Annotated in this window: 63 protein-coding genes, 2 pseudogenes and 2 riboswitches; of the genes and pseudogenes, 22 read left to right on the forward strand and 43 right to left on the reverse strand. The window is 42.3% G+C overall.

Annotated features, from left to right (window positions below):
- Positions 1-509 precede the first annotated feature (509 nt).
- Positions 510-1067 (reverse strand): DUF5366 family protein, encoded by a 558-nt coding sequence (locus ACIQZD_RS14905; protein WP_350300447.1) that lies wholly within the window; start codon positions 1065-1067, stop codon positions 510-512.
- A gap of 330 nt (positions 1068-1397) precedes the next feature.
- Between ACIQZD_RS14905 and ACIQZD_RS14910 the strand changes: the two genes are divergently transcribed.
- Genes ACIQZD_RS14910 through mnhG form a run of 7 tightly spaced genes read left to right on the forward strand, consistent with a single transcriptional unit; the run spans position 1398 to position 7126 of the window.
- Complete coding sequence (locus ACIQZD_RS14910; protein WP_402904013.1) at positions 1398-3803, forward strand: Na+/H+ antiporter subunit A; 2406 nt, start codon at positions 1398-1400, stop codon at positions 3801-3803.
- Positions 3800-4222, forward strand: coding sequence for a Na(+)/H(+) antiporter subunit B (locus ACIQZD_RS14915; RefSeq protein ID WP_402904016.1), 423 nt, complete (start codon positions 3800-3802; stop codon positions 4220-4222). Before ACIQZD_RS14910 ends, ACIQZD_RS14915 begins: the two co-directional genes overlap by 4 nt.
- Complete coding sequence (locus ACIQZD_RS14920) at positions 4222-4563, forward strand: Na(+)/H(+) antiporter subunit C (protein ID WP_076368129.1); 342 nt, start codon at positions 4222-4224, stop codon at positions 4561-4563. The genes ACIQZD_RS14915 and ACIQZD_RS14920 overlap by 1 nt, the downstream gene beginning before the upstream one ends.
- Positions 4556-6037, forward strand: coding sequence for a Na+/H+ antiporter subunit D (locus tag ACIQZD_RS14925; RefSeq protein WP_402904019.1), 1482 nt, complete (start codon positions 4556-4558; stop codon positions 6035-6037). The genes ACIQZD_RS14920 and ACIQZD_RS14925 overlap by 8 nt, the downstream gene beginning before the upstream one ends.
- 6 nt (positions 6038-6043) lie before the next feature.
- Positions 6044-6520 carry a Na+/H+ antiporter subunit E gene (locus ACIQZD_RS14930; RefSeq protein ID WP_402904022.1) on the forward strand — a complete coding sequence of 159 codons (477 nt, stop codon included), beginning with the start codon at positions 6044-6046 and terminating at the stop codon, positions 6518-6520.
- Positions 6521-6531: 11 nt separating this feature from the next.
- On the forward strand, positions 6532-6804 hold the full coding sequence (locus tag ACIQZD_RS14935; protein WP_402904826.1) for a Na(+)/H(+) antiporter subunit F1: 273 nt from the start codon (positions 6532-6534) through the stop codon (positions 6802-6804).
- On the forward strand, positions 6788-7126 hold the full coding sequence (mnhG, locus tag ACIQZD_RS14940; RefSeq protein WP_402904025.1) for a monovalent cation/H(+) antiporter subunit G: 339 nt from the start codon (positions 6788-6790) through the stop codon (positions 7124-7126). The genes ACIQZD_RS14935 and mnhG overlap by 17 nt, the downstream gene beginning before the upstream one ends.
- Before the next feature lie 53 nt (positions 7127-7179).
- Here mnhG and ACIQZD_RS14945 read toward each other — a convergent pair whose 3' ends face one another.
- The 6 genes from ACIQZD_RS14945 to ACIQZD_RS14970 all read right to left on the reverse strand — a co-directional run bounded on the left by ACIQZD_RS14945 (position 7180) and on the right by ACIQZD_RS14970 (position 12078).
- Positions 7180-7899: an MOSC domain-containing protein gene (locus ACIQZD_RS14945; RefSeq protein WP_402904028.1), complete on the reverse strand. Its 720-nt coding sequence runs from the start codon at positions 7897-7899 to the stop codon at positions 7180-7182.
- Positions 7900-7992: 93 nt separating this feature from the next.
- The gene (locus ACIQZD_RS14950; protein ID WP_402904031.1) at positions 7993-8391 is read right to left on the reverse strand and encodes a hotdog fold thioesterase; all 399 of its coding nucleotides are present in this window, start codon (positions 8389-8391) and stop codon (positions 7993-7995) included.
- A gap of 128 nt (positions 8392-8519) precedes the next feature.
- Positions 8520-9083, reverse strand: a complete 564-nt coding sequence (locus ACIQZD_RS14955; RefSeq protein WP_053536731.1) for a 5' nucleotidase, NT5C type — start codon at positions 9081-9083, stop codon at positions 8520-8522.
- A 15-nt stretch (positions 9084-9098) separates the two neighbouring features.
- Entirely contained in the window at positions 9099-10196 is a 1098-nt protein-coding gene (locus ACIQZD_RS14960; protein WP_402904035.1) for an FAD-dependent monooxygenase, read from the reverse strand.
- 24 nt (positions 10197-10220) lie between these two features.
- On the reverse strand, positions 10221-11315 hold the full coding sequence (gene ribD / locus ACIQZD_RS14965) for a bifunctional diaminohydroxyphosphoribosylaminopyrimidine deaminase/5-amino-6-(5-phosphoribosylamino)uracil reductase RibD (protein ID WP_402904037.1): 1095 nt from the start codon (positions 11313-11315) through the stop codon (positions 10221-10223).
- A 13-nt stretch (positions 11316-11328) separates the two neighbouring features.
- The gene (locus tag ACIQZD_RS14970; protein WP_352928015.1) at positions 11329-12078 is read right to left on the reverse strand and encodes a GTP cyclohydrolase II; all 750 of its coding nucleotides are present in this window, start codon (positions 12076-12078) and stop codon (positions 11329-11331) included.
- 320 nt (positions 12079-12398) lie between these two features.
- Between ACIQZD_RS14970 and ACIQZD_RS14975 the strand changes: the two genes are divergently transcribed.
- Positions 12399-12728: a YuzC family spore coat inner layer protein gene (locus ACIQZD_RS14975; RefSeq protein WP_402904041.1), complete on the forward strand. Its 330-nt coding sequence runs from the start codon at positions 12399-12401 to the stop codon at positions 12726-12728.
- Positions 12729-12787: 59 nt separating this feature from the next.
- On the opposite strand, the gene ACIQZD_RS14980 is transcribed toward ACIQZD_RS14975, so the two are convergent.
- The gene (locus tag ACIQZD_RS14980; protein ID WP_402904044.1) at positions 12788-14293 is read right to left on the reverse strand and encodes a leucyl aminopeptidase; all 1506 of its coding nucleotides are present in this window, start codon (positions 14291-14293) and stop codon (positions 12788-12790) included.
- A 270-nt stretch (positions 14294-14563) separates the two neighbouring features.
- Here ACIQZD_RS14980 and ACIQZD_RS14985 point away from each other — a divergent pair, with 270 nt between their 5' ends.
- Positions 14564-15046 (forward strand): divergent PAP2 family protein, encoded by a 483-nt coding sequence (locus ACIQZD_RS14985; protein WP_402904047.1) that lies wholly within the window; start codon positions 14564-14566, stop codon positions 15044-15046.
- A gap of 9 nt (positions 15047-15055) precedes the next feature.
- Positions 15056-15844, forward strand: a complete 789-nt coding sequence (locus ACIQZD_RS14990) for a cobalamin-binding protein (RefSeq protein ID WP_402904050.1) — start codon at positions 15056-15058, stop codon at positions 15842-15844.
- Positions 15845-15920: 76 nt separating this feature from the next.
- Here ACIQZD_RS14990 and ACIQZD_RS14995 read toward each other — a convergent pair whose 3' ends face one another.
- The 5 genes from ACIQZD_RS14995 to ACIQZD_RS15015 form a co-directional block, all read right to left on the reverse strand.
- The gene (locus ACIQZD_RS14995; protein WP_402904053.1) at positions 15921-16613 is read right to left on the reverse strand and encodes a 3D domain-containing protein; all 693 of its coding nucleotides are present in this window, start codon (positions 16611-16613) and stop codon (positions 15921-15923) included.
- Positions 16614-16744: 131 nt separating this feature from the next.
- The gene (locus tag ACIQZD_RS15000; RefSeq protein ID WP_063234052.1) at positions 16745-17062 is read right to left on the reverse strand and encodes a YuiB family protein; all 318 of its coding nucleotides are present in this window, start codon (positions 17060-17062) and stop codon (positions 16745-16747) included.
- 108 nt (positions 17063-17170) lie between these two features.
- Positions 17171-17650: an NUDIX domain-containing protein gene (locus ACIQZD_RS15005; protein ID WP_402904056.1), complete on the reverse strand. Its 480-nt coding sequence runs from the start codon at positions 17648-17650 to the stop codon at positions 17171-17173.
- A gap of 208 nt (positions 17651-17858) precedes the next feature.
- A complete protein-coding gene (locus ACIQZD_RS15010) occupies positions 17859-19073 on the reverse strand; it encodes an NAD(P)/FAD-dependent oxidoreductase (RefSeq protein WP_402904059.1) in 1215 nt (404 codons plus the stop codon).
- 182 nt (positions 19074-19255) lie between these two features.
- On the reverse strand, positions 19256-19426 hold the full coding sequence (locus ACIQZD_RS15015; RefSeq protein ID WP_402904062.1) for a hypothetical protein: 171 nt from the start codon (positions 19424-19426) through the stop codon (positions 19256-19258).
- A gap of 122 nt (positions 19427-19548) precedes the next feature.
- On the opposite strand from ACIQZD_RS15015, the gene ACIQZD_RS15020 reads away from it, so the two are divergent.
- The gene (locus tag ACIQZD_RS15020) at positions 19549-20541 is read left to right on the forward strand and encodes an NAD(P)/FAD-dependent oxidoreductase (RefSeq protein ID WP_241592746.1); all 993 of its coding nucleotides are present in this window, start codon (positions 19549-19551) and stop codon (positions 20539-20541) included.
- A 153-nt stretch (positions 20542-20694) separates the two neighbouring features.
- Positions 20695-21336, forward strand: a complete 642-nt coding sequence (locus tag ACIQZD_RS15025) for an SDR family oxidoreductase (protein ID WP_402904065.1) — start codon at positions 20695-20697, stop codon at positions 21334-21336.
- Positions 21337-21672: 336 nt separating this feature from the next.
- Here ACIQZD_RS15025 and ACIQZD_RS15030 read toward each other — a convergent pair whose 3' ends face one another.
- Positions 21673-22035 carry a HesB/IscA family protein gene (locus tag ACIQZD_RS15030; protein ID WP_137016398.1) on the reverse strand — a complete coding sequence of 121 codons (363 nt, stop codon included), beginning with the start codon at positions 22033-22035 and terminating at the stop codon, positions 21673-21675.
- 242 nt (positions 22036-22277) lie between these two features.
- Here ACIQZD_RS15030 and ACIQZD_RS15035 point away from each other — a divergent pair.
- A pseudogene (locus ACIQZD_RS15035) lies at positions 22278-22908 on the forward strand (DUF2225 domain-containing protein).
- Positions 22909-22958: 50 nt separating this feature from the next.
- Here ACIQZD_RS15035 and ACIQZD_RS15040 read toward each other — a convergent pair.
- The gene (locus ACIQZD_RS15040; protein ID WP_063234046.1) at positions 22959-23195 is read right to left on the reverse strand and encodes a YuzB family protein; all 237 of its coding nucleotides are present in this window, start codon (positions 23193-23195) and stop codon (positions 22959-22961) included.
- A gap of 287 nt (positions 23196-23482) precedes the next feature.
- Here ACIQZD_RS15040 and ACIQZD_RS15045 point away from each other — a divergent pair, with 287 nt between their 5' ends.
- Entirely contained in the window at positions 23483-24550 is a 1068-nt protein-coding gene (locus tag ACIQZD_RS15045) for an NAD(P)/FAD-dependent oxidoreductase (protein WP_101223635.1), read from the forward strand.
- Between the two features lie 94 nt (positions 24551-24644).
- Here ACIQZD_RS15045 and ACIQZD_RS15050 read toward each other — a convergent pair whose 3' ends face one another.
- Positions 24645-24974: a YuzD family protein gene (locus ACIQZD_RS15050; RefSeq protein WP_402904070.1), complete on the reverse strand. Its 330-nt coding sequence runs from the start codon at positions 24972-24974 to the stop codon at positions 24645-24647.
- Between the two features lie 166 nt (positions 24975-25140).
- On the opposite strand from ACIQZD_RS15050, the gene ACIQZD_RS15055 reads away from it, so the two are divergent.
- Positions 25141-25377, forward strand: coding sequence for a NifU family protein (locus tag ACIQZD_RS15055; protein ID WP_034310199.1), 237 nt, complete (start codon positions 25141-25143; stop codon positions 25375-25377).
- Positions 25378-25566: 189 nt separating this feature from the next.
- Here ACIQZD_RS15055 and thrB read toward each other — a convergent pair whose 3' ends face one another.
- From thrB to yutH, 5 genes are all read right to left on the reverse strand, one after another.
- Positions 25567-26511 carry a homoserine kinase gene (gene thrB, locus ACIQZD_RS15060; RefSeq protein ID WP_402904075.1) on the reverse strand — a complete coding sequence of 315 codons (945 nt, stop codon included), beginning with the start codon at positions 26509-26511 and terminating at the stop codon, positions 25567-25569.
- Positions 26508-27569 (reverse strand): threonine synthase, encoded by a 1062-nt coding sequence (gene thrC / locus ACIQZD_RS15065; RefSeq protein WP_402904078.1) that lies wholly within the window; start codon positions 27567-27569, stop codon positions 26508-26510. Before thrC ends, thrB begins: the two co-directional genes overlap by 4 nt.
- Entirely contained in the window at positions 27566-28864 is a 1299-nt protein-coding gene (locus ACIQZD_RS15070) for a homoserine dehydrogenase (RefSeq protein WP_402904081.1), read from the reverse strand. The genes thrC and ACIQZD_RS15070 overlap by 4 nt, the downstream gene beginning before the upstream one ends.
- 190 nt (positions 28865-29054) lie before the next feature.
- Positions 29055-29969, reverse strand: coding sequence for a L,D-transpeptidase family protein (locus ACIQZD_RS15075; protein WP_402904084.1), 915 nt, complete (start codon positions 29967-29969; stop codon positions 29055-29057).
- A gap of 105 nt (positions 29970-30074) precedes the next feature.
- Entirely contained in the window at positions 30075-31076 is a 1002-nt protein-coding gene (gene yutH / locus ACIQZD_RS15080) for a spore coat putative kinase YutH (protein ID WP_402904087.1), read from the reverse strand.
- Between the two features lie 206 nt (positions 31077-31282).
- Between yutH and ACIQZD_RS15085 the strand changes: the two genes are divergently transcribed.
- Positions 31283-31780, forward strand: a complete 498-nt coding sequence (locus tag ACIQZD_RS15085) for a phosphatidylglycerophosphatase A family protein (protein ID WP_063234039.1) — start codon at positions 31283-31285, stop codon at positions 31778-31780.
- 45 nt (positions 31781-31825) lie between these two features.
- Here the strand turns inward: ACIQZD_RS15085 and ACIQZD_RS15090 are convergent, their stop codons facing one another.
- Positions 31826-32593: a TIGR01457 family HAD-type hydrolase gene (locus tag ACIQZD_RS15090; RefSeq protein WP_402904091.1), complete on the reverse strand. Its 768-nt coding sequence runs from the start codon at positions 32591-32593 to the stop codon at positions 31826-31828.
- Positions 32594-32616: 23 nt separating this feature from the next.
- The gene (locus ACIQZD_RS15095) at positions 32617-33054 is read right to left on the reverse strand and encodes a DUF86 domain-containing protein (protein WP_402904095.1); all 438 of its coding nucleotides are present in this window, start codon (positions 33052-33054) and stop codon (positions 32617-32619) included.
- Between the two features lie 427 nt (positions 33055-33481).
- Between ACIQZD_RS15095 and ACIQZD_RS15100 the strand changes: the two genes are divergently transcribed.
- The gene (locus ACIQZD_RS15100) at positions 33482-33748 is read left to right on the forward strand and encodes a DUF3055 domain-containing protein (protein ID WP_098371475.1); all 267 of its coding nucleotides are present in this window, start codon (positions 33482-33484) and stop codon (positions 33746-33748) included.
- Positions 33749-33819: 71 nt separating this feature from the next.
- Positions 33820-34107, forward strand: coding sequence for a cytosolic protein (locus ACIQZD_RS15105; RefSeq protein ID WP_402904101.1), 288 nt, complete (start codon positions 33820-33822; stop codon positions 34105-34107).
- A 30-nt stretch (positions 34108-34137) separates the two neighbouring features.
- Here the strand turns inward: ACIQZD_RS15105 and ACIQZD_RS15110 are convergent, their stop codons facing one another.
- A complete protein-coding gene (locus ACIQZD_RS15110) occupies positions 34138-34413 on the reverse strand; it encodes a YutD family protein (protein ID WP_101223644.1) in 276 nt (91 codons plus the stop codon).
- A 113-nt stretch (positions 34414-34526) separates the two neighbouring features.
- Here ACIQZD_RS15110 and ACIQZD_RS15115 point away from each other — a divergent pair, with 113 nt between their 5' ends.
- A complete protein-coding gene (locus ACIQZD_RS15115; protein WP_402904104.1) occupies positions 34527-35189 on the forward strand; it encodes a YhcN/YlaJ family sporulation lipoprotein in 663 nt (220 codons plus the stop codon).
- A 40-nt stretch (positions 35190-35229) separates the two neighbouring features.
- Here the strand turns inward: ACIQZD_RS15115 and lipA are convergent, their stop codons facing one another.
- The gene (gene lipA / locus ACIQZD_RS15120) at positions 35230-36144 is read right to left on the reverse strand and encodes a lipoyl synthase (protein WP_063234033.1); all 915 of its coding nucleotides are present in this window, start codon (positions 36142-36144) and stop codon (positions 35230-35232) included.
- A gap of 187 nt (positions 36145-36331) precedes the next feature.
- Between lipA and ACIQZD_RS15125 the strand changes: the two genes are divergently transcribed.
- On the forward strand, positions 36332-37321 hold the full coding sequence (locus ACIQZD_RS15125; RefSeq protein WP_402904107.1) for a M23 family metallopeptidase: 990 nt from the start codon (positions 36332-36334) through the stop codon (positions 37319-37321).
- Between the two features lie 86 nt (positions 37322-37407).
- On the forward strand, positions 37408-38157 hold the full coding sequence (gene yunB, locus ACIQZD_RS15130) for a sporulation protein YunB (RefSeq protein ID WP_101223646.1): 750 nt from the start codon (positions 37408-37410) through the stop codon (positions 38155-38157).
- Between the two features lie 22 nt (positions 38158-38179).
- Here the strand turns inward: yunB and ACIQZD_RS15135 are convergent, their stop codons facing one another.
- From ACIQZD_RS15135 to ACIQZD_RS26215, 11 genes are all read right to left on the reverse strand, one after another.
- A complete protein-coding gene (locus ACIQZD_RS15135; protein ID WP_402904111.1) occupies positions 38180-39277 on the reverse strand; it encodes an HD-GYP domain-containing protein in 1098 nt (365 codons plus the stop codon).
- A 177-nt stretch (positions 39278-39454) separates the two neighbouring features.
- Positions 39455-39757: a YunC family protein gene (locus ACIQZD_RS15140; RefSeq protein WP_402904114.1), complete on the reverse strand. Its 303-nt coding sequence runs from the start codon at positions 39755-39757 to the stop codon at positions 39455-39457.
- Between the two features lie 61 nt (positions 39758-39818).
- Positions 39819-41204, reverse strand: coding sequence for a bifunctional metallophosphatase/5'-nucleotidase (locus ACIQZD_RS15145; protein WP_402904117.1), 1386 nt, complete (start codon positions 41202-41204; stop codon positions 39819-39821).
- A gap of 16 nt (positions 41205-41220) precedes the next feature.
- Positions 41221-42048, reverse strand: coding sequence for a sulfite exporter TauE/SafE family protein (locus tag ACIQZD_RS15150; protein WP_402904120.1), 828 nt, complete (start codon positions 42046-42048; stop codon positions 41221-41223).
- A gap of 84 nt (positions 42049-42132) precedes the next feature.
- Positions 42133-42981, reverse strand: coding sequence for a DUF72 domain-containing protein (locus ACIQZD_RS15155; protein ID WP_402904123.1), 849 nt, complete (start codon positions 42979-42981; stop codon positions 42133-42135).
- A 190-nt stretch (positions 42982-43171) separates the two neighbouring features.
- A complete protein-coding gene (sufB, locus tag ACIQZD_RS15160) occupies positions 43172-44569 on the reverse strand; it encodes a Fe-S cluster assembly protein SufB (RefSeq protein WP_034310152.1) in 1398 nt (465 codons plus the stop codon).
- A 55-nt stretch (positions 44570-44624) separates the two neighbouring features.
- On the reverse strand, positions 44625-45053 hold the full coding sequence (sufU, locus tag ACIQZD_RS15165; protein ID WP_034310148.1) for a Fe-S cluster assembly sulfur transfer protein SufU: 429 nt from the start codon (positions 45051-45053) through the stop codon (positions 44625-44627).
- Positions 45043-46272 carry a cysteine desulfurase gene (locus tag ACIQZD_RS15170; protein WP_101223652.1) on the reverse strand — a complete coding sequence of 410 codons (1230 nt, stop codon included), beginning with the start codon at positions 46270-46272 and terminating at the stop codon, positions 45043-45045. Before ACIQZD_RS15170 ends, sufU begins: the two co-directional genes overlap by 11 nt.
- Positions 46272-47573, reverse strand: coding sequence for a Fe-S cluster assembly protein SufD (gene sufD / locus ACIQZD_RS15175; RefSeq protein WP_402904128.1), 1302 nt, complete (start codon positions 47571-47573; stop codon positions 46272-46274). Before sufD ends, ACIQZD_RS15170 begins: the two co-directional genes overlap by 1 nt.
- 15 nt (positions 47574-47588) lie before the next feature.
- Positions 47589-48374, reverse strand: a complete 786-nt coding sequence (gene sufC / locus ACIQZD_RS15180; protein WP_148358289.1) for a Fe-S cluster assembly ATPase SufC — start codon at positions 48372-48374, stop codon at positions 47589-47591.
- Positions 48375-48825: 451 nt separating this feature from the next.
- Entirely contained in the window at positions 48826-48978 is a 153-nt protein-coding gene (locus tag ACIQZD_RS26215; protein WP_471802854.1) for a YuzK family famiily protein, read from the reverse strand.
- A 474-nt stretch (positions 48979-49452) separates the two neighbouring features.
- Between ACIQZD_RS26215 and ACIQZD_RS15185 the strand changes: the two are divergent.
- Positions 49453-49754, forward strand: a pseudogene (locus tag ACIQZD_RS15185) (IS5/IS1182 family transposase); the annotation flags it as partial.
- A gap of 113 nt (positions 49755-49867) precedes the next feature.
- Here the strand turns inward: ACIQZD_RS15185 and ACIQZD_RS15190 are convergent.
- From ACIQZD_RS15190 to gcvH, 7 genes are all read right to left on the reverse strand, one after another.
- Positions 49868-50704, reverse strand: coding sequence for a MetQ/NlpA family ABC transporter substrate-binding protein (locus ACIQZD_RS15190; protein WP_402904133.1), 837 nt, complete (start codon positions 50702-50704; stop codon positions 49868-49870).
- Between the two features lie 15 nt (positions 50705-50719).
- Positions 50720-51388, reverse strand: coding sequence for a methionine ABC transporter permease (locus tag ACIQZD_RS15195; RefSeq protein ID WP_101223656.1), 669 nt, complete (start codon positions 51386-51388; stop codon positions 50720-50722).
- Positions 51381-52415, reverse strand: a complete 1035-nt coding sequence (locus tag ACIQZD_RS15200) for a methionine ABC transporter ATP-binding protein (protein WP_063234022.1) — start codon at positions 52413-52415, stop codon at positions 51381-51383. Before ACIQZD_RS15200 ends, ACIQZD_RS15195 begins: the two co-directional genes overlap by 8 nt.
- Positions 52416-52568: 153 nt before the next feature.
- A riboswitch (SAM riboswitch) is annotated at positions 52569-52681 on the reverse strand.
- 115 nt (positions 52682-52796) lie between these two features.
- Positions 52797-54107 (reverse strand): O-acetylhomoserine aminocarboxypropyltransferase/cysteine synthase family protein, encoded by a 1311-nt coding sequence (locus tag ACIQZD_RS15205; RefSeq protein WP_402904138.1) that lies wholly within the window; start codon positions 54105-54107, stop codon positions 52797-52799.
- Between the two features lie 102 nt (positions 54108-54209).
- A riboswitch (SAM riboswitch) is annotated at positions 54210-54315 on the reverse strand.
- A 144-nt stretch (positions 54316-54459) separates the two neighbouring features.
- Positions 54460-54768, reverse strand: coding sequence for a thioredoxin family protein (locus ACIQZD_RS15210; RefSeq protein ID WP_063596108.1), 309 nt, complete (start codon positions 54766-54768; stop codon positions 54460-54462).
- Positions 54769-54771: 3 nt separating this feature from the next.
- Positions 54772-55137, reverse strand: a complete 366-nt coding sequence (locus ACIQZD_RS15215; RefSeq protein ID WP_048688210.1) for a toprim domain-containing protein — start codon at positions 55135-55137, stop codon at positions 54772-54774.
- Positions 55138-55227: 90 nt separating this feature from the next.
- Positions 55228-55608, reverse strand: coding sequence for a glycine cleavage system protein GcvH (gene gcvH / locus ACIQZD_RS15220; RefSeq protein ID WP_402904142.1), 381 nt, complete (start codon positions 55606-55608; stop codon positions 55228-55230).
- Between the last annotated feature and the right edge of the window lie 37 nt (positions 55609-55645).

The raw sequence follows: 55645 nt of genomic DNA on the forward strand, positions 1-55645 counted from the left end.
TACCATCTAAATGTTAAAACAAAGTTGATTGGATTGGAACGGAAGGTACGAGACTCCTGCGGGAAAAGCGCGTCAAAGGGAGACCCCGCAGGCGCTGGGGCCGAGGAGGCTCCCGGAACGCCCGCGGAAAGGGAGTGCCTGGAGTGGAAATCAACGTTCAATTAATTTTACACTCCCTCAAAAAACTATAAGGCAACTCCATTATTATCGACTTTGTCTACAGTCCAATGGCACCTTCCTGTTGTGTAGACAAAAGTAGTTCCATCTAAATGTTAAAACAAAGTTGATTGGATTGGAACGGAAGGTACGAGACTCCTGCGGGAAAAGCGCGTCAAAGGGAGACCCCGCAGGCGCTGGCGCCGAGGAGGCTCCCGGACCGCCCGCGGAAAGCGAGTGCCTGGAGTGGAAATCAAATTCAATTAATTGTACATTTCTTCAAAAAAACTGTAGGCAACTCCATTATTGTCTACAGTCTGTAAGGTCCGATGATGCCACCTTCTTTTTTATGGCTATATGGGAAGGCTTGCAATGACGCTGTTATAAAGCTTCAATCCTGCATAAGCGACTATTGAAATCAGTGCTGTCCAAACAAAGATTGGAAAGAAAACCAATCCCACTAACCTCGACAAATTCAAGCTCGGGCTTAACTTATTGACAAAATAAATTAAAGCCACGACATTCGTTGCGATAAAGATGGACCCAAGCCCGATGATGAATTGAACACTGAACAATGAACAGGCACCGCCAATCACATATATGACAGACCCCTTTCTTACACTGTTCAGGGCTTTACCTTCAGAATCCTTGGAAAAGAATAATAAAGACAGCTCCAATATCGTATCGGAGATAAGCTTCAATGCGGCAAAAACCATGAAGAATAATAAGAGCAATACGATCAGCAGCGCCAGCTTAATGCCGGTTTCAGAAAAAAACTCCAGCATCCCTTGGTAGATTCCCAAATTCCCAAATAAAGAGAGCATTTGCATTTCCCCATAAATGGCAAAGGAGAGGCTGAATAATAGAATTGAAATGATTGGTAAATAGCTAAGTAAATATGTGTTTTTCATGGTTTCTCCATCCACGCGTCTTTTATCCCATATTATGCAAGATAATCCACCATTCACAATGATACTTTCCTAATTCAACCTGGAAAAACTTTTTTCAATAAATTTTTCAGGTGGGTTTCCCCTCCTTTTCTACCTATATATAAAACATCATTCAAGTTGGCCTTCACCGTTTTTAATGCCATGCAAACCCACATAAATTGCGTTATAATTTTAAGCGAGACAAGCATTCGATAATAAAATACATATTCAACGAAGATTTCCTAACGTCTAGGATTGCGCGAAAAAAGCATAATAAGACGACTGACTTCGTTTTAAAAAAGGGGGGAGTTTATGTCTTTACTTCATTGGGCGGTATTATCACCGTTTCTATTAGCACTTATTGTACCAATATTGTACAAACTATTTCGACAAATACACACAGGATGGTTTGTTTTGATTTTACCGATTCTCCTTTTCACCTATTTTTCAAGGTTCATTTCCTTGACCAAACAAGGGGAAATCATTATGGAAAGGGCAACATGGATTCCTTCTCTCGGAATTCATGTTGATTTCTATGTAGATGGACTAGGGCTTTTGTTCGCCTTGCTCATTACAGGTATAGGTTCACTCGTCGTTCTGTATTCAATTTTCTATTTATCGAAAGAGAAAGAAAAGCTGAACCAATTTTACGTCTTCCTTTTGCTTTTCATGGGAGCAATGCTTGGTGTCGTCCTATCCGATAACCTAATTGTCCTTTATTCGTTTTGGGAATTCACGAGTTTATCATCTTTTCTATTGATAGGATATTGGAATGAAAGGGAGCGTTCACGTTATGGAGCGCAGAAATCCCTGCTGATCACTGTGCTTGGAGGCTTAAGCATGCTTGGTGGCATAATTCTCCTTTCCGTTATGGGGAACACATTCAGCATACGTGAATTGATTGCCCAAAGCGGGGAACTTATGGACCACTCGCTCTTCGTTTCTGCACTTTTGCTTGTGCTGCTTGGCGCGTTCACTAAATCCGCACAGTTCCCTTTCCATATCTGGCTTCCTGACGCCATGGAAGCCCCGACACCGGTCAGTGCTTACCTTCATTCCGCCACAATGGTCAAGGCCGGAATTTATTTGGTTGCCCGATTAAGCCCTGTTTTTGCAGAATCAGGATTATGGTTCTGGCTCGTTTCGATCGCCGGATTGATCACCCTGTTCTGGGGCTCATTCTCTGCTATCAAGCAGACTGATTTAAAGGGGATTCTCGCTTTTTCCACCATCAGTCAGCTCGGATTGATCATGTCGCTTTTGGGACTAGGTGCGGCGGCCCTTCACTATGAATCTTTAGGGGAAAATATATACTTGGCAGCTACGGTTGCAGCAGTATTCCACTTGATTAATCATGCGACCTTCAAAGGCAGCCTTTTCATGGTTGCAGGCATCATTGATCATGAAACCGGTACACGTGATATCAGAAAGCTAGGCGGATTGATGCAGTTGATGCCGATCACTTTCACTGTCGCTGTCATAGGTGCTTTTTCAATGGCTGGACTTCCGCCCTTCAATGGTTTTTTGAGCAAGGAAATGTTCTTGGCCAGCATGGTGGATGTATTGGAATTGAATATCTTCAATATGGAGACATGGGGGGTTCTGTTCCCTGTGGTGGCATGGGTAGCCAGTGTATTCACTTTTATTTATAGCATGATCGTTGTGCTCAAACCCTTTACAGGCAAACTTCAGTTACAACTATTGGAAAAGAAGCCCCACGAGGCGCCAATCGGGATGCTGATATCCCCGATCATCCTTGCTTCGTTGGTCATCGTTTTCGGTATTTTTCCAAACTTGCTATCTTCATCAATCATTAAACCTGCGGTAGCCGGCATACAGCCAAGCTTGGCGGGACCGGATTTCCAAGTCCATATCGCCTTCTGGCATGGATTCCAACCTGAAGTATGGATGACCATCGGCATCATAGTATTTGGAATCCTTTTATACAAAACGCTTCCGAAGTGGCAGAAGATCACTCAGTGGATTCCTGAACGTATATCCCTGAATGCTTTGTATGATAACGGGGTAAGAGGGCTCGAACGCTCAGCTTCCATCGTCATGAAAGTATTAATGACAGGTTCTATTCGGACGTATCTGCTTTCAATTTTCCTTTTCTTCATTCTTTCCTTGGGCTTTACGCTCTTTTGGAAGGATGCATTTAAAATGGATACAGGGAATTTTGCCCGGATCGGCATATATGAATCGGTATTAGCTGCTATCATCGTGATTGGCTCGGTCGCCATTCTGTTTGCAAGATCCCGTTTAACTTCCATCATCATCTTAGGAGCTGTCGGTTATACGATTTCCCTATTTTTCGTTTTGCTGCGGGCACCGGATTTAGCCTTGACTCAACTAGTCATCGAAACGATTTCGGTATCGCTGTTTTTGCTCTGTTTCTTCCACCTTCCTTTAATGGCAAGCAGAAAGGAAGAACGGATGACATTCAAGCTGAATAATGCCCTGATATCCATTGGTGTAGGGATCATCGTGACATTGATTGCCTTATCGGCACATAGCAATAAACTATTTGATTCCATATCCAATTACTATCTTGAAAATGCTTATAAGGAAGCAGGCGGGAAAAACGTCGTAAATGTCATTCTCGTTGACTTCCGCGGACTTGATACGATGTTTGAAATCAGTGTCCTTTCCATCGCTGCGCTCGGAATATTCGCGATGATCAAATTGCGTTTGACAGGGGGGAAAGATAAATCATGAAGCAAAATGACCTGATTCTCCAAACGGTTACGAAAGTCGCCGCCTTTGTTATCTTGCTGTTTTCGGTAGCCATCTTTTTAGGCGGGCATTATTCGCCAGGAGGCGGGTTTGTCGGCGGGTTAATGACTTCAGCCGCCATTGTCCTGCTGTTGCTCGCTTTCGACATTAAAACCGTCACAGGCATCTTGCCGATTGACTATAAATTAATGATCGGGTCAGGCTTGTTCATATCAAGCCTGACCGTAGCCGGTGGGCTATTTTTCGGGGTGCCCCTCATGACACATGTTTATCATTATGTTGATTTACCGCTCCTTGGGCACATCTCGCTTCATACCGCGGTACTTTTTGATCTGGGTGTTTATCTTGTGGTTGTTGGTGTAACGATGACCATTATTCAAACGATAGGGGAGAGTGAATAATGGAACTTTTAATGGCCATTGTCATTGGAATACTATTTATGTGTGCGACCTATTTAATGCTTTCCAAAAGCATATTAAGAATCATAATCGGTACTGGGCTGCTCAGTCACGGCGCTCACCTTTTGATTTTGACGATGGGCGGTTTGAAAGGCGGTTCCGTTCCATTGCTAAGTGATGAAGCTGCATCCTATGTCGATCCGCTTCCGCAAGCGCTTATCTTGACGGCGATCGTCATCAGTTTCGGAGTCACTTCATTTCTGCTGGTACTTGCTTATCGGACCTACCAGGAACTCGGTACGGATGACATGGAAGAAATGAGAGGTACGGAAGCGAATGAATAATCTTACTTTCATGCCTGTTTTATGGCCGCTTTTCACAGGCATCCTTCTCATTTTCTTAGCCAAGAAAATCACGCTGCAAAGAGGTATATCCCTTACTTCCTCTCTTATCGGGATTGCGATTTCCCTTTATCTAGTGTTTATGGTCCATACTCAGGGGATCCTGACTTTAGGTGTCGGCAGCTGGGATGCCCCATTCGGGATCGTGATCGTCGCAGATATGCTTTCTTCGCTGCTCGTACTGACCACGAATGTCATTGGATTTGCTATACTGCTTTACTCGTTTTACTCCATAGGGGAAGAACGTGAAAGACATTATTATTATCCTGTATTTCAATTTTTGCTGATTGGAGTAAACGGTGCCTTCCTAACGGGGGATCTTTTCAATCTATTCGTATTTTTCGAAGTCATGCTGATGGCTTCCTACGTGCTGCTTGTACTGGGAGGGACAAAAATCCAACTGAGGGAATCATTGAAGTATATCATCGTCAATGTGCTTTCCTCTTCCTTTTTCGTCATCATGGTGGCGTATCTTTATTCAGTTCTAGGCACATTGAACATGGCGGACATCAGCCAGAGGATAACGGAAGTCAACCAGCCTGGAATCATCTCGGTGATAGCGATTGGCTTTCTGATCGTATTCGGTTTGAAGGGAGCCATTTTCCCGCTCTTCCAATGGCTGCCCGGTTCCTATTATGCTCCGCCCATTCCAGTGATGGCCCTATTCGGGGCATTGCTGACAAAGGTCGGGATCTATTCTATTTTCAGGACCTATACACTCATGTTTTATCATGACCAGGATTTCACCCATACTTTCCTTGCGATACTTGCTATCTTGACCATCATCATCGGCGTCATTGGTGCTATAGCCTATTGGGATGTAAAAAAAATCATCATTTACAATATCATCATCGCCGTCGGGGTTATCCTATTCGGAATCTCCGTCATGAATGAACAGTCCTTATCGGGATCCATTCTATATATCATTCATGACATGCTGATCAAGGCTGCACTCTTCCTGTTGGTTGGCATCATGATCAAAATCAGCGGATCGGATGATTTGCGGAACATGGGCGGCTTGATCAAGCAATACCCTGCCGTTGCATGGACCTTCTTCATAGCTGCCATATCATTGGCGGGAATTCCGCCGTTCAGCGGTTTTGCCGGCAAGCTCCTGATTCTTCAGGGAGCAGCAGAAAATGGGGCCTACTTAGGAATGGCCGTTGTCTTGCTTTCGAGCTTGATGGTCCTATATTCCGTCATGAAAATATTCATGAATGGCTTTTGGGGAACTCCAAAAGCTGATTATGTCTTATCTAATGAAAAGGTAAATAAAATGCTGGTTCCTGCCGTACTCCTTGTCATCATTTCCGTTTTATTCGGAGTAGGAACAGAATCGATATACCCATTCATAACACAAGCTGTAGATTCATTAATGAATCCCGAAATCTATAACAAAGCGGTTTTAAAGGAGTAGTGCCTGATGTCATTCCAAATTTTACTGAATGTGTTCCTTGCGGTTATCTGGATGTTTTTGAAAAATGAGTTTAACGGGAGCACTTTTATCATCGGATATATATTGGGACTCGGCATCATGTTCGTCTTCCGTCATTTTTTCAATGATCGTTTTTACTTGAAAAGGGTGAATGCCGTCGTTCTATTGCTGCTCATATTCGCAAGGGAACTCATACTTTCCAACATTAGCGTCCTTAAGGCCGTGCTTAAACCGAACCTGGATATGAGACCTGGCATATTCGCATTTGAAACCGTGCTAACCAAGGATTGGGAAATTACGATACTATCGAATCTAATTACACTGACACCAGGAACACTTGTCGTTGAAGTATCGGAAGATAATCGGATTCTTTATATCCACGCGATGGATATTGCCGATAAAGTTGAGGCCGTGGACAGCATTAAAAATACATTTGAAAAAGCGATTATGGAGGTGAGCAAATAATGTTCGATCTAATGCTTAAAATCTCGCTGCTAGGTGTTTCGCTTTCCATGATTGGATTCTTATACCGTTTAATCAAAGGGCCTTCCGTACCGGATCGGGTCATCGCACTCGATGCAATGGGAATTAATCTTATCGCAATCGTTGCACTTGCTTCCATTGTCATGGATACAAGCGCATATCTGGAAGCCATTCTTCTGCTCGGAATCCTATCTTTCATTGGAACGGTCGCTTTCGCCAAATTCCTTGAGAAAGGGGAGATAATCGAAGATGACCGCAATCGTTGAAATCCTATCGGCCCTATTCCTTTTAATGGGAGTCTTTCTCTTTTTAGTCTCGGCTTTCGGCATCATCCGGCTGCCCGACGTCTATACAAGAAATCACGCTGCCTCAAAAAGCTCGACACTTGGAATCATGTTCATCCTGATCGGCACCTTATTATATTTTTATTATAAACATAGCCATTTCGATTTCCGGGTCGTGCTCGCGATCATCTTTATCTTCATGACCAGCCCTGTTGCCGGACATTTAATCATGCGCTCAGCTTATCATACTGGCGTAAAAATGTGGGATCGGAGTGTCCAGGATGATTTAAAGAAAAACCGGTGATTCCAGCCATTGCAAAAGAGCTGCCCTGATTACAGGGGCAGCTCTTTTCTGTCTCAATCCTTTAAAAATACCTCATCGCCCACTCTGATTTCACCTGTTTGCATGACCGAGGCATATACGCCAAAATGATTTTTCCTTTCCTTGACCACAGTTTTCAGAAGTGATGGATCTCTCTGGGAATCGCTTGGATCGACAGTTATGATCATACAGCGTTCACAATGCCTTTTAATCTCCAATTCCACTTCATTTCCGATTAGAATCCTTTTTCCGAACCATTTCTCTTCTAAAAAGGGCGTTTTGTTCACTAAAGATAGCACCAAATTTTGCCTGAATCTCCTGCCATCCAGTTCTTTTCCCCAAAGTTTTGTCAATTCGCCAATCGAGGCATCACTGACAAGCAGGATGTTTTCTTCTTCAATCGCTCCTAACGGAATATGTGCAGGGTGATAAACAACGGGTTCTGCCTCCTGTTTTAACAATCGGTCCATTTCCTCCTGAAAGGCTTCCTCTCCCCATGTCAGCACGTTTCCTGAAGGTGTATTCACTTTGATTTCCGGATATTGGCCAAGGGTTTCCTCACCAGAAAAAACAGCTTGATAACGGACCATTTCCGGGACTTGGGTTATCGTCAGGAACTTCCCATTTTTATCTTTAAAGGCATGACTGCGATCTCCATATAGTCCATAGTCCATCACCTTCGTTTTCTGTACCTGTTCACCAGTGAATGATTTTACGGGATGACGGGTGATTTCTTGTATATGACCCACCAGCATAAAAAAACCTCTTTTCATACAATAGTCTACTGCCATCTTACACTTAAACCGGACACTGTAGAATCATTGCGTCCATTGAAATCTTCTTTTGATTCACTTTGGCTTTGGTAAGTCGATAACCGCCAATGTACAGCGTGAAATGCAGATAAGATGATCCTCTTCATCACGGATTTTCACGTCCCACACCATCGTCGTCTTCCCGCGATGGATGATGTTCCCTTCTGCGGTAACAACACCGGAACGAACGCCCCTAACATGATTGGCATTGATTTCAAGGCCGACGACAGCTTGTTTAGTACTATCTACCAGCAGCATTCCGCCAAAGCTTGCAACGGATTCCGCAAGGGCAACGGACGCTCCCCCATGCAATAAACCATACGGCTGCCTAGTTCGTTCATCCACCGGCATCGTCGCAATGACTTTCCCATCACCGACTTCTTTCATTTCTATCCCAAGCGTGCCTATCAACGACTTTTCAATATTTCTCTCCATCCCAATACCCCCGACCCTCATGTTTTTTCCTGCTATTTACATCAATAAAATGAATCGCTATTCATATTAGTATACAAAAAAAGGATGACCCAAGTCTATCAAGTCATCCGTCAATAATGTGAATTGTATTATTTGGAGAGGATTTCTTTTAATTCAAACCAGTTTGTCAGTCTTGGAATATCCAATTCCCTGTTATAGGAGTTATCCATTGCATACACTTTCGTTGGAATATCCAATAACGTTTCCAGCACTGCCGGTTTATCATCAAAATAATAATCCAATTCCAATTTGCGGATCGTATCAATTTTTTCATGATCCTTCATCCCGCAGTAAAAATGGTCATCCTTAACCGGAAAGCCGTTTTCAATCAGCCATTTCTTCGTCCGTTCACCATGCTCCGCTTTTCTGGCGGTGATGTAATAGATTTCATGGCCATCGCGTTCAAGCTCCTGCAGCGTTTCCACTGCGCCCTCGAAGGCTGGACATGATGAATAGTACACTTCATCGGCAAGGCTGTTCCACATCTTGCCCCCAGCCTCTTTATCAAGCCCGAAAGCTTCATGGATCTCCAACGTCTTTAAAGCTCTGAATTTCGTTAACTCTATGTTCGTATTAAGCTTTTCATTATAAAGATGGAACGCGAACTCCCTCAAGTTAATAAGGGTATCGTCAATATCAAAACCGAATTTCATATCCTTCACTCCTATTTAAACATAAGCTGCGGCAAACTGTGATTCGAAGGAAATTTCCTTGTCCACCTGAATGGCCTGTAATCTTTCAATCTCGGCTTTTCTTTTTGGCTCAGCCATTTTAAGTCCAAGGAAGCCAGTATCCTCCTGCCGGATGCATCCAGAAATAAGCTCGGCCAATATATCGGCATCCTTCATGGCACAATTGAGGCCGAAAGCACCTGTAGGTGTCATCGTATGGGCTGCATCACCTAATAAAGCAACGCCATCCTTTGTCCACGTTTCACAATAGCTGCTGTAAACATCCAATAAAATGAAGTCCTGCCAAGAGCGGATATTTTCATACACAACCTTTTTTAATTCAGGAAAGGCAAAAAGCAAATCTTCTATGAACGGTTCAAAATGCTGCTTTCGCAAATGGGGAAATGAACCATGTTCTATATTCCAGCCAATTTGGATGAAACCTCCAGCCTGGGTAAAGAGGGCAACCTGGGAGCCATTGACCAATGCCATCTTGATCGAAGGCTTCCATCCCTCCGGAGCAGGAATTTTTGCCCACAGTAAATCATAGCCATGATTTTTAATCACGACTGGTATCTCAGCTTTTTTTCGAACGATGGAAAATCTGCCGTCCGCTCCGATTATCAATGAACTTTGCACTTCCAGGTCATTTCCGCCCTTTCGAGCCTTGACACCCGTAAACCGGCCCATTTCATCCTGTATCAAGTCAGTAACCCTCGTATTCATCATCAATTGAAAAGAGTCCAGCTTTTCAGCTTCATTCAATATAGCTGTAAGCAGATGATTTTGAGGGACATGTATCCCAACATGGTCTATAGGAAATTCCGGGAAAATCCTTTTGAATAGTTGGCCGTCATGCCAATATTCAATTTGTTCCATCCTTAGCAAGCCAAGTCTTTCCACACTCTCGAATAAACCGTACTTTTTAAGAATGCCCTCTCCTTCATCGTTCAGGAACTCGCCCCGGAACTCCCTTGAAACCTCAGAATGCCTCTCAAGCAGGACGACTGAAATGTCCTGCTTGGCCAATAGGTAAGCTAGCAGCGCTCCTCCTGGTCCTGATCCGACTATGCATACATCTGATTTAACCAACATGCCTCTTCACCTGTTGTCTATTTTTTATTTAGGATAAGCCGTGATGCGTATGTCCTCACCAAACGTTTCCACGCCAGAGAAGGAAACATCCATCGCTTCATCCATCGTATCCACATTCATTCCAGTAAACGGTGTTAGTGAGTTTCTTCCGCCCAATAGTTTAGGGGCTATATAAATCAAGAATTTATCGATGAGCCCTTCCCTAAGGAATGAAGCATTCACTTCGCTTCCGCCTTCCAGCAAGACATCCGTAATCCCCTTTTTATACAGCTCTTCCATCAAAGCCCTTAAATTCAGTCCCGTCTCGTTTTTGGGGACAAAAATGAATTCGATCCCTCTTTCACGTAAAAGGTCCATTTTATCCGCAGGTGCATTTTCCTGCGTTACGATCAAGGTTTTCGCATCTGATGCTTGTACAACATTGGCATCCAAGGGAACCCGTAATTCACTGTCTAAAATGATCCGGATCGGATTTTCCCCTCCACCCTCCGGAAGTCTGGTCGTCAGTGATGGATCATCGGCCAACACAGTCCCGATTCCAACGAGAATGGCATCCACCTCATCACGCAGCAAATGAACGGAGTGACGTGATTCTTCTCCTGTTATCCATTTTGAATGACCTGTGTGGGTTGCAAGTTTTCCATCGAGCGTCATCGCATACTTCGATATGACAAATGGACGATTAGTCAGCATATTGTGAATGAAACGTTCATTCAGCCTTTGAGCTTCCTTTTCCAGGACACCAACTTCAACCTCAATGCCTGCCTCCTTTATGATCGATATCCCCCTGCCGGCTACTTCCGGATTCGGATCTTGAGTAGCCACGACAACCCGCCGGACACCTGATTCTTTCACCAAATTTGCACAAGGTGGAGTCTTCCCATAATGGGAACAAGGCTCAAGAGTCACATATAGCGTTGCACCTTCTGCATACTCACCCGCCATTTTGAAAGCATGTACTTCCGCATGCGGTTCACCCGCTTTACGGTGGATCCCTGTCCCGGCTATCACACCGTCTTTGACTATGACTGCTCCGACCACAGGATTCGGATTCGTCTTTCCTTTTGCACTGGCTGCCAAATCCAGTGCCAGCTTCATGTAATATTGATCATCATTCATACTATAGCTCTCCTTATACAATCAAAGTTGGCTTCTTTTCGGGAATATGTCCAGACTTCTTAACCTTTGTATCGAGATAGAAACTATTATCTTCCGTCAAACCGCCCCAAAGCGGAATATGGTCCTTCGCCGCAAGTCCATGCTTCGTGAGGGCGTCCAGCTTTTTGGGATTGTTCGTGATTAAAGTCACCGGATCCTCGCGCAGTTCCCTCAACACGCGGATGGCTCCCTCGTAAGATCGCGTATCGTCTTCGAATCCTAAAGCCTCATTCGCCTCGACCGTGTCATAACCTTCCTGCTGAAGCAAATAGGCAAGAGATTTGGAAAACAGGCCGATCCCTCTTCCTTCATGGTCCGCAAGGTAAAAAATGGCCCCGCACCCATGCTCGGCTATCATCTTCATAGATTGGTGGAGCTGGTAGCCGCAATCACAGCGTTTGCTGCCGAAGATATCACCTGTGTGACAGATGCTATGCATCCGGACAAGTGCATCCTCCGACTTTTTAAAGTCACCATACACCAATACGGAGGATTGCTGTCCGAAAGCGAGGTTGGCTTCAGAAAGCGAATCAAGCACCGCTTCCTTGTCATTATCCGCGCCGTCAAGCTGTAGCCATGTATACCATTGGAAAACCGTTGAGAAATCTCCTTGCTCAACAGGCAGGTTCACAGGCCCTACAAGGCATATATCAGCTTTTCCCGGTGTTTTTATGATATTCATTTTATCTATTAAAAGGTTTTTTGTTTCCTCGGTTATTTTCATGTTAACATCACCTATTTTATAATTTATAGTGTGCCTTCTCCTTACTTTAGGTAAGTAAGTATATTACTATACACTATACCTGTCAATGAAGCAGTTTACAAATAATAGTGTGTCTTTATCATAATTTTCAAGAAGTTTTTTTGCAGAAGAAAGGTCATTCCCAAACCGCTATCATATCGGCTGGCCTTTATACATATTTTAACGTATAACGAAAACGTGTCTATAGACAGACTTAAGGAAAGGAAGGAAACCTTTTGGAGGATTTCCCTTATTTTTTATATGACCCTATCCTGTTTCCGCCTCACGCCGGAGCAATGAATATGAATCGGGAATGGGAAGGAACACTGCGTCCCTACTCGGCACCCAATCCGGATATGCTAGTTAAATCGGCAAAGACCTCGCAATCCTTAATGGTTGATGTAAAAAAAGTCATGGATACTTTAGCCACATCCAAACCCTTCTCGAACAGGTTGATGACTGCTGCCCAATCATCGAAAATGAATGTCGTGATCGATATGATCAAAAAGATAGGAATTAAGAACGAACCTGATATCACGTATAACCCCGATGGGATCCGTTTTGATTTCTATCCTAAAGCAGGGGAAGAAAACTGTCATATCATCGTCAGCTTGAAATGGAGGGATATATAACGTCCAACACCTTTTTGGTAAAAAAACCGAAGCCTTTTTTCGGCTTCGGATATTTGGGTTCATCTTGTTTTCGATTCAAAGGTTTCGACCAATAGTGCAAGCGTTCGTGCCATGACACCGGTAGCCCCCGCCGTGCACAATTCAGAGCTGCTCGATGTTGTGGATGTTCCGGCAATATCCAGATGGACCCACGGAGTGTCTTCGGCAAATTCGCCGATGAAGGCCCCGCCCATGATCGCATGTCCTGCTCCTCCAGGTGAATTATTCAAATCCGCTATTTTACTGTTGCGTACCCGCTCTTTATCCTTTTCTGTAATCGGCAATCTCCAAATGGGCTCCCCGGCCTCCTCTGAGGCTTTGACCACTTGTTCATAGAATTCCGTGTCATTTGTCATTGCACCCGTCATATCCATGCCCAGCGCGGTTATGACACCACCCGTTAAAGTGGCAACGTCAATAAGATAGTCTGCACCATGATGTTTAGCGTATGTCATGGCATCCGCCAAAACCAGCCGGCCTTCCGCATCCGTATTCAATACCTCTATCGTCTTGCCGCTCATGGCAGTGATCACATCATCCGGCTTGAATGCATCACCGCTGATCATATTATCAGTGGAAGGAATGACAGCCACGACATTTTGGTCCGGTCCTAACTCTCCAATTATTTCCATCGCGCCCAAAACAGCTGCCGCACCGCCCATATCCGTCTTCATTCCAACGATTCCGGCCTTCGTTTTCAATGAGTATCCACCCGTATCGAATGTTATGCCTTTACCTACCAACCCGATAACATCCTTCCATTCATCCTTACCTTGATACTTCAGGACGATCATTTTCGGAGGCTCGACCGAACCTTGATTGACGGCAAGGAGTGCACCCATTCCCAACTTAAGCATATCTTCCTTCTCGAGGATCTCCACTTCAAAACCATAACGTTCACCCAAGGCAGATGAATAATCCGCCAAATCCGTGGAAGTCAATAAATTGCCTGGCGTGTTGACCAATGTCCTCGCTGAGTTCGTCGCCCTTCCGAAGATTTTCCCTACATGAAGCGCGGCACCGACCTCTTCTTGATCATATTCACTGTAAACCGTAATCGATTCAAGGCTTTTTTCGACCTGGTTCGACTTTTGCTTGTATCCGTCAAATTTATAGGAAGCAAGTTCGAAAGCCTCAGAACAAGCATGCGCTGCATCCAACGCATCCAGATTTTCAGTCGTGAATGTATCCAAAGCGATCGAAAGTGTCGTAATCTTGGATTCTTTTATCGTCTTACGAGCTTTTCCCAACGCTTCGCGGAGCGTTTCAAAGGATAGCTCCTTTTCCTTGCCCAACCCTACAAAAATCAATCTCTTTATGCCTAATTTACCTAATGTATGTATTTTGACCACTGATTTTTTCCTGGAAGAGATTTCTCCCTCCTTCACTAACTCTGTTAGCTGGCCGTCCAATCGTTCATCCGCTTCTTTTCCTATGCCTGAGAATTTTACGGGTCTGTCAAATACGCCTAGAATCAGGCATTCGTCAATCAAATCTATATTCAAGGAATCTTTTACTGTGAACATTCTGCTACCTCCTCCATTCGATTACATCCATTATAACGAAATCTTCAAAAATTTTCGAATAAGGCCCGCGAAAATAATAATAACAAGGGATATTGTTTAGAATGAGTGACTTTAGAGTAATAGTATAAGAAAGATCATATTTATACTTATACCAGCAGGGAATCGACAGGACTGAATGGAACTAATAATAAGGGCCTTATTCCGAGCAGGATGTAATTACCCATTTATGGATTTCATCTTTACTTATAACTAGAAAGAAGGCTGATACTCTTGGAATTATTACTCAACTTCCCTTTAATCGCAGCATTGATTGCCATTTTCTTTGCTCAATTCATTAAAGTGCCCATCCACTTCATAGCATTTCGTAAAGTGAACTGGTCACTCATTAACTCAACAGGCGGTATGCCAAGCTCCCACTCTGCGGCCGTTTCAGCCCTAACCGTAGCGGTAGGGATCGAAACCGGTATGAATTCCCCTGTATTTGCCGTTGCCGCGATTTTTGCAGTCATCACGATGTTCGATGCGACAGGAGTGAGACGGCAGGCAGGAGAACAGGCAGCCGTCTTGAACCAGCTCGTTACGGACTTCAATACATTTGTCGAGCAAGCAAAGAACTGGCAGAAAAAAGCAGATAAACAGAAACAGCAACAATTAAAGGAACTGTTGGGACATAAGCCAATCGAGGTATTTTTCGGAGCCTTGACCGGAGTATTCATTGCGCTGGCACTTCACTTTTTCATCTTTCAAGGGTAGGTGTTCAATTTGAAAATAATCTCTCTTTGCCCCAGCAATACGGAACTCTGCACATATCTAGGGATTGAAGATCAGCTGATCGCCATCGATGACTACTCTGATTGGCCTGAAACCTTACAGCACCTTCCTAAGGTAGGGCCCGATTTATCGATTGATATCGATCGTGTAGAATCACTAAAACCCGATTTGGTGCTGGCTTCGCTAAGTGTACCGGGCATGGAAAAAAATATTGAGGGGCTAAAAGAACGGAACATCCCTCATATCATCTTCAACCCGCAATCACTTGAAGATATCGCAAAAGATTTACTGACCTTGGGAGAGGCCATGAATCTTAAGGAAAAAGCAGAGGAACAGGCTGCCAAATTCCGTGATGCCATCCTTCAATATAAAAACGTCGCCGACAAAATCGAAACAAAGCCTTCCCTGTATTGGGAATGGTGGCCTAATCCCTTATTCAGCCCCGGGGGAGTTAATTGGTTAACCGAGATCAGCACGCTTGCGGGAGGATATAACCTTTTCGAAGATGTCGACATGGCAAGCATTCAAGTCACTTCCGAAGAGATCCAAAAAAAGGATCCCGACCATATTTGCTTAGCTTGGGTCGGTGTCCCTTTACGAAAAGTAAACCCGGAGCTGGTCAAGAAACGGAAAGGGTGGACTGATATGAAGGCAGTCCGGGATAATCATATTCACATCATGGAAGAACCTCTATTCTGCCGGCCCTCTCCGCGTTTACTGGATGGGCTGTCCATATTGGCAAAGATTCTGCATCCTGAAGCCTACAAAGGCATGCCTTAGGGCGTCCCGAGGAAAACAGACAAGCAAAAAGGCTGCCTCAATTGAGGCAGCCTTTCGCTTTCACCTTTGTCCATCATTAAAAAGCAAAGGAAGCTACATTCTCGTTCAATGTTTTCTGAGCGATTTTAGGCTTGAATACCTGTTTGATCTTGGTTTCATTCAATTTGCTTAACTGTTCTTCGGATAACTCGCCGTTCCCTTTTTGGACAACATATACTTCAAGGGTTTTCTTCCCCCAATTATCGTATACATCTTGTACCGTTTCGTAGTATAGGTCGAGGTGGTTCCCTTTGATCGCACCACCCTTGTCCGCTACAACCCCATATCCATAGCCCGGAATCCAAAGGATGGTTCCGAGAGGGAATACGGCAAGGTCGGCGGCAATGGTGGAAAACAGATCCCGTTTCACCTTCACCCCTGAATAAGTGATTCCATATGATGGGCTTTCCGGGTACTTTCCGGTTGATTCATACCCTGCTGTATATCCTGTAGCCAAAACTTCATGCTTCGGGTATTTCGAGAGCTCGATTGCCTCCGCTATCGTCGTGGGACCATCGCTCGCGGAGGCCGATGCCATTAGCGTTGCCACTTGACCTCCACTATGGATCGCTTTATATTCGAGACCAAGCATTTGATGTTGTCTCATTGCCTCCTCAAAAGGATGATCCTCAGGCACAGCCCCAAAAACATGATTTAAGGTCGATTCGATGGCCAAGATAAATAATATGATAATAGCAACCCTCAAAAATAATGCCTTGACAATCTTCATATGTATTAGTTCCACTCCTCTCACAAGGATATTTGTTCCCCTTCCAGAGTGAAAGTATTCATAAAGCATGAAAAGATCGAATTTTTCATACAAAAAAAAGGCCCGTCCATAAATGACGGCCCTTCTCATTATTAAAACATTTGATATCCTTTATTCCTTAAAATCCTGATGACCACACCAGCTAAAACCGCGCCAAGCAGCCCGCTTGATAAAATAATGATGTCTGCCGTATGCAAGGAAGTGAGGTTCGTTCCAAGATTGGAAAAAGAAATTCCCGGATTTCTAAAATATTCTATTAGCTTTGTTTCATTGACAATGATGATGAAGACGATTGGAAATAAGATGACCATGATCCACGAAGAACGAAAGAGCATATTCAGCAAAAAGCCAATTCCGAAAAACAATATGAAAAATAAGAGTATTGAGATAATTAAAACAGGCAATGGCATGTTATTCTTGACCCTCCTTAAAAAGCGACACCTTTAGTTTACTGAAAAAATAATTGCTGCGTCAACGACTTATACCAAATAATTCCGAAGAAAAGATAATTACCCAAATCACATGAATAATTTATATGATGTATACCCAAATTGATCTCCCGGGTTCAACCCGTCAAGCATCGTCTGCATTCTTTCCTTTTTAAAAGCTAAAAGCTGTTCCAATAGTAATGAATGCTTCCCCTCCTGCATGAGTAAATCAGGGTCATAAAATTTAGCTTCATATAGTTCATCCAACTGAGCGGTTACTTCAAAACTGACCGGTTTAAGTAAAAATATCAACATATTATCACTAATATTCCCTTTGATGACTCCGCTTCTCACTCCTACAATGCCTTCAATTTCTGTATGAATACCCGTCTCCTCCAACACTTCCCTTACGACAGCTTCATCGACGGTTTCATCATTTTTGACAAAACCTGCCGGAAGCGACCATTGCCCTTTCAATCCGCCATACCTTTTATTCACGACCAGCCATTCACCTTTATCAGATATCACAAGGCCGGACACTGCAAGCCAAACATTTTTGCATCGTTCCACAAGACCCACTTCCCCCTATATTCATTATTATTGTAAACTTCAAACAGAAGAAGAACATACGATTAAGCTTCGTCATCCTTACCCCATTATATTCCACATAAGAACCTTGCATACTCCAATAGATGGCACACCACCCATTGATGGGATGTCAATGAAAAAGCCATTCAGGGAAAATCCCCAAATGGCCTTTATTTGTATATAGAAAAAATTAAAGGACGTTGAATTTACCTTTTTTAGCAACAAGTGAAGCTCCGCCAATCATTAACAACGCTCTGTTATCAACCATTTTCTTCAAGAATGATGCAGTCTTACCTGTAACTTTCTTGCCGAATACAACACCAATCGCGTTGTCTTCACCAAGTGAACATACCGTTCCTTTGTTTTCGAAAGTGAACGTTTCAAGGTCGCTTTCGTTACGAACCAATTTAGTCAGGTTTTTCGCAATGACCTCACCTTGCTGCATCGCGATTTGTGCGGTAGGTGGATATGGACGGTTAATTTCCTCGTTGATGATCAAAGCGCAGTCCCCTACGATAAAGATATCGTCATGACCCGGTGCCCGCATGTCAAGGTTCACTTTAATACGTCCGCGCATAGCTTCAAAACCGGAAGCCTCTATCACGGAGTTACCACGTACGCCAGCTGCCCACACTACGGTTCCCGCTTTGATTTCTTCCACTTCATCTTCGCCTTTTGCCACGATGATGCCTTCAGGAGTCGCCCCCTTGATCGGTGTACCGATTTTGAATTCGACTCCTTTTTTCTCAAGGTAAGATACTGCATAATCCACCAATTCCGGGTCGAAGCCAGGGAGGACGGCTGGTGCTGCCTCCACACAATACATACGAACCTTTTGGAAATCGATGTCGTATTCTTTACAAAGTTCTGGGACACGGTTAGCCAATTCGCCCAGGAATTCGATTCCCGTAAATCCTGCTCCTCCAACAACGATCGTCAAGCGGTCTTCATTCTTTTCGACCTCAGAACTGTACGTAGCAAATTGCAATTGGATATGGTCACGGATTTTACGTGCCGTGTTCACGTTAGAAATAGAGAAAGCATATTCACTTAGCCCTTGGATTCCGAACGTTTCCGATTCAGGTCCAAGTCCAATCACTAAGTAATCATAAGAAATTTCGCCGTTTTCAAGGATGACTTTTTTGTTCTCTGTTTTCACTTCCAAAACAGAATCCTGGATGAATTTAACTTTGTTGTTAATGACACTTTTGATTGGATATCGCACACGATCATGATGAAGCGTTCCAGCCGACGCTTCATGCAGCCATGTTGTTTCATAGTGGTAATCATTTTTGTTAACTAATACGATTTCTGCTTCATTTTGACCTAATGCCTTCTGTAAGCGAGTAACAGTCATCAATCCACCATAACCTGCTCCTAAAACAACGATAGTTGGCTTTTTCAAAAGTATTCTTCCACCTTTACGATATTTTCTTGTGATGCTTTCCATAAGTAAAATATATTGTCTATCTTATTAATTTCCATTATAAAAAGCACTCTTATACATTTGTGACGTATTTCACGTAACACTTCGTAATTGTCATGAAAAATTCATAAAAATTTTACCAAATGATGTCTAAGTAAATATTAGTCTTTTTCCATACCTTTTTCAAGTAACAAACCGAACTTTTTCGGGTTTAAACCAAGCCGAAAAACGTTACTTTTCACCCGGATTCTATCCATATTTTTACGAAATGCTTTACATTGGTAAAGGGCAATTTTACCCACTTTTGAAAGAGGATAAAGAACATTCATCATGAAACCGCCCTTATATAGTCAAAACTTTCCCACTTTTCTAACTTTGTCCGTTTTTTCAAAGACCATCTATGTTAAAATAAGAGAATAAATTTCAGCAAACCTAGTATATCGGAGGGATAACGTTGGAAGTTAATGAAAAAGTTTATGATATTACCATCATTGGCGGAGGCCCAGTTGGATTATTCACTGCATTTTATGGAGGAATGAGACAGGCATCCGTAAAAATCATCGAGAGTCTGCCACAATTAGGCGGACAATTGTCGGCCCTTTATCCTGAGAAATACATCTATGATATCGCTGGTTTCCCCAAAGTGCGTGCTCAGGAGCTAGTGAATAACCTGAAAGAACAAATGGCAAAGTTCGAGCAGGATGTTGTCCTGGAGCAAGCCGTTCAAGAAGTGGAAAAGCAAGCTGATGGAGTTTTCAAGTTAACGACTGATAAAGAAATTCATTACTCCAAAACGATTATCATCACAGCTGGAAATGGGGCTTTCCAACCCCGCCGTATCGAAATTGATGATGCTAAAAAATACGAAAGCGGCAACCTTCACTATTTCATCGACGACCTCAATCATTTTGCCGGCAAAAAAGTGGTGGTCTTCGGAGGTGGGGATTCAGCAGTGGACTGGGCCCTGATGCTGGAGCCGATCGCCGAGAAAGTGAGCATCATTCACAGAAGGGATAAATTCCGTGCCCACGAACATAGTGTAGAAACACTTAAAAATTCAAAAGTTGAAATAAAGACTCCTTACATACCTTCAGAGTTGATTGGTACAGACGGACGGATCCATACAATTGTCATCAAGGATACGAACGGTGAAGATACAGAGACGATGGAGGTGGATGCAGTCATCGTCAACTACGGCTTCGTTTCTTCTCTTGGTCCCATCAAGGAATGGGGACTTGATATCCAGAAAAACAGTATTTTGGTGAATTCCAGAATGGAAACGAATATCCCGGGAATTTATGCAGCAGGTGATATTGCAACATATGATGGCAAAGTAAAATTAATTGCAAGCGGTTTTGGGGAGGCCCCCACTGCCGTCAATCATGCCAAACAATATATTGACCCAAAAGCAAAAGTTCAGCCGATGCATAGTTCCTCCATGTTTTAAAATCACGCAAAAACCCGACTTTCATAGCCGGGTTTTTTTTATTGTCCCCAATTCGGTTATTGTGGATAACTTTTTCCATTACTTATCCACAGCGCTTACCCTTGTCATTCTAAGGGTAAAGAGTAGGGGGAGCCATGAAAGGAGAATGCATATATGAATATTTTAATTGCAGGAGCCAATGGAACGACAGGAAAGCAGATTATTGGGGAATTATCAAAAAATCCGCAAATGACTGTTTACGGAATGATCCGGAAAGAAGAACAATCCCAAACGATAAAAGCACTCGGCGGGCATCCAATCCTTGCCGATTTAGAGGGAAATGTGGATAAAGCAGTGGATAACATGGAGGCCATCATTTTTGCAGCCGGATCTGGACAGAAAACAGGGCCGGATAAAACGACAGCTGTGGATAAGAATGGAGCCATTAAACTGGTTGATGCCGCCAAGAAGAAGGGTATCGATCGTTTTGTCATGCTAAGCTCTGTCGGTTCCGATAATCCGGAACAAGCCCAAGAAGGAATGCACCATTATCTCGAAGCAAAGCATGATGCCGATGAACATTTAAAAGCAAGCGGGCTGACATACACGATTGTCCGTCCGGTTGCTTTGACAAATGAACAAGCCATCGGAAAAATATTTGCGGATGAGAAAGTAGATCATACTGACAATTCCATTCCAAGAGCCGATGTCGCCGCCGTTCTTGCCAAATCAATCACAGAAGAAAAAACATTTAATAAAACATTCGAGATTTCCAGCGGCACCCTCCCAATCAAGGAGGCTCTGCACAATATTTAAAGCAGCAAATAAGCATGAAAAAGGGCACTTTTTTTAGTGCCCCCTTAGACTGTAGTCAAATTTGATGTTTGCCTGGTTTTTTCTTTAATAAACGCTCCAGCTGTTTTCAGCTGGAGCACTTTTTATTCGACCTTCCTCGAACTTTATTCGGCCGTCCTCGAATTTATTCGACCGTTCTCGAACTTATTCGACCTTCACGGCACTTTTTTCGACCGTCCACGTACCTAGCCCTGTTTTAGAATCATGGTTCGGGATGAGACCATTCCAAATCCCTTTTGCCTATAAACTAAGGGGGCACTTGTTAAAGTGCCCCCCTTTTCTCAATGATAAGAGTTCTTAGCAGTTTTCCGGCGTACCGGCGTTTTTAGCCGTTTTGAAGGAAGACCCGCAACCGCATGATGCGATAGCATTTGGGTTTTCGATCGTAAAGCCTCCACCCATCATCGTTTGTTTATAATCAATTACCGTTCCATTCAATATATCTGCATCCTCGGCATTAACAAGGATCTTAATTTCAAACTGTTCCAGCTGGCTATCTTTTTCTCCGGGCTCTTGTTCAAAACCCATTCCGTAGGATAATCCACTGCAGCCTCCGCCTTTAACGGCCACTCTTAAAAAGGAACCCTCTTCACCATTTTGTTTCATCATTTCTTTTATCTGAAAAGCGGCAGCTTCCGTTATTTGAACAACTTCACTCACAATAAACCCCTCCTTCTTCTGATATGTGAGATAGAACTATTACTCTTTATAGTATATACCAAAGAAATTCCCACGCTCAATTTTCCAGCTTGAAAAATTCATATTCCCCCACCTATTTTACCAACAAAAATTAGTTTATAATAAAGGCTGCAGGTATATAGAACCATTCCGTTGGACCGATCCTAAATTACAGTAAGGGGGTAATCACCATCGAAGGCATACATCCTCTATATGATAAAAGCATGGAATGCCTTTTATGCAAGCAAAACTCAACCACTAAAAAGGTACGGTCGCGTTTTGTAAAGGTTGCTAAATATGACACGGACTTTTACCCCATTTATGCTGATTCAGCCGTTAACGCACTTTACTATAATATCTTTGTTTGCCCTCACTGCGGCTTTTCGTATTCGGAGGATTTCTCCCGGTACTTCCCCCCCTACAATGGAAATCATTATGGAGAAAGTAAGCTCCCAGTGGGTTCCCCACCATTTTAGCAAGGAGAGATCCATTAAAGACGCGATCAATACATACAAGCTGGCGAGTTATTGCGGAGCTTTAAAAAAGGAAAAACATATAATCCTTGCCGGAATCTGTTTACGGATAGCATGGTTATATAGGATCAACAAAAACAAGGAGCAAGAAGAAAGATTTTTGAGGTTCGCCCTAAAGGAATATGAAGCATCCTATTCAATCCTCTATCTCGCTGGCGACATCTCAAAGAGTATAGGAAATGAAAAGGAAGCCATCAAGTATTTTTCATTAGTGTCCGAAAGTCAAAACAATGCCCGGGAAGCCTCCACCATCCAGATGGCCAGGGACCGCTTTCAGGAACTCAAGCAGCAACGAACAACCCACTCGTTGCTGCAGCACTGATATTAAAAGGCTGTCCGCAAAGGAACAGCCTTTTTGTTCGCCGTTGATGATTAAAACATTTCAAATTCATCAATGTACTTATATATTTTATCAACCAATTCATCCGTTGTGTCACCAAAAACCACTTCACCGTTTACAAGCGCATATAAGTTACTGGAGCATCTGCCGCAATAACCCAGACAACCATATTCTATGATATCCAAATTCGGATCCCGCTCCAATCTTTCCAGAGCCTCCTGAGCGCCGCTGGCCAGATTGCTTACACAAAATTCAATAATCGGGTACATTGTTTCACCTCACAGTTACTAACAAATCATCTTATTACTTTTCCCTCTTACAGTCAATATTTACGCATAAAAAATCAGCCGATTTCAAGATATCGGTTGTGATTTCCTGTTATATTCGTTATACTTTTGTCGGGGTACGTAAATAAAAGAAAATTATTTATTTTTTATTCTTGCTACTAATTGGGGTATATATATTTAATTAAACTTTAAAGGGGACCATTTGGGGGAAACCTATAGTTAAATGCTAGTCAAATTTTTCAAGAGATCAAATAAAGGGGAAAAATCATATGAAGAATCTAGTCATACTTGGTGGCGGGTATGGTGGTATGCGCATGTTGCAAAGATTGCTGCCTAATCAGCTTCCTGAAAATGTGAGCATCACGCTTATCGACCGTAATCCTTATCACTGCTTAAAAACGGAATATTATGCTTTAGCAGCAGGTACCATTCCAGATCAGCACATCCGTGTTGCATTTCCTGAACATCCTCGCTTGAAGAACGTATACGGAGAAGTACTTTCCATCGATATGGAAAATAAACAAGTCATTATAGAAAATCAAGATCCTGTCGTTTATGATGATTTAGTCATTGGCCTTGGCTGCGAAGATAAATACCACAATATTCCTGGTGCAGACACACATACCTACAGTATCCAAACAATCGATAAATCACGCCGCACATATTCAGCCTTGAATAATTTAGGTGCCGGTGCAACCGTTTCTATCGTTGGTGGCGGACTGAGTGGTGTTGAGCTTGCAAGTGAATTGATTGAAAGCCGTTCAGATTTAAACGTTAAGCTATTCGACCGTGGACCGCATATTCTATCTGCTTTCCCAGAAAGATTAAGCACCTTTGTCGAATCATGGTTCGATAAACATACAATCGAAATCGTCCATCATTCAAATATAACGAAAGTTGAGCCAAACCTTCTTTATAATGGCGACGAAGCCGTTCAAAGCGACGTCATCGTATGGACAGCTGGAATCCAGCCAAGTAAGATCATCCGCGATATGGATATTGAAAAAGACCGTCAAGGAAGAGCCGTTCTGACTCCTCAGCATTTCCTTCCTAATGATGACAGCATCTTTGTGGTCGGCGACTGCGCGAGCCTGCCTCATGCACCTAGTGCTCAATTAGCGGAGTCCCAAGCTGAGCAAATCGTACAGGTTCTTGTAAAGAAATGGGCAAATGAACCACTTCCTGAAAGCTTCCCGACAATGAAATTAAAAGGGACATTAGGTTCTCTTGGGAAGAAACAAGGTTTTGGTCTTGTTGCAAATCGCCCAATCACCGGTAGAGTGGCACGCCTGATGAAATCAGGCATTCTCTGGATGTATAAATACCATAACGGTTGATTCCAACCCATCTATGCTACATTTCAAAAACTGGCCCAATGAGCTGCATGCAGCTCATTCATGGGTCAGTTTTTCTTATTTCTTCCATTATATATCATACTTGTATTGTATATCCGTATTTTTCCATCGTTTCCACCACTTTTTTGAGACGCACATTTCCTTCTGCGATGATTTCTCCTTCGATGAGGACCAGTGGATAAAATAAATCTTCCTCGATCATCTTCGCGGCAAAGTTCTTTTGCGTTTGCGTTTCTGGAGGATTAAACATATCTATATAGGATATTTTGAATTTCTGCTCAGGAAACTTCCTCGTTAAAGCGGCTTCAAGCCACTCGCAGGTATCTTTCGAAGAAGGGAGATTCACACAACTCGCGCAAATTTGCTCCGCGCCATACACTTCTATCTCAATTTCTTTCATTACCATACTCTTCCTCCTTCATTTTAGTATATTTGCTTCATTTTGAATAATGTTTAAAAACTTCACCTGTTTCCATCATACCAGAATAATATAGATTATATTTCCGCAAAGTTACAGTTGGATTTTTTACTACCTTCGCTTTATAATATGATTAGGAAAGGAGTCGATTGCAATGTCTGAACAAACAATGGAAGTTCAAGTTCAAGAAGTCCTAGATAAGCTTCGTCCGTTTCTTCTTCGTGATGGCGGTGACTGTGAACTAGTTGACGTAGAAGATGGAATTGTAAAATTACGATTACTAGGAGCCTGCGGAAGCTGTCCTAGTTCGACCATTACGCTAAAAGCTGGGATTGAGCGTGCCCTTCTTGAAGAAGTTCCTGGTGTAGTGGAAGTTGAACAAGTTTTCTAATGGCCCTTTAAATAACATGCTGCGTATGGATGAAGGCTCACTTCATCTATACACGTACAACCTTTTTATTCAGGCCGGAATCTTTTCTGGACTGCAATAAAAATAAAGCTGACTCGGCTTTTGCCCTATCAAATTGATACGGCTTGACGCGAGTCAGCTTTTTTATATGGACAATGAATGAAGCATGGCTCACGATTTCAAAAATTTCAATTCCTTTTTTTCCTGTTCTGAAAGGGTTGCCGTATAACTGCCTTCATTATCGATTTCCAATTCTCTCACAAGAAATTCCGGAAATGTTTCCTTCAATACTGTAAGCAAACTTTCACTATTTTCTGCGGATGATAAGCATAAAACAGTTGGACCTGCTCCGCTTAGGGCTGCACCAAATCCGCCTTCATTGAGGACAACTTCTTCAATAAGCGCTAAATGCGGGACCAACTCTGCTCTAAATGGTTGATGGAAACGATCACTTTGCATCATTTCACCAACAAGCTTCCAATCTTTAGATAGAACTCCTGCCAGCAAAACATTTGCGGCTGCACTTCCGCTTATCGCCTCTTTATAGGAAAGCGAATTCGGAAGGACATTTCTTGAATCTTCCGTAAGCAATTCAAAATCAGGAATGACAGCAATCACCTTAACTCCCTCGATTGGAAACGACACGACATCCGTTCTTTCCTCCGTATGCAGGCCCACAACCAATCCACCATACACTGATGCCCCCGCATTATCCGGATGCCCTTCAAAGAGGGAAGCATGCCGATTCTTCTCCTCATCGGATAAATGAAGTTCACCAACGATGTTCGCCAATTCAATCCCCGCCACAATGGCAGAGGCACTGCTTCCAAGCCCCCGCGCCAGTGGAATTTCGCTAGAGACGAAAAGCCGGCATGGGGAAAGTTCCTTTCCATAGGATGCCGCCGTTTCCTTGGCAATTTGGACGATATAATTACGATCATCCGTTGGAAAAACAGACATTTCCTCTGAAAGGGGAACGACTTCCCAATGATCTGATGAAGATCCGTGTATTTCCAAGTAAAGTCCTAGCGCCAAGCCGATGGAATCGAATCCTGGTCCTAAGTTGGCAGTACTTGCTGGTACACGGATCAAGAACATCTCTGATTCCGCACTCATGCCTGCTTCACACCCTGCAGATGTTCTAAAATGACCTCTTCATCCATTGGCAGCAATGTCGGCTGAATCGTGCTTGTATTGACTGCCACATTCGGATCTTTCAATCCATTTCCAGTCAAAACGGCAACAATCTTACTTCCTTTTTTGATTTCACCGCTTTTTAATTGTTTATAGATGCCTGCAATGGAAGCACATGATGCCGGCTCTGCAAATACTCCTTCTTTTTTAGCAAGGAAATGATAGGCTTCCAGAATTTCTTCGTCCGTCACCTCATCAATTTTGCCTTTGGATTCATTTGCTGCTTCCACAGCAAAGCTCCAACTTGCTGGATTTCCAATCCGGATGGCTGTTGCGATCGTTTCTGGATTTTCAATAATGCTATCCCGGACAATTGCAGCCGCTCCTTCAGCTTCGAACCCTCTCATTTCAGGAAGGCCCGTTTGTTTCGATTCGTTATATTCTTTAAACCCTTTCCAGTAAGCCGTTATATTACCTGCATTCCCGACTGGAAGCGCCAAAATATCCGGTGCAGATCCGAGGGCATCACAAATTTCAAAAGCCGCTGTCTTCTGCCCTTCAATCCGGTATGGGTTGACCGAATTCACAAGGGTTATCGGTGAGCTCTCACTAAGTGAACGGACGATTGTTAAAGCCTGGTCGAAGTTCCCTTCGATCGAGATGATTTCCGCTCCGTACATGACTGCTTGGGCAAGCTTGCCCATGGCTATTTTCCCTTCCGGGATGACAACGATACAGCGCAGGTTGGCACGGGCTGCATAAGCGGCTGCAGCTGCCGATGTATTCCCAGTGGAAGCACAGATGATCGTGTCGCTGCCCTCTTCTATCGCTTTAGCGACGGCCATGACCATTCCGCGGTCTTTAAACGACCCAGTTGGATTCGCCCCTTCATATTTTACATGTAAGTCGATTCCCCACTCTTCGGATAATCGATTCAGTTTGATTAAAGGTGTATTACCCTCCAAAAGGGTTAGTGCAGGTGTGTTTTCATTAACGGGTAAAAATTCTTTATACGTGCTTATAAGTCCTTGCCAGCTCATTTGATGTCCTCTCCTTCAACTCTGTATGTGCTTTTCACTTCTCTTACCATATTGTAATCATGTAATTTCTGTATTATTTGCTCAAATGCAGCCTTTGTGGCAGTGTGCGTAACTAATACGATTTCGGAAGATTCCTTTTCATCCAGAGGCAATTGAAGGATTTTATCGAATCCTACTCCATGCTCGGCAAATAAATTCGTGATTCTGGCCAAAACGCCAACTTCATCCTGAACATGTAATCGAATGAAGAACTTAGCGAAAATCTCAGTGGCATCTTTTAATTGTTTCGGGTACTGAGGTGAAACGGCACTGCGGCCATTTACGCCCAGCCTCATATTCTTGATGACCGTCACCATATCCGAAACGACTGCAGTCGCAGTAGGAAGACTGCCGGCCCCCGGTCCGTAAAACATCGTTTCCCCTACGGCTTCCCCATAAACGTATACAGCATTATACTCATTATTTACCGATGCTAACGGATGTGCTTCCGGAAGAAGTGCAGGCTGGACACTTACTTCGACCCTATCCCCTGCCCTGGAAGCGACGCCGATCAACTTCATTGTATAACCAAGCTTCTTACTATATCTCAAATCCTCTTCGGATATCTCGGTAATGCCCTGTACCTCAACATCATTCAAACCAATGTTCATTGAGAACCCGAGTGTTGATAGGATCGCCATTTTACGGGCCGCATCCAATCCACCTACATCGGCTGTCGGATCGGCTTCAGCAAATCCCAGCTCCTGAGCTTCCTTCAATACGTCATCATATGCTCTGCCTTCCTTGCTCATTTTCGTTAAAATGAAGTTTGTCGTTCCATTGACGATTCCCATCATTTTCGTGATGCGGTCAGAAGATAAACCATCGACAAGACCGCGTAAAATCGGAATTCCCCCTGCAACACTTGCTTCATAGAATAAATCACATTGATTCTCGGTGGCCAATTCCAGCAGTTCCGGTCCATATAAAGCCATTAGGTCTTTATTGGCCGTAACGATATGCTTTTTATTTTTTATAGCTTCTATCAGATAACTGCGTGTTTCTTCGATTCCACCCATCACTTCTATTACAACATCAATCTCGGGATTCGAAAGGATATCCTCAGGATTGTCAGTTAACATTTCTTTATCGACCTCGACAAGCCGCTCCTTCGTCGTGTCTTTGACTAGTATCTTCTTAACGGATATGGAACAGCCCACTTGATGCATGAGCTTGTCCTGATGGCTTTCAATGATTTGTACGACTCCTGATCCGACTGTACCTAACCCCAATAAACCGATCGAGATGGCTTTCATAATTTGGTTCCCCCTTAAAAACTGTTTGCCCGAAGAAAACATTTGTATTTGTATAGTAGACATTATAAGTTTAATTCATATAATTATCAATAGTTAGAAAAGATGGATGCACGAACTTTTTTCTTCCATCCCTTGAACGAGTAAGAACGGGTAAAGCTAATTTTTTTATGGGAAACCATTTTGATGATTATTATTTAACGCTCTTCAATGAATCATTTGTACCCATTACAATATGTGGTTTTTGCACGGGATCCATCCATTTCAGTAAACTGAGGACATTCTTTTCGGCTGTGGCTGTACATCCCGCCGTCGGCTTTGTATCTCCTCTCCATACATGAAGAAAGATTGCACTGCCTTTTCCTTTTATGATGGGATTCGTATTATAATTGATGACCGCGCCATACTTATAGAGTTCATGATTCATCCTTTCGAAGGACTTCCATTTAACTGCAGGATTTCCTTTATAGGTTTTCCACTTGTTATAATCCTTGGATGTCTGATCATCAATCCAGTAGTCATATTTGGTCGTTTTCTTATAACTCGTTTTCATTCCGGCTGGCTTCGTTCCACTTCCAAAGGCCGTACCGAATGAATAAATTCCAACCGGGGATTTTCCATCACCCTCTTTTTTGCTCTTCGTGAAGCCGTTCTTTCCAATGACACCCTCCATCTTCTTCAATGCCCGGCGCCATTCCCCTTGTTTCTTTTCATACGTTTGGATCGTGACCTTTGTATCACTCATCGCTTTTCCTGTCACCGATACAACTTGGTTAACGCCTTTTCTACTATCGAATTTCTTTAGAAGGGCTTTTTCACTGGTACCGAAAACCTCTTTAGCATCTGCCATATTGATATAGGCTGTCTTTTTCGAGTGACAGACCTTATACCAGTTTCCAGTTCTTCCACTTGCCGATAATTCTTTGTTTTTCTTATAAGTTATTAATGTTTTGCTTGCAGCCGACGCCTTTTCCTTCACATCCGCAGCAGACTTCATGACAATCTTGAATTGATTTGCTTCGCAACTTGTTTTCGTTTCAGCTTTCGCAAGATTTGTCGTTTGGATGATTAAAAGGGCTAAAAGGGCGGCCAACATCAATCTTTTCATGGTCCCATCCCTCCGTAGCGATTAAATATCTAATTATTCTAAAAAATCTTGTTATCATCATAACATAGTAAGTAAGGATGAATCATATTTCTTTCCCGATTTTATCTAAATCCAGTCAATTTTAGGCAAATCATATTGCTTGGCCGGGACCTCCGCCAATTCATAAAAATGTTTGAGGAAGGACTCATATTGTTGGGAGGATTTCGTGATTGAAGATATTTTATCCTCCAACTCATTCGACCTTGATTCAGTCGTTTTTGAAAAATACTCTTCCACCGTTTCAAAATAATGAATGGGAAACAGCATCCTCGAATATAACAACCGGGCTGAAAAGCTGGAGAATGGTTCTATGGATTGATATTCGTGAAAGAAATGGCTAATGCCCCGTTGATGGGTATGCACATTTTGAAAATAGTGTTCCCTCACCCATTCCGCGACATCCCTGGTTCCGTGGTCGAATACCCAATCGAACGGATTTTTCATCCACTTATTGCTTTTCCAGGTATCATGTAAAAAACGTTCATAACATACCGTTCCACTATCGACAATTTGCGGGGTATCATCAATTTCCGTGTCGACTAAATATTGAATCGCATTTTCACCTAGGACCATATAATAGGGAAAGGTTTCTATAAATAATTTTTCAAACTGGTTATCAGGATGGGCGTTGAGCTTATCCCGCCAAATCTTTTCTAACTGATCGATCCTTTGTTCCCAGAGTTCTTTCCATTTACCTATCCTTGAACATGTTCGAATCGTTTCATTAATATTTCTCCCACGCTGATGAAATCTTGCCAGACGTCTTCCTGGATTGAAATTTTTCGGACCTTCCAATGCCTGATTGGCAAGAAGAATGAATAATTGTTCATCCGCTTCCGAAACATAACTTCCATGATTGGCAAGGACAAAGGCGGATACGTGACGATCTCCTTGTGAAATCAGATGTTGAGACATTTTATACCGTTCCACTAATTCCTCCTGCTCCATATTTTCAATGGGAACGATGCTGTAAACCATATTTCCTGAACGGAAGCTTGGAAACCTGCTATTGGCTTCTTCAAGCTCCACCTGTATGCCATAATTATTAAAAATGATTTCTTCTATCATGGAATGGCCCCCTTCATCAAATGGATATAATAGAAATATTGGACATCATATACTTATATATATGTGGAATAACCCGTTTTCTGAATGATTATCGAAACCTTATTAGAAATTCGGATCAAAACACCCTTCATGGGTTTTCATTTTAATCAAATCAAACTACCTGCATTAGAACTATCCCTTTAAAATATAGAGAAATGGGTGATGACATGGCTAATATTGAACAATCAATGTCTGAAAAAACGGCTCGAAGATGGCTAATTGAACGAGGAGTGAAATTGGAGGATATCGCTGAGCTTGTCATGTATTTACAATCCGGCTACCATGAAAATCTCCAAATGTCCGATTGCCTTCACAATGTCGAACGGGTCCTTTCAAAACGCGAGGTCCAAAATGCCATCCTTACCGGCATTCAGTTGGATATTCTAGCTGAGAAAAAACTGCTCGAGGAGCCTCTGCTGAGCATAATTGAAATAGATGAAGGCCTATATGGGGTCGATGAAATATTGGCTTTTTCAATTGTGAATGTATATGGATCAATCGGCTTTACCAATTATGGTTTCATCGATAAACAAAAGCCGGGGATCTTAAAATATCTAAACGATAAAAGCACAGGTAAGGTGAACACCTTTTTAGATGATATCGTTGGGGCGATTGCAGCTGCCGCTTCAAGCCGGCTTGCCCATAGAACCGAAAATGCAGAATAAAACGACATGAAAAAAACAGGACTGCAATCGCAGGCCTGTTTTTTTTCATTCGAAGCGCCATAAGTCGAGTGTGTCCACCACATGCGTAGGCTGCTCCTTATATTGCTTCAGGCGTTCTTTTGTCGTCACGCCAGTATGTACAAGCAGTGTATCGATCCCTGCATTAATGCCGGCAAGGATATCCGTATCATAGTTATCGCCAACCATGATTGTCTCTTCTTTAGGTACCCCTAATACTCTTAGTGCTTGCTCCACTATGACGGATTCAGGTTTTCCAATGAAAATCGGCTGTACCTGAGTCGAAACGGAAACAACGGAGGTCAAGGAACCATTCCCAGGCAAAAGGCCTTGCTCAGTAGGAATGGCAATATCACCATTGGTCGAAATGAAAACAGCACCATTTCTAACAGCAAGACAGGCTTTTGACAACTTTTCATAATTGATGCCGCGGTCAATTCCCATTACCAGAAAATCTGGATGCTCTTCGACAAGCTTCATTCCTTTTTCCTTAAGAGCCTCGATGATGCCTTCTTCACCCACCACATAGACCGATGCATCCTTCTTTTGTTCGGCTATGTAATTGGCAGTGGCCATGCTTGTCGTGAAAACCTGTTCATCCGCTGTTGAGATGCCGATGCTTCTTAACTTATCCGCTACTTGTGCCGGAGTCCGGGATGAATTATTGGTGACGAATAAATAAGGGATATCCCTTTTCCTTAGGTCATTAATAAACCCTGCCGCTTCCGCAATTTGTTCAGTTCCGCGATACATGGTGCCATCTAAGTCAATTAAATATCCTTTATACGACTTCATTTGAATTCGCCTTCCTAACGCTGCTAGTTTTTAAAAGCTGATACAGGTCCCAATTCATTTGTTAAATAGTTCCTCACCAAATCAGGGAATTGCTTGAATGCCCCGATATTTTCCGAAAATACGGCATGCAGTTCTTTGTGATTCACTTCAATGAAGTCTTGAACCAGCATTTTCCTTAATGGCAAAACCTTTTTGAATTGTATCGCTTTTTCTTCTGAAATCACTTTTTCATCTTGAAGGATATCGATAATATCTTCATAACTTCCTGGATCACGCATAATGAAACCATCAATTACCGCATTTCCTACATCCAACACGGAATCGATGGAAGTTTGTATCAGCCTTTCTGCGATAAGTTCCGAAAGGTCTCCATCCCAATTATCATGCCCTTCAAAAAGTCCAAGCTGCTTTTCAAGAAAACCTAATATTTGTTCAATTTTTTGGCGGTCTACAAAGTACATTATTTCCAGATCCTTTCTGATCTAAGATGATATAGGGAATCATTGGTTGAATGATCGGCATAGGTAAAACCCTGTGCCTAACCAACCTTATTCATTGATAATACCATAGCTTCTCCCATACTCTCAATTCCTTCAACCAGAACCATTGCACCATCCAATTACTAACAGGAGCGCTGACTTACACATTGCCTTTTCTACAGGGGGGCATTTTCCGACGTCCACTCCAAGAATACCAATTCATGATCCCATTTATATTCTTAACCATTTTCATTTAATCGATGAACGCAATGATTGCTGGAGGTTCATGAAGCATCATGAGGAGGGATTAATTTCTCCAGCCGGCAGCCCAGAAAAATGTCTGTTCCCCTATTGAAGTCACTTTGTTATGATGGAACTACAAATGTGAAGATAAGAAGGGAATGAGACTATGGAAGATCGTTTTTATTTATACAATGACGTCGTTGATTCAAAAACCCGGTTCATAAGCTTCATGGGAGAGGAATCGAGATTCGATCTGGCCATTACGACTACCGATCGATTTTATGGAAAGAAGCTTGTTTTGAATATGCAGAGTAACCGTTTCGCGATTATTGGGCCTGATGATTTAGAAGAGGAAGGCTATCTTGAGCATGCCTTTCAGTTGTCAGAAGCGGAAGCCGAGGAACTACGTCACTTTTTAATGGAAATCGTCTGAGTGCTGAAGTTTTTTATCTTAAACGGGAAAACCTACTGAATGTAAGATCGATTACATGAGGGGGGATTATCTTGGACAAAGAAGAATACCACGATTTTTCCAATGTCGAAAAACAGAGGGATTATTTAATTCCTGAAGAATTTCCCGAAGGACCTTTTGGATCACCCATTGCAAAAGATGCACCAGTCCAGAATAAAAACACACCGTGGCAGGAAGGGCAACGATATCAAAGTGCCTTCAATTATGAAAATAAATCGTTGCACGAAGGCTTACCTCGACAATATCCTGGTGCTCATCCGACACATGATGATCAAGAAAAAGATGAACAGCCTCCATATAAAGGATATGGTAACTCTTAACATGGAAGGCCAGAGTGAATTCTGGCCTTTTTATTTCTTTACTTTCTTCACGACGAAATAAGGACAGCCGAAATTGCAGTATTCATATAAATATTCACTAAGCGTGCTTATTTTCGTATCGAAGGTCGCTTTCTGATTGGAATCATCAAAAAATCCACGCAGCCTCAATTGCCCGTAACCCCAATCCCCTACTATATAATCATACTTCGTTAAAATCTCACTGTATCTGGCTTTGAACGCTTCTTCGTTATAGCCTTCCCTTTCATCCTCAATTATTTCGTAGGTCATGTTATTGATGGTAATCATTGTTTTCACCTCTCATAAATACATTTCTTCTTTAAATTATAACTGATTCCCCATCAATTACTAAGCGAAAAATAGAGAAATATGTTCATCCTAAAGTTACGGGGGTGTTATTGATGAAAAAAACGATAATAACGATAGGTTTAAGCTCGATTATTGCACTAACCGGTTGTGCTGATAATGAAGATGATCAGGGGCTCGGTGCAAAAAACAATGCAGGCAACCCAACAAACGTAAATAATCCAACTCAATATTATGATGAGGATTATCGTAATAATGACAACAAAAGTGATGACTTCGGTTTTACCCGCACCAATAGTGCAACCATTGATGGCCGTAACATTTCCAACAAAGCTGCTTCCATTGACCGTGAACAACTGTCTGATGTCATTTCTAAACTGAGTGTTCAGATTCCAAATGTCAATGATGCCGCTACACTCGTTACTGATGAGGAAGTGCTTGTCGTATATGATACCAATGCCAAGGATCGGACGGAAACCGCAGACCAAGTTAAACGTACCGCCATGTCCGTCGTGCCTCGCTACTATCATGTCTACGTCAGTGATGATTATCAAAACCTTGCCCAAGATGTCGAGAATTTCGCTACAGTGAAATCCGGCAGCAAAGGGATTGACTATACGATCGAACAAACGATCAAAAGAATGCTGAAATCGCCTCAAGGATACAAAATGAGTGACGCGGAAAATGAAAATGGAGAAATGGTTAACGATAAAAGAGATCATCATGATAACATCCATCAAAAAATGGATAACCGTTGAATAAAAAAGGACCGAATTTTTTTCGGTCCTTTATTTCACTCTATTTCAATAATTCTTCACCTTTGTTTTGCTTATGTTTAGCCGCAGCATTAACCTGTTCATCCGCATGGTAGGATGAACGGACAAGCGGACCGGATTCACAATGGCTGAAGCCTTTTTCCAATGCACGTTCTTTCAGTTCGGCAAATTCCTCAGGCGTGTAGTATTTCAGCACCTTTAAATGCTTTTTAGTCGGCTGTAAATACTGGCCGATCGTCATGATATCGACATTATTAGCCCTTAGGTCATCCATGGTCTCGAGGATTTCCTCCCGCGTTTCACCCAGACCTACCATTAAACTCGATTTTGTCGGGATTTCCGGATACAGTTCCTTGGCTCTTCTTAAAAGCTCCAAAGAACGTTCGTACTTGGCCTGAGCCCGTACACGGTCGGATAAACTTCTGACAGTCTCTATATTATGGTTAAGGATATCTGGTTTAGCATCCATCAAAGTCTTGATATTTTCAAACACCCCACCCATATCAGACGGTAATACTTCAATAGAAGTAAATGGATTTTTGCGACGGATGGCACGGACTGTTTCAGCGAAAACTTCAGCGCCTCCATCCTTTAAATCATCACGGGCAACTGCTGTAATGACGACATGCTTTAAATTCATCAAAACAACGGAATCGGCAACACGCTCAGGTTCAGCCCAGTCCAATTCATTCGGACGTCCGGTTGTAACAGCACAAAAACGGCATGCCCTTGTACAGATTTCACCTAAGATCATGAAAGTAGCCGTTCTTCTCACTGCCCAGCATTCGTGAATATTCGGACATTTTGCCTCTTCACAGACTGTATGAAGATTTTTCTCGCGCATCATATTTTTTAAACCGAGGTAATTTTCGTTAGTATTAAGCTTTATTTTCAACCAATCTGGTTTACGAAGAATTTCTTTATTTGTAGAAGACATGAAAATGCCACTCCATTCTATAGAAATTAACACACCCTACTTTAACAATAAAAAAGCATTAATACAAGTTATAGTTGGTTTCCCATTATTTATTTTTCATGTTTATAGCTAAATCAGCAAAACTATAAAAGATGGATGGACTGATGTATTTTAATTACGGAGAATGTCATGAAAGGAGCCTGCCCCGTTGAAAAAATTATTCCTTCTTACCATAACTTGTTTGTTAATTTTGAATGCACCAGGCCAAGTGGCTGATGCTGCCGATACCCCAGATGTTTATCCCGGGAGAATGGAGCTATATAAAAATATGGAGGCTACTCTCCAAATCCCGTGGTATTACCTTGCTGGAGCTGATCAATATGAGCACAGCCTCAGGGCTGCACGAAGGGACTTAGAGCCGGCAAAGGGTTTAATAGGCATCCACATCGAGCCTTCAAAGTGGAGCGGGGCCCTGAATCCTGACTTAAATGACGTGAACCCGCTCACGATCACATTTTTTGATGGATTGGGCCAGGATGGCAATGGTGATGGCAAAGCTGATATCAATAATGATACCGATCGATTGTATGCTTTTTCGAAGCATCTCCAATCTTATGGTGCAGATGAAGATAATATCCGGATCGGCTTGTGGGATTATTATAAACGAGATAAAGCAGTCAGCATCATTATCGGCAATGCCGAGATTTATAAGAAATATGGCCGGCTGGATTTACATGAAAAGGCCTTCCCCGTTCCAGTACGGACTCATTATACGTACTTGAATACATGGGGAAGCGCTCGTGGATGGGGAGGAAGGAGAATCCATGAGGGCACCGATATTTTTGCCGATTATAGCCTTCCCGTTCGTTCCACCAGCTATGGAATCATCGAGATGAAAGGCTGGAATAAATTCGGCGGTTGGAGGATAGGGATACGGGATTTAAATAATACCTATCATTACTTTGCCCATTTAAGCGGCTTTGCCAAAGGGTTGAAAGTCGGACAAATCGTCGAGCCCGGACAAGTCATCGGAGGTGTCGGCAGTACAGGTTACGGTCCTCCGGGAACTTCGGGAAAATTCCCTCCGCATCTTCATTACGGGATGTACAAAGACAATGGAATCACAGAATGGAGCTTTGACCCTTACCCCTATTTAAGATTGTGGGAAAGGAAAGATTTAGCTAAAAAACGAAAGTGAGCGGCGTGAATTTTACGCTGCTTTTTTTTGATTTCAACATAAACCCCTGAACTTGATGCATAGGTATTAGTAAAGGGGGCTAAAGCGTGTTCCGAAAAAGATTTCGACCGAAGAAATTCCGAAAAAAGGGGCCTCTTCCCACCCGAAAAGTATTTCTCTATTCATTTATCCTGTTCATCATATCAAGCATCATGACTCTTTGGTACGTGGACAAATCAATCGAACCCGTGATCATGAGTGTAGCCGAATATGAAATCAAACGGATTGCAACGGAAACGATTCATGAATCGGTTGATGAGAATATAGCCAAGGTTGATATGAACAAAATCATCACCAACAATAAAGGTGGTAAGGACTCCAGTTCCTCCTATAGCTTCAATCCGGTCATATACAGTGAATTGCGGGCTAACATAACGAAGGACATTCAAAAGAAACTTGGCATCAAACAGGGAAACCCTTTTAAAACAGGTTCAGCCAAAATAAATGATGAACAATATAAAAGTGTTGTCTATTATATACCATTTGGTGTTGTAACCGGGAATAACCTCCTTTCCAATTACGGACCAGAAATCCCAGTGAAAATGTCGGTCATCGGGAATGTTGAATCGGATTTGAGGACAAAACTGACAAACGCAGGCATCAATAATGTTTATTATGAATTGATTGTGGATTTTGATGTCAATATTCAAATCGTCATCCCCTCTTTCACAAAGGAGACCAAGGTGAGTCAGGAAGTGACAGTCGGAAGCCTGCTTATCGAAGGTGATGTTCCAAGTTATTTTAGTAACGGAAACGGTTCGGTGGCACCTGCGATCATGAAGGAAAACAAGGAATGACAATACCAGCTTATCCTTGGGGTTAGGCTGGTTCTTGTATATTCAGACATTTCATGATAAGCAAATGCAGGTTTTTATTTAAGTCCACTTCATAGGGCTCTTTTATCTGCTCCCCGCCTTCTTCTAGTATCCTTATCATGGGGCGGTCTCCAATCCCCTCATTTTGAGCGGATACTACTCCTTTCCTTCCATCATTCAATTCTACTGATAGACCATTAGGATAAATGGCAACCCCCCTGCGGAAAGCCTCGATGATCGTATTGTCGAACTTTTTCCCGACTCCGGCATAAAGGACTTCCAACCCCTGATGAGGCAGCATGGCTTTACGGTAAACCCGATTGGAAGTAACGGCATCAAACACATCGGCAACGGCAATGATCTTGCCGAAATAATGGATTTCATCCCCCTTTATCCCACGGGGATATCCAGATCCATCTAACCTTTCATGATGCTGATAGGCACAATTCGCAACTAAAAGTGAAACGGTTTGGACATTTTTGATTAGATGAAATCCGTAATCGGCATGTTTTTGGATTTGTTCAAACTCCTTTTCCGTCAGTTTGCCGGGTTTACGGAGGATTTCCAAAGGAACGAGCATTTTGCCGACATCATGTAAAATCGCCCCCAACCCAAGAATTTCGAGATTCTTATTATTGATATTCAATTCCATCCCGATCGCCAGGGTATATAAGGTCACATTGAAGGAATGAGTAAAGATATAGTCATCGTATGTATAAACGTCGGCCAATAAAGTCATTAACTCTTTATTCCTTTTCAGCTCGTCCATGATGTTCCGGACTATTTGAGTGAACTTGACGTTAGCCTGCTCTATCGTGAATGATCCATCAAGGTTCATTTTGTTCTTCATGTCCAGGAAAGTGGTTTCAATCGTATTAATGGCTTCTCTTCTAAGTTTCCCGGACACTGGGGGCATTGGAATGATGTCATCCGTCCTGGAATCTTGAATGTAAACAAAGGGTATATTAAGGGACACCAGTCGATTGATCATTTTCTGCGTTAATGTAAGACCCTCGCACAATAGGGCATGGCCCCGCTCATTATAGATGTTTTTACCGAGCTTTGCTCCAGGGCTTAGGGACTTTGTAATAGCTAGCCTCATACTTGTACCCCATCTCCCCATTCAATATTTGTAAATCAAACGGTTTCTTTCCTTTATAAAGATTATCGGAAAAAATTATGATAAATGAATCTGTTTGAATATATATATTGAAAAAATATCAGCATTTTCATATAAAAAAAATAAGGCCCCCTTCTGAAAAAAAGAAAGCCCACCTTTTCAAATCATTTTGATTAATGCCTCTTTACCAATCATTCCTGGATGAATGCCCTTTTCCACAGCCTCCCAGGTAACCGATTCAAGCGGCGCTTCCAATAACTCTTCAATCGATTTAACTCCTATAGCCCTCCCTGCAAGGATTTTACGATCTTTCAATTTATCATTCAGCAGTCCAACATCTAACGCACCGCACATTATATACCCTTTTTCGGACGCGACAGCAAGTAAATTCGTTTTTGGAAGTCGGACAGAAATGGCTAGGAATGTATGATTATCAAGAATTATTGGTATCATGTTAATCAATTGGTTTCGCCCCTTTCTTCCCCATACTTTATGAAAAAAAGGGCGAAACCGTGATTTAGCGTTAGGCGTTTGTGTATATTTTTTTCAGCTTCCATAAAAGGATATCCCGTAAGAATTCCGGCAGCAGGTATTTCTTGCGATTGGAGCGCTGGATACTTGGAAAGAAGTGCCCAAACGTAAACATATCAGGTATGGCCAGTTTATAGGACTTATCCGCCTGCAGTTTCTCTCCTTTTATAAGAATCCCTTTTACGACACCATTCTCCATTTCGTTAAATTCAATTTGATCATAATGCATGACTCCCATGATTTTTCCGCGGAAACCGAAACCTTTCACCTGAATATGTGGCCATTCCGCATTTCTCGATTGCATTAAGATTTCTTTTAATTCATTCCCATTAACTTCAACGACGCAAGGGTTGATGGGATGTGGACAGATTCTGTGAATATCCCCTTTTGTGACAGGACCGTCCGGCAGCCCTTCAAGCAGGAGGCCTGCATTCAAAAAGGAACAATCCGCCTGACTCCACTCCCTTAGGGCCTCCCCTAGGATTTCCGTCAAAGGACTTACTTTGAACCAATCATTATCCAGTGCTTTTGGTAAGTCCACTGCAACCTGTTTTAGCGTTTCCCCTCCGGCCTGGTATATCTCTTCAATCCATGACCGTTCATTCTCCAATTCCAAAAAGTCATTGGTATCATAAAGAATGGCACGCTTCTGACTAATTTTCCTTTCCTGATTGACGGTCATTTCCACCTGTCCAACAAAGAAGCCATATTTCCCTGCACCGCAAAGGAGTGTGTCATTGATTAATTTCCCCTGGTGTAGGATGTGGTGGGTATGCGCGCCAAGTATGATGTCAATCTCCGGAAAGTCCTCTGCCATCCTCTCATCATCATGGATGCCCAGGTGGGAAAGGATGATGATTATATCCGCCTCTGTTTTGACCCTTTCAAGCTGTGCCTTTAGCTCCACGAATGGTTCTGTTATTTCCCAGCCCATCGCAGAGTAAAACTTTTGAAAAAAGGCTGTCAAACCTATCATGGCGATCTTGGTGCCCTTTACCGTTGTATGTATCCAATATGGCAGCGCCCATTCCGGCCTTTCATTATCACCGTAATAAATATTGGCTGCCAAGACCTTGAACCTTGCATGATCATATAAGGAGTCTAACGCATCATGAGGTAAAGTGATCCCTTCATTATTGCCGATGGTCACATATTGGTAGCCCGCTTCATTCAGCAATTCAATATTGCCTTTACCCAACGTACCTTCTGTATATGGATGCCAGCGGTCCACATGATCGCCTATATCCAGTATGATCGCTTCTTCTCCCGTTTCTTGATGAAGTTGTCTTCTTTCTTTAAGAAACTTATCAATACGAGGCCAATTCTCAAAATGACTATGGAGATCATTGGTGTGATATAAATGAATGATTTCTGACATCATTTCTCCTCCTCGTTTATCCTGTAATACCTTGGTATATAAGACGTAAACCAATGATTATCAGCACTATTTTCAACATATTTTCCAGCGACGCACTCTTTAGGCGCGTATTGATGAATGCACCCAATTTAGCACCGAACCATGCACCCGGAATCAGGGCAAAAGCATATGGCCAATTAACATTTCCAAGGGAAATATGGGTAATCGAATTAGTGATGGATGATAAAAATACCATGAACATCGAAGTCGCTACAGCCATATGCGGAGGGAAGAAGAAAAGAAGCATCATGACGGGAACCATTAAGGCCCCACCGCCAATTCCAAATAATCCGGAGCTGAATCCCACGACAAAGGAAATCAATACAGCTAACACAGGGTGATAACCATAAGAAAATGAATGTCCATTTTCAGTTTCATACGTTTTCACTATTTTCCCTTTTCCAGGCTTGAAAAGCATTGGCTTCAAACGATTTTTCACTAATAACACAATGGCCATGAAAACCATGAAAATACCAAAGTACAATGAAAAAGCATCGGCGTTAAGGTTTTTATTCACATATGCCCCTATTATTCCACCAGGCGCACTGCCAATAAAAAAGATTAAGCCGGCCTTATAATCCACCACTTTATGTTTTAAATAAGATAAAGTGGAAGATAAGCCGGTAAAAATCATGATAACGGTTGAAACACCTACAGCGACCTGAGGAGTCAGCTCATCGATAATATTTGTAGATGTACCCAAATATAAAAGAGAAGGCACAATGATGATGCCGCCGCCAAGACCGACAAGAGCTCCGATTGCTCCCGCAAATAATCCAATACCCACTAATACTAACCATACCATGTAGAAATCCGCCTTTACCTGTTTGTGAGGATATAACCTCTACTAGTTGTCACAATATCTCTTTATTTAATTATATATATCCTCTTAAAACAAACCAAGCTGCTTAGGAGCCAGTCCTTCATATTCTATACCAAGCAACTCAATCATTTGTTTGGCATTATCAGCGGCATCTCCGCCTGAATTATTATTGAACAGGACATATATATCCTTGGATTCCTTTTCCAATATCCTGATTTTCTCCACCCATTCAGTCAATTCCTGCTGATTATATCGATATAAGTACCTGACCTCACGCCAATTATCACCCGAAGAAGGCCTTTGCCAACCATGCAGGTTACGGCCATGAAAGCGTATCAGGGTTTTATCTTTATCGGTGGCCTGCAGAACGACTGGAATGGATCCCTCTCCAGCCTGCGGCTCATCGCATACAGTATGGATCCAGCCTTCCTTTTCGATAAAATCCAAAGTTTGCTGGACTACGTTAGATCTGTACCAGCTTTGATTCCGAAATTCTATGGCCGCTGGAATATCGCCCATTTCTGCTTTGCACCATCGCAGGTAATTCACATTTTCACGTTTACAATCAAACCATGGCGGAAACTGAAATAAGGCCATAGCGAGCTTTCCGGACTTCTGATAAGCTTCCAGAGAGTCGCAAAATGCCTTGAACATTTCCTTCTTACTTTCAAATGGGATTTCCCCACGCTGATGTCCTGTCATCCCTTGATAAGCTTTAACGACAAACTGGAATGATGCCGGCGTCTCGGATACCCACTTTTCACTGTTCCTCTTTGGCTGGACTGCATAAAAGGAGGCATCCACCTCCACAATGGGAAAATGAGCCCCGTACTCTTTAAGTTTATCACGTTGGGACACACCGCCATGATACAAACTATCATGATCTCCCCAACCGGTCACACCAACGTAAATCATCTGCATCATCACTCCTTCGGGACAGGCCCCATTTCATGACTTCTATTGTTATTTTTACCCTTATTGAGCCATATCTAATCTTTGGTATAACGGTATCGAATATCAAAACAAAAAGCCTGCCAGTCAGACCCGGCAGGCTTTTGTATGAATGGGTATTCTAAATCGCCTTAACAGGCAGGCCAGTCGGTCATTATCCGATGGAGCCTTCCATTTCGAACTTGATCAAACGGTTCATTTCAACCGCATATTCCATTGGAAGTTCTTTTGTAAATGGTTCGATGAAGCCCATTACGATCATTTCCGTTGCTTCTTGCTCAGAAATTCCGCGGCTCATCAAGTAGAACAATTGTTCTTCTGATACTTTGGAAACCTTCGCTTCGTGTTCAAGGGAAATGTTATCATTCAAGATTTCATTGTAAGGGATTGTATCGGATGTAGACTGATTATCCATGATTAAAGTATCACATTCAATGTTGGAACGAGCTCCATCCGCTTTACGTCCGAAATGAACGATACCACGGTATGTTACTTTACCGCCCTGTTTAGAAATTGATTTTGATACAATCGTTGAAGATGTATTTGGCGCTAGGTGAATCATTTTTGCACCAGCATCTTGGTGTTGGCCTTTACCGGCAATGGCAATTGATAATGTCATACCGCGAGCACCTTCACCTTTTAAGATGACAGCTGGATATTTCATCGTCAATTTGGAACCGATGTTACCATCAATCCATTCCATTGTTGCGTTAGCGTCACAAACCGCACGTTTCGTAACAAGGTTAAACACGTTGTTTGCCCAGTTTTGAATCGTCGTGTAACGGCAGTAAGCATCTTTCTTGATGACGATTTCGACAACGGCACTATGAAGGGAGTTAGTTGTATAAACAGGAGCTGTACAACCTTCCACATAGTGAACGGATGCGCCTTCATCAACAATGATTAGCGTACGTTCGAATTGCCCCATGTTTTCAGAGTTGATCCGGAAATAAGCTTGAAGCGGAGTATCCACTTTAACACCTTTTGGTACATAGATGAAAGATCCACCTGACCAAACTGCCGAGTTCAATGCTGAAAATTTATTGTCAGTTGGCGGAATCGTTTTTCCAAAGTGCTCACGGAAGATATCTTCATTTTCACGAAGTGCTGAGTCCGTATCTTTAAACACGATACCCAAATCTTCCAACTCTTCTTTCATGCTATGGTAAACCACTTCTGATTCATATTGAGCAGATACGCCAGCAAGGTATTTTTGTTCAGCTTCAGGAATTCCCAATTTATCAAAAGTCTGTTTGATTTCATCAGGAACCTCATCCCAAGACTTCTCTGATTTCTCTGATGGCTTAACATAGTATGTGATTTCATCAAAGTTAAGGCTCTGCATGTCGCCGCCCCATTGAGGCATTGGCATGTTGTAAAAATGCTCCAATGATTTCAAACGGAAATCAAGCATCCATTGCGGTTCATCCTTCATTCGAGAAATTTCTTCCACGATTTCTTTTGTCAGACCACGCTTTGAACGGAAGATGGAAACATCTTTATCCGCAAAGCCATATTTATAATCGCCGATATCAGGCATTTTCTTTGCCATAGCTCGTATTCCTCCATTTCAAATGGCTGAATTACAACAGCTCATTTTAATTTAATTATTCCTTCAATCCCTTTTCCATGGCTTTCCAAGCCAGGGTAGCACACTTGATTCGTGCTGGGAATTTGGAAACGCCTTGAAGGGCTTCGATATCCCCAAGGTCCATCTCATCGTCGTATTCTTTTCCCTGAATCATTAAGGAAAAAGTCTCGGACATCGCTAGAGCAGTATCAACGTCTTTGCCCTTAATGGCTTGAGTCATCATGGAAGCTGAACTCATGGATATCGAACAACCATCACCATCGAATTTAACATCGCTGACCTTGCCATCTTCGATTTTCATCGTTAAACGAATCCGATCGCCGCAAGTTGGGTTATTCATATCGATTGTCATGCTTCCATCTTCTAGCATGCCCTTATTACGCGGTTTCTTATAGTGATCCATAATGACTTGACGGTAAAGTGTATCTAGGTTATCAAAAGACATTACTGAAATACTCCTTCGTTTTAACAAGCCCGGACACAAGCTTATCAATATCTTCTTCCGTGTTATATAGATAGAAACTTGCTCTTGCTGTCGCTGATACGTCAAGCCATTTCATTAATGGCTGTGCGCAATGATGACCGGCACGGACAGCAATTCCATCTGCATCAAGAACGGTAGCGACATCATGTGGATGTACGTCATTAATATTAAAGGTAATTACACCTGCACGCTTTTCTGCATCTTTAGGACCGTATATGGTCAGCCCTTCAACTGCTGACATTTTCTCCATTGCATATGCGGCGAGCTTATGTTCATGCCGTTCAATATTATCCAAACCGATTTCTTCCAAGAAATCAATTGCAGCCCCCATGCCGATGGCCCCGGCAATGATTGGGGTACCGCCTTCGAATTTCCACGGGAGTTCTTTCCATGTAGACTCATACAAACCTACAAAATCAATCATCTCTCCGCCGAATTCTATCGGTTCCATTTTTTCAAGAAGGTCTTTCTTGCCATATAATACGCCGATACCTGTTGGACCGACCATTTTATGACCTGAGAAGGCAAAGAAATCACAATCCAAATCACGGACATCCACTTTTAGATGCGGCGTGCTTTGTGCCCCGTCGACTACCATAACAGCATTATGATCATGGGCAATTTTTGCGATCTCCTTCACAGGATTGATAACGCCAAGTACATTCGAAACCTGCATGATGGAAACGATTTTCGTTGCTTCAGTAATTGTAGCCCTCACATCGTCAAGGGAAATCGTACCATCCTCTTGAAGCGGAATATACTTCAATACAGCGCCTTTTTCTTTGGCAAGCTGCTGCCACGGAATGATATTACTGTGATGCTCCATGTAAGAGATGACGATTTCGTCACCCTCTTTAATATTTGCACCACCGTAACTTCTTGCTACAGTATTCAAAGCAGTCGTTGTGCCTCTTGTAAAGATGATTTCTTCTGTAGAAGAAGCATTAATGAATTTACGTACCTTTTCACGTGCACCTTCATACGCATCCGTAGCTTTTGTTCCTAGTGTATGCACTCCGCGGTGAACATTCGAGTTGTATCCGCGGTAATATTGCTCAATCGCTTCAATCACTGCAGCCGGTTTTTGAGAGGTTGCAGCACTATCTAAATAAACTAATGGCTGACCATTGACTTCTTGATCTAATATTGGAAAAAGCTTACGAATTTCGTATGGGTTCATTACTGTACTTTCCTTTCAATGACCGCTACTAATTGTTTTTTAACTCCCTCAATTGGAAGCTGGTTAACAACAGGGGCCAAGAATCCGTGAATGACAAGTCTTTCTGCTTCTTTCTTTGTAATACCACGGCTCATTAAATAATACAGTTGAAGCGGGTCGACACGGCCGACGGAAGCAGCATGACCAGCCGTTACATCATCTTCATCGATCAAGAGGATCGGATTGGCGTCTCCGCGTGCTTTTTCACTTAACATCAATACGCGTGACTCTTGTTCGGCATTGGCTTTTGTAGCACCATACTCTATTTTCCCAATTCCATTAAAAATGGAGGATGCGGCGTCTTTCATGACACCGTGCTTAAGGATATAGCCCTCAGAGCGTTTGCCATAATGAATGATGGCAGTCGTGAAGTTCTGCTTTTGTTCCCCGCGTCCGACTACAACGGTTTTTGTATCACCGTGAGAGCCATCGCCCATTAGATATGTTGTATTATCTGAAATCGTATTTCCATCGTTCATCAGGCCAAGCGCCCACTCAATACGAGCGTCACGTCCTGCCACTCCACGGCGGTTAACATATGTCGTGAAGCCTTTTGAAAGAGTATCGACCGCACCGTATTCGACTTTGGCATTCGCATTAGCAAATACTTCCGTTACGATGTTGGCAACCCCTTCGTTAGACTCAACGGTTGAGAAGTAGTTCTCTACATATGTGACAGAGCTATTATCTTCCGCTACGATCAAGACATGGTTGAAAAGTGTAGTATCTGGATTATCCAACAGGAATACCGATTGAATCGGCTCTTTGATTTCTACATTTTTCGGAACATAAAGGAATGCTCCCCCATTAACCAATGCAGCATGAAGTGCCGTTAAACGATGTTCATCTATTTTAACGCCGTCTTTCATGAAATATTTTTGCACGAGCTCAGCATGGTCACGAGCCGCTGATAAAATATCCGTAAAAATGACGCCTTGTTCTTTCACATTTGCTGACAGATTGATATGTGCCGGCGTATTATTACGTTGAATGTATAAGTTTTCATTTTCTTCAATGATGGATTTAATTTCTTCCGGAAGCTCCTCTAAAGAGGCAAAAGCTTCACTCTCAACCGTATGGGTCTGGAAAGAAGTAAAATTCCATTTATCGATTTTCGTTTTATCCGGCTTTGGCATCGGGAGCTTTTCTAATTCAGAAAACGCTTGAATCCGAAGCTCGGATAGCCAAGCTGGATCATTATTTTTAGTTGAATAGGAGCTTATATCCTCTTGTTCAAACGGTAATTTCGTTTCTGTAGTCATTGCAAATCCTCCTACTTACGCTTCTTCGCCAACAGTTTCGTCTTCAATGCCCAATTCTTGTTTAATCCAGTCATAACCTTCCGCTTCCAAGCGGGCAGCAAGTTCAGGACCGCCTGATTTTACGACACGTCCTTGCATCATTACATGTACAAAATCAGGAGTGATGTAATTTAATAGACGTTGGTAGTGGGTGATGATCAAGCATCCAAAGTCTTCTCCGCGCATTTCGTTGATTCCTTTTGAAACGACTTTAAGTGCATCGATATCTAGACCTGAATCAATCTCATCCAGGATTGCAATTTTAGGTTGGATCATCATTAATTGAAGAATCTCGTTGCGTTTTTTCTCTCCGCCGGAGAAACCTTCATTCAAATAGCGTTGCGCCATATCTTCATCCATTTCAAGGAATTCCATTTTTTTATCCATTTGACGGATGAATTTCATCAATGAAATTTCATCGCCTTCTTCACGGCGTGCGTTAATGGAAGAACGTAAGAAGTCAGCATTTGTAACACCGCTGATTTCACTTGGATATTGCATAGCTAGGAATAGACCGACACGAGCGCGCTCGTCGACTTCCATTTCCAATACATCTTCACCATCGAATGTGATGCTTCCGCTCGTTACTTCATATTTAGGGTGACCCATGATCGCTGATGATAAAGTGGATTTACCAGTTCCATTTGGTCCCATGATCGCATGGATTTCTCCACCTTTAACTTCAAGGTTTACCCCTTTTAAAATCTCTTTACCTTCAATTGATACGTGAAGATCTTTAACCGTTAATGTAGAAGCTGACATAATAATACCTCCGTGAACTAATTCCAATTTTATTACCAGAAAGTAAAGTTTACTTTCTATCACTATAATTTACGTAAAAGCATTCTCACTTTATTCTCATTCCAATTTTATAACAAATCCAATTTGGAATCAACTAAATAGATAGGGTTTCCACTTCTTCTATGTTAAAAACCTGTCCCATTCTTACAATACTAACAGATATAGCCTGTTTTCTGCATAATCATACTTATTTTAGCTTTTGTTAAAATTATCTTATTATTCGGCAAATCTTCGTCCTTATTAATATATGTTCGAAGAATTCGATTGCAAGGTATGAACGTTCCGCTTTAAAAAGAAAAAAATCGGACTGCCAGGCATTATGTAAGTTTATCCAATAAGGAAATCCTTATTTTATGGACCACTTTCCATTTTACCTCTACAGACCGATCTTTTAAAGAACTCTTTTATATGCTTAGCCGTGAATTTTGCGTTGCAGGTCCTGGACCATTTTGTTGCACTTTACATGTTCCCTATCCCGTTCTTTCTCAACCTCGATGCGGAGGTCTAAGTTTCTACTGTATTCACTGTAGCCAATCCCATGTGAAGACTGCATCGCCTTTTCCATTTCGCTTGTTACATTTAAATCCAGAGTATTGATAGTGAACCATCCTTTCAAATTTGTGTATCATTTTATTACCTTCATTATCTCTATACCCTTTCCTTTCCTGATTAAACATGAAATGAATTAAATTAAGCCGCAGACTGAAACAAACTGGATCATCAATTATCCGAACTTAGAGAAGTGAGGCACTTTATCATGGAAACCTTAACCGGCAGTGAAAAAGAATATAGACTGTAGGTGAAAGTGATTCTATCTGATTGTTTAGTCTTAGTGGATTGGAACGGAAGGTATGAGACTCCTGCGGGAAAAGCGAGTCAAGGGAGACCCCGCAGGCGCAAAAGCGCCGAGGAGGCTTCCGGACCGCCCGCGGAAAGCGAGTGCCTGAAGTGGAAAGTAACGTTCAAATTTTGAAAACCCAAAAATCTAAAAAACTGTAGACAAACTAAAAATCATGAGCGAAGCATTATGTAAAAGCTGCGAACAAACCAGCTTGCTTATTCATTTATGCGTCAGCAGACCGTTACGGATTTGTGTTGGGGACGATAGTAACACCCGGAAATACGCATGGTCGTCGTATCTTAGAGCCTCTGGTTGAACATGTGATTAAGAAAAGTGGAAAACCTGAAGCTGTTGCTGCAGATGCAACAAAACACCAGCTTTACCCTATACACGTCCTCTTACAAAAGAAGAATTCTTCCGCAATCATGACTATATGTAATATGAACGTTTAGATTGTTATCTCTGCCCATAATAAAGAGGGCTATCGTGAGTACAAATCGCTTTAACTGCCTCAAATCCAATAAAAATCAAAAAAGTTTCGGAATGAGACTATTCCGAAACCTTTTTGTTTACAAACTGCGGTCTGAATTAAATCAGGTCGCCCATTCTTGAATTATTTATCCGCCGGTACAACTGCACCTTTGTATTCTTCAAGAATGAAATCTTGAATTTCTTTAGAATGCAATACTTCTACAAGAGCTTTTATTGCTTCTTTATTTTCGTCACCTTTGTTTACGGCAATGACATTCACATATGGTGATTCCGAATCTTCAATCGCAATCGAATCTTCAAGCGGATTCAAACCGGCGTCAATTGCATAGTTGGAGTTGATCAAGACTGCATCGCCTTCGCCACTCTCATAAATTTTAGGAAGCAGGGCCGCTTCATAATCAGCATCGAATTTAAGGTTTTTCTTATTTTCAACGATATCTTTAGTCGTAGCCGTCGTTTTATCGATGCCTTCTTTCAAAGTGATCAGGCCATTCTTTTCCAAAAGGGATAAAGCGCGTCCATGATCAGCAACAGAGCTGCTCATAATAATTGTTGCGCCTTCCGGAAGTTTATCAATGCTTTTATATTTTTGTGAATATAGAGCAATCGGCTCGATATGGATTCCGCCAGCATTAACGAAGTCATATCCATTTTCTTTAATTTGCCCCTCTAAATATGGAATGTGTTGAAAGTAGTTAGCATCCAATTCCTTATCATTCAACGCCTTATTCGGTAAAATATAGTCCTGGAACGTTTCGATTTCCAATTCGATTCCTTTTTCTTTAAGAAGCGGCTTAGCTTCCTCAAGGATTTCAGCATGAGGAACATTGGATGCCCCTACAACTATTTTCTTCGATTCTTTCTCTGTATCACTGCCACTTTTATCCTTTTCACTTCCACAAGCGGCCAAAGCGATAGATAACACTAAAATTAATGCAAATCCTAAAAACTTTTTCATCCTATTCATCTCCTTTTATCTTTTGTCCAATTTAGATGTAATCACATCTCCAATAATTTGAATTATGAAGACGATAATTAGAATAACGATCGTCGCTACAAGCGTAACGTCATTTTGATTTCTTTGATAACCGTCCAAATAGGCTAGATTACCGAGCCCGCCTGCGCCGATGACCCCGGCCATTGCGGTATATCCAACCAATGCAATCGATGTTACCGTAATCCCGGAAATAAGGGCAGGCATCGACTCTGGAAGAAGGACCTTCCAAATGATCGTGCTCGTTTTTGCCCCCATCGATTTAGCGGCTTCAATTACACCTTTATCGATTTCACGAAGGCCGATTTCAACCATGCGCGCATAAAATGGGGCCGCACCGATAATAAGTGCCGGCAGTGCAGCGTTCTCTCCGATCATGGAACCGACAAGCGCTTTAGTGAAAGGAATGAGCAGCACGATTAAAATAAGAAATGGAATGGAACGGAATATATTGACGACAGCACTCATGATCCCGTTGACTGCCCGGTTTTCCCACATATTACCCTTCCCTGTCAGGAACAGGATCAATCCTAATATTATGCCTATAAAAAAGGTTGCCACTACAGAGACGCTTGTCATGTAAAGCGTTTCCCTCGTAGCTTCAATAATGTCTTCCCAATCAACATTCGGCAATAATTCTTCAAGCATGAGTAATCACCTCCACGCCTACCTGCTGTGCTTTAATGAATTCTATTGCGCGGAGCATTTCATCCTCTGTGCCATCAAGATGGATAAACAATGTTCCATATGAACCGCTTCTTGTTTGGGATATCTTACCTTGAACGATATTGACATCCAACTCGAAGTTACGTACAAGCTTGGTGATCAAAGGGCTTTCTGCATGATCGCCTACAAAGGTCAATTGAATCACTTTGCCTGCAGGATAGCGTTCGAGCAAATGGTCCATCGTTTCTTTCGTTTCTTCCGGTTCCGTTACCTGTTGCACGAAACGCTTTGTCATTTGTTCTTTAGGGTTCTTGAAAACATCCAGGACAGGTCCCTGTTCAACAACTTGCCCGCTTTCCATCACTGCGACGCGATGGCAGATTTTACGTATCACATGCATTTCATGTGTTATCAAGACGATCGTCAATCCCAAGCGCTGATTGATGTCAACAAGCAATTCGAGTATGGAGTCGGTAGTCTGCGGATCCAAGGCAGAAGTCGCTTCATCACACAGGAGCACTTTAGGGTCATTTGCCAGAGCCCTGGCAATTCCCACCCTTTGTTTTTGCCCTCCGCTTAATTGTGAAGGATATGCCTTTTCCCTGCCTTCCAGTCCGACTAACTTGATCAATTCGTTCACACGTTTGGTTCGTTCAGTTTTAGAAACTCCTGCAATTTCCAATGGGAAAGATATATTCTCCTGAACGGTCCTCGACCATAATAGATTGAAATGTTGGAAAATCATGCTGATTTCTTGACGGGCCTTACGGAGCTGAGCGCCTTTAATTTTTGAAATTTCCTTCTCAGCAACTACAACGGATCCCTCTGTTGGTGTTTCCAATCCATTGAGCATTCTGATCAAAGTACTTTTCCCCGCTCCACTGTAACCGATGATACCGAAAATCTCGCCTTTATTTATTTCAACATTCACATTATTTACTGCCTTGATCGTCTCACTGTTTCCTTTTCCTGTCCGGAAAAGCTTACTGACTTTCGTCAATGTAATCATTAACCCTCACCTCTTTTATCCAATAAAACCTATGAACTTAGTTGATTTCTCTACATTATTAGTCTGTTTCTCATATCATGTAAAAGTTTACCCCATTAAAACAGAAAAAACCTTTCTGCATGAGCAGAAAGGCAGGTGAAGAAACAGGCCTTCCTCTCATCTTCCAAAGTGATTAAACTTTGTGTGAATTGGCACCTTTCCAAGGAAATCTCCTTGTCGGTTGCCGGGTTTCATCGGGCACATCCCTCCACCTCTCTTGATAAGAGCTAATATATAGAATATTTGTACATCATTAAGTTCTTTAGTATGGTGAAATTTTATCATAGATAAAAAAGGAGCGCAATGTATAATATTTCTAGTACAATCATACAGAAACTTTACTTAAACCGTTTTGGATGTCAAGGAGACGATATTCGTCGCTTTTTCAATTGCCTGCTCCAAATCTTCTATTAAATCCTCTACATTTTCAATCCCAATCGATAAACGGACTTGGTCGGCACTCACACCCGCTTTCACAAGACCCGCCTCATTCAATTGTTGATGGGTCGTACTGGCTGGATGGATGATCAAGCTCTTCGCATCCCCAACATTCGCTACATGGGACCATAATTCCACCGAATTGATAAGTTTTGCCCCAGCTTCTCGATTACCTTGTATCCCAAATGTAACGACAGATCCAGCTCCCTTTGGCAAATATTTATCCGCAAGGGCTTTATCGGGATGATCCTCATCACCAGGATGTGAAACCCAAGTCACCGCAGGATGGTTTTTTAAATATTTAATGACAGACTTGGTGTTTGCTAGATGCTCTTTCATCCTTACATGCAGCGTTTCAAGTCCAAGCGTAAACTGGAATGCATTTTGGGCACTTAGCGCAGGGCCTAAATCACGGAGTAACTGGACTCGGGCTTTCGTTATGAATGCGGCAGGCCCAACTGCCTCGGCGTATACCAGATTGTCGTAACTTGGGTCAGGCTCCGTGAAGCCAGGGTAATTTGGCGAGTTCCAATCGAATTTCCCTCCATCCACGATGACACCGCCAAGCGTCGTTCCATTTCCCAGAAGCCATTTTGTAGCGGAATGGATGACAATATCCGCTCCAAAATCAATTGGTCTGCATAGATACGGTGTCGCAAAGGTATTATCAATGATCAAAGGTATTCCGGCATCATGGGCGATTTTCGCTACCGCCTCAATATCAAGCACCCTCAAACTTGGATTTCCGATCGTTTCAGCAAAAATGGCTTTAGTTCTTGGCGTAATCGCCCTTTTGAAATTTTCAGGGTCATCGGGAGAAACGAACTTCACTTTAATCCCATATTTAGGAAGAGTATTTTCAAAAAGGTTATACGTACCCCCATATAATGTAGAGGCTGAAACAATCTCATCCCCTGCAGCGGCAATATTCAGGATTGAAAGTGAGATGGCAGCCATTCCGCTTGCTGTTGCCAATCCGCCGATTCCGCCTTCCAATAAGGCCATTCTTTCCTCAAAAACGCTGATCGTGGGATTATGAAGTCGTGAATATATATAGCCATTCTCCTTTAGGCCAAATAAATTCGCTGCATGGTCGGTGTCCTTGAACAAGTATGCATTGCTTTGGTAGATAGGAACTGCACGGGCACCTGTTTCATCAGCTTGCAGACCGCCATGCACACTCAATGTTTCAAAACGCAACTTTTTCTCTGACATATGATTTCACCTTTTTCTATGGATTTAGTTGGAATTATATGATGATATCTGGCCTTTTATAAACAAAAAAACCACTTCAATAAGAAGAGGTTTCAAGAATACACCTCATCTACCAGAGCCAACACTCTGCTGGAATTAGCACCGTATATAAATTTATACCGGTTGCCGGGCTTCGTCGGGCCAGTCCCTCCGCCACTCTTGATAAGAACTATTAAATTCTGCCGTTACTTAATTCAAAATATAGCATTTTAGATTAAATCAGTCAATGAATTGTTAGAATATTCTTTGTTTAATTTCATCTCGCATTCATATGTCCTCAACAAAGAAACCAATCACAGTTCTGATTGGTTTCTTAGCTGATTTCCTTAAGCAATCCGTACAAATAAGGAACGGATTGAAAGGCATATATTTTTTTGTGCAGCTGTCCTTCTTTGAAAAGCAATAAACAAGGAACACTTTCGATTTCATATGATTCGGCAATTGCTTGGACATAATTCATATTCATTTTGCCTGCCTTCAATTCCGGGAATAGCTCCAAGGATATCGTCAGCATCTTTGAGGCAACCTGACAAGTACCGCATAAAGGGGTATATAAATATAAGCAAAAGGTTTCCCCATTTTCAACAGCAAGCTTACACTCTTCTTCTTTCCATTCCTGCATCAATTAGTCGTTCACCCTTTGACTTAAAAATTTCATTTTCACATTCATATTGGCAGATAGAAGCACAGTTGCGATATGATGTTCGGGTGAGCTTTCCACTTCTTTGTACATTTTATTAATATACAGGTGGTTCGCTTCCGGCATTTCCCTTCGGAACTGCTTCCGCAGCTTTTCTCCTGATTCATCTGCGTCAAAAAGGAGATAAACATCACGGTCCATCAATTCATCGACTAATTCATCCAGCTTAGTTAATGATATGGTCCCATTCGTACATCTTATTTCCACATCTTCATTTAAAACGGAGGCAACTTTTCTTCTATCGGAACTGCCTTCTACAATGATCACTTTATCGAATTCGCCCCACTCCATGTCATCACTCCATCTCACGAATTATGTGTGCAACTGCCACGGTACAAAATGAAAAGAGAGCAGGCCTTTTCAGTCCCCCTCTCCTTCTTTTTAACCGTTGATTAAACTCTCATATTCTTCAGCGCTCATCAAGTTTTCAATATCACTGCCATTAGATGGTTCAAGCACGACCATCCATGCCTTTTCATAAGGAGACTCATTTACATATTCAGGGTTGTCACTTAAATCTTCGTTTACTTCAACAACCTTGCCACTGATAGGTGCATAAAGCTCAGAAACGGTCTTAACGGATTCAACACTTCCGAATGGTTCGTTCGCTTTCAATTCATCGCCGATTTCCGGAAGCTCAACGAATACGATGTCCCCAAGCTCGGACTGTGCGAAAGCTGTAATTCCAATGCGCACTTTTCCATCTTCCGTTTTGACCCATTCATGTTCTTTAGTGTAACGAAGTTCTTTTGGTGTTGTCATTATTAACCCTCCATATGTACATCTTATTTTATCTATT

Source organism: Peribacillus sp. NPDC096447, assembly GCF_044762725.1.
GTDB lineage: Bacteria > Bacillota > Bacilli > Bacillales > DSM-1321 > Peribacillus.

Excerpts from the sequence above, each read along its gene's own strand:
- ACIQZD_RS14980 (WP_402904044.1), bottom strand. The coding sequence starts at position 14,293 with ATGTTCACAGTAAAAGATTCCTTGAATATAGATTTGATTGACGAATGC.
- ACIQZD_RS15150 (WP_402904120.1), bottom strand. The coding sequence starts at position 42,048 with ATGGTATGGTTAGTATTAGTGGGTATTGGATTATTTGCGGGAGCAATC.
- ACIQZD_RS15190 (WP_402904133.1), bottom strand. The coding sequence starts at position 50,704 with ATGAAAAAGTTTTTAGGATTTGCATTAATTTTAGTGTTATCTATCGCT.
- sufB (WP_034310152.1), bottom strand. The coding sequence starts at position 44,569 with ATGGCAAAGAAAATGCCTGATATCGGCGATTATAAATATGGCTTTGCG.
- gcvH (WP_402904142.1), bottom strand. The coding sequence starts at position 55,608 with ATGACAACACCAAAAGAACTTCGTTACACTAAAGAACATGAATGGGTC.
- ACIQZD_RS14920 (WP_076368129.1), top strand. The coding sequence starts at position 4,222 with ATGGAACTTTTAATGGCCATTGTCATTGGAATACTATTTATGTGTGCG.
- ACIQZD_RS15110 (WP_101223644.1), bottom strand. The coding sequence starts at position 34,413 with ATGATTACCATCAATAACATGACCTACGAAATAATTGAGGATGAAAGG.
- ACIQZD_RS14910 (WP_402904013.1), top strand. The coding sequence starts at position 1,398 with ATGTCTTTACTTCATTGGGCGGTATTATCACCGTTTCTATTAGCACTT.
- ACIQZD_RS14960 (WP_402904035.1), bottom strand. The coding sequence starts at position 10,196 with ATGTTGGTTAAATCAGATGTATGCATAGTCGGATCAGGACCAGGAGGA.
- ACIQZD_RS15195 (WP_101223656.1), bottom strand. The coding sequence starts at position 51,388 with ATGCTTGAAGAATTATTGCCGAATGTTGATTGGGAAGACATTATTGAA.
- ACIQZD_RS15145 (WP_402904117.1), bottom strand. The coding sequence starts at position 41,204 with ATGTCAGAAATCATTCATTTATATCACACCAATGATCTCCATAGTCAT.
- ACIQZD_RS15090 (WP_402904091.1), bottom strand. The coding sequence starts at position 32,593 with ATGAAGTCGTATAAAGGATATTTAATTGACTTAGATGGCACCATGTAT.
- ACIQZD_RS15205 (WP_402904138.1), bottom strand. The coding sequence starts at position 54,107 with ATGTCAGAGAAAAAGTTGCGTTTTGAAACATTGAGTGTGCATGGCGGT.
- ACIQZD_RS14995 (WP_402904053.1), bottom strand. The coding sequence starts at position 16,613 with ATGAAGATTGTCAAGGCATTATTTTTGAGGGTTGCTATTATCATATTA.
- ACIQZD_RS15115 (WP_402904104.1), top strand. The coding sequence starts at position 34,527 with ATGAAAAAAACGATAATAACGATAGGTTTAAGCTCGATTATTGCACTA.
- thrB (WP_402904075.1), bottom strand. The coding sequence starts at position 26,511 with ATGAGTGCGGAATCAGAGATGTTCTTGATCCGTGTACCAGCAAGTACT.
- yutH (WP_402904087.1), bottom strand. The coding sequence starts at position 31,076 with ATGATAGAAGAAATCATTTTTAATAATTATGGCATACAGGTGGAGCTT.
- ACIQZD_RS15040 (WP_063234046.1), bottom strand. The coding sequence starts at position 23,195 with ATGTACCCGATTATTGAATTTTGTGTAAGCAATCTGGCCAGCGGCGCT.
- ACIQZD_RS14935 (WP_402904826.1), top strand. The coding sequence starts at position 6,532 with ATGCTTAAAATCTCGCTGCTAGGTGTTTCGCTTTCCATGATTGGATTC.
- ACIQZD_RS15015 (WP_402904062.1), bottom strand. The coding sequence starts at position 19,426 with ATGATGAATGTTCTTTATCCTCTTTCAAAAGTGGGTAAAATTGCCCTT.
- ACIQZD_RS15100 (WP_098371475.1), top strand. The coding sequence starts at position 33,482 with ATGGAAGATCGTTTTTATTTATACAATGACGTCGTTGATTCAAAAACC.
- ACIQZD_RS15085 (WP_063234039.1), top strand. The coding sequence starts at position 31,283 with ATGGCTAATATTGAACAATCAATGTCTGAAAAAACGGCTCGAAGATGG.
- ACIQZD_RS15155 (WP_402904123.1), bottom strand. The coding sequence starts at position 42,981 with ATGATTTACGTTGGTGTGACCGGTTGGGGAGATCATGATAGTTTGTAT.
- mnhG (WP_402904025.1), top strand. The coding sequence starts at position 6,788 with ATGACCGCAATCGTTGAAATCCTATCGGCCCTATTCCTTTTAATGGGA.
- ACIQZD_RS14915 (WP_402904016.1), top strand. The coding sequence starts at position 3,800 with ATGAAGCAAAATGACCTGATTCTCCAAACGGTTACGAAAGTCGCCGCC.
- ACIQZD_RS14945 (WP_402904028.1), bottom strand. The coding sequence starts at position 7,899 with ATGCTGGTGGGTCATATACAAGAAATCACCCGTCATCCCGTAAAATCA.
- sufD (WP_402904128.1), bottom strand. The coding sequence starts at position 47,573 with ATGACTACAGAAACGAAATTACCGTTTGAACAAGAGGATATAAGCTCC.
- ACIQZD_RS15025 (WP_402904065.1), top strand. The coding sequence starts at position 20,695 with ATGAATATTTTAATTGCAGGAGCCAATGGAACGACAGGAAAGCAGATT.
- sufC (WP_148358289.1), bottom strand. The coding sequence starts at position 48,374 with ATGTCAGCTTCTACATTAACGGTTAAAGATCTTCACGTATCAATTGAA.
- ACIQZD_RS14925 (WP_402904019.1), top strand. The coding sequence starts at position 4,556 with ATGAATAATCTTACTTTCATGCCTGTTTTATGGCCGCTTTTCACAGGC.
- sufU (WP_034310148.1), bottom strand. The coding sequence starts at position 45,053 with ATGTCTTTTGATAACCTAGATACACTTTACCGTCAAGTCATTATGGAT.
- ACIQZD_RS14950 (WP_402904031.1), bottom strand. The coding sequence starts at position 8,391 with ATGGAGAGAAATATTGAAAAGTCGTTGATAGGCACGCTTGGGATAGAA.
- ACIQZD_RS15075 (WP_402904084.1), bottom strand. The coding sequence starts at position 29,969 with ATGAAAAGATTGATGTTGGCCGCCCTTTTAGCCCTTTTAATCATCCAA.
- ACIQZD_RS15210 (WP_063596108.1), bottom strand. The coding sequence starts at position 54,768 with ATGCAGGAATGGAAAGAAGAAGAGTGTAAGCTTGCTGTTGAAAATGGG.
- ACIQZD_RS15070 (WP_402904081.1), bottom strand. The coding sequence starts at position 28,864 with ATGAAAGCCATCTCGATCGGTTTATTGGGGTTAGGTACAGTCGGATCA.
- ribD (WP_402904037.1), bottom strand. The coding sequence starts at position 11,315 with ATGAATGATGATCAATATTACATGAAGCTGGCACTGGATTTGGCAGCC.
- ACIQZD_RS26215 (WP_471802854.1), bottom strand. The coding sequence starts at position 48,978 with ATGGAAAAGGCGATGCAGTCTTCACATGGGATTGGCTACAGTGAATAC.
- ACIQZD_RS15200 (WP_063234022.1), bottom strand. The coding sequence starts at position 52,415 with ATGATTACATTGACGAAAGTCAGTAAGCTTTTCCGGACAGGAAAAGGA.
- ACIQZD_RS14975 (WP_402904041.1), top strand. The coding sequence starts at position 12,399 with ATGAATCGGGAATGGGAAGGAACACTGCGTCCCTACTCGGCACCCAAT.
- ACIQZD_RS15215 (WP_048688210.1), bottom strand. The coding sequence starts at position 55,137 with ATGGAGTGGGGCGAATTCGATAAAGTGATCATTGTAGAAGGCAGTTCC.
- thrC (WP_402904078.1), bottom strand. The coding sequence starts at position 27,569 with ATGAGCTGGCAAGGACTTATAAGCACGTATAAAGAATTTTTACCCGTT.
- ACIQZD_RS15170 (WP_101223652.1), bottom strand. The coding sequence starts at position 46,272 with ATGAACCCATACGAAATTCGTAAGCTTTTTCCAATATTAGATCAAGAA.
- ACIQZD_RS15095 (WP_402904095.1), bottom strand. The coding sequence starts at position 33,054 with ATGTACTTTGTAGACCGCCAAAAAATTGAACAAATATTAGGTTTTCTT.
- ACIQZD_RS15045 (WP_101223635.1), top strand. The coding sequence starts at position 23,483 with ATGAAGAATCTAGTCATACTTGGTGGCGGGTATGGTGGTATGCGCATG.
- ACIQZD_RS15000 (WP_063234052.1), bottom strand. The coding sequence starts at position 17,062 with ATGCCATTGCCTGTTTTAATTATCTCAATACTCTTATTTTTCATATTG.
- ACIQZD_RS15135 (WP_402904111.1), bottom strand. The coding sequence starts at position 39,277 with ATGAGGCTAGCTATTACAAAGTCCCTAAGCCCTGGAGCAAAGCTCGGT.
- ACIQZD_RS14955 (WP_053536731.1), bottom strand. The coding sequence starts at position 9,083 with ATGAAATTCGGTTTTGATATTGACGATACCCTTATTAACTTGAGGGAG.
- ACIQZD_RS15050 (WP_402904070.1), bottom strand. The coding sequence starts at position 24,974 with ATGGTAATGAAAGAAATTGAGATAGAAGTGTATGGCGCGGAGCAAATT.
- ACIQZD_RS14930 (WP_402904022.1), top strand. The coding sequence starts at position 6,044 with ATGTCATTCCAAATTTTACTGAATGTGTTCCTTGCGGTTATCTGGATG.
- lipA (WP_063234033.1), bottom strand. The coding sequence starts at position 36,144 with ATGTCTTCTACAAATAAAGAAATTCTTCGTAAACCAGATTGGTTGAAA.
- ACIQZD_RS15055 (WP_034310199.1), top strand. The coding sequence starts at position 25,141 with ATGTCTGAACAAACAATGGAAGTTCAAGTTCAAGAAGTCCTAGATAAG.
- ACIQZD_RS14905 (WP_350300447.1), bottom strand. The coding sequence starts at position 1,067 with ATGAAAAACACATATTTACTTAGCTATTTACCAATCATTTCAATTCTA.
- ACIQZD_RS14970 (WP_352928015.1), bottom strand. The coding sequence starts at position 12,078 with ATGAAAATAACCGAGGAAACAAAAAACCTTTTAATAGATAAAATGAAT.